The following is a 57,671-nucleotide window of genomic DNA, read 5'->3' as shown; positions in this document are numbered from 1 at the left end:
GCTAAAATATGTTCTTCCTCCGTAGTTAATGACTCCTGGTGAAGCTGTTGTTGCAGTTGAGCAATTGTATCTAATTCTGCATGTAGTTGCTCTAACGAACGCAAATGAAATTTCAGCTCTTCTTCTGCTTCTTCCAATAGGCTTAACTGTTGTTGAAATTGTTCCTCTTGCTGTAATGATACGGTTTCTTCAAGCAAAATATCTTGCGCTGTTTTTTCCTGAACACCTAATAAACGGAACTGAGCTTCTATTTCTTGCTCAATTAAATACAGCTCATCCATTAAGTTCTGTTCCTTTACAACTAACTGATTCCATGTTGCTTCCTTGTTCACAAGACGAGACATCTCAGTAATAACTTGCTCGTCCACTGTTAATTGTAGCTTACGTTGCAGTCCCTGATACTGATCCTTCAGCTGCTCCATTTGCAGTGTTTCATGCATAAGTCGATCCTTTAATTGCTCATAGCGTCGGATCCCTTCTGGAGGAAACTGCACATGTTCATAGCTTTTTTGCGTCTGTTCGAAAGACTTTTGCTGCTTTAGAAGTGGCATAGCCTGCCTCAAAATTGTGAGTTGCTCCCAATTTTGCTGCTCTGTTTTTTGTTGACTATATAAGCCCTCTAGCCTTAAATCGAGCTGCTGTAATTGTAATAATTTATCCTCAAAGGTCTGAATATTACCTTGCTCTTGTTTAATCGTACGTTCTAGCTTTTTTAAATGCTCCAATTTTTGATTAATGAGTGGCACTTTGCCTGCTTTTTTAAAAAGCTCACTAGCATCTTTGTCCAATTTCTTTTCTAGAGTTGATAGTTGTTGTATCCCAGTTGTTCCAGAGGCAAGTAACAAATGTGTTAGCTCCTCCTCTGACATTTTTTCAATGCCCTGTAGCTCGTGTAATGAAAAGGAGAAAATAGACTCAAAGGAGGCTTTTGAATAACCATATAATAGCTTTGCTAAAAGCTCCTCATGCCCCATTGTTCCGTCTTCTAAATAGACCGTAACATCTCCAGCTGCCTTTCCTTTCATACGTTCGATCGTGCATTGCCCATACGTTGGATGCCAAATCGTCAGCTGACCACCGAATTTAGTCGATGCTTTCGGCTCATATTTACGTTGTGCCTGTTGCCTCGTAGGAAATCCAAAAAGCATTTGTAAAATAAACTGTTGAATGGTCGTTTTCCCCGCTTCATTCATACCATAAAAAATGGTAACCCCTTCGCGTAAAGTAATGGTGATATTTTCATGCTTTCCAAAGCCATAAATTTGGATTTTTTGTATCGTTAGCATGTTATTCACGCCCTTTGAATTTCTTCTGCTAATAATTCTTGTGCGTCGTGCATTAAATTTTTAATGTCTTGCTCTGTTAAAGGTTCAATCAGCCTTGCACCGCCAGCATGTTGGTATAGTTCCTTTAAAATATCCTTCCATTCAGAAATATCCCATTCCTCCATTAAATTCATCACGGATTCAGTCGCAGCAGTATGTTCATACAATATGGACGCTTGATGTAACACGAGCTTTTGCACCCAGCACATCGGTTCAATTCCATCCTCGGCTTCTCGAATAGTTTCTAGCCATGCGTCAACTGTAGCATGTTCAAATAAAGATTGTGATTGTTCATCTATATTTTTCAAATGAAGTTCAACAACAGACGCCCCAAACTCTTGACGATTAAGCATCAAAACTTCTTCACATTTTTTAAGTAGTTCATTTGCATGAAACACATTCGCACAATCAACCTCTACCGTGTTATAAACAACAGCAGATGTCGGTACAAATTCCAAATCTGTAGAGGATTGTGACAAAGTTACGTCATAGAAACCCTTTATCCCTTGCTCTTTCCGATGTCGGCTTTGAATATTGCCTGGATAAACAATCGGTGGATTTTGATGTAAAAATTGTCGTTTATGAATATGTCCTAAAGCCCAGTAATGATAGTTTTTTTCAAGCAGTTGATCTTTTGTGAAAGGAGCGTAAACAGCATGTGAAGTATCGCTAGCCTCACTACCGTGAAGCATACCAATATGAATAACATGCTGGTCCTGTGCAACAGGATAACTATCAATCATTGATTTCGTTATATGACGGTCACTATAGCTGAAGCCATAAATATTGACTTGTTGACCACGTATGTTTAATTGCACAACACTAGTTTCAGCTGGTAACTCATAGACATTGCTCGGTAAAGCAAAACGCGTCCAAGCACCATTTAAGTGATCATGATTCCCATAACTTAAAATGACAGGGATATTATGCTGAAAGAGTTTTTCCATAGCCTCTTGAAATCGTCTTTGTGCTTGTAAACTTCGATTTTCACCATCATATATATCACCGACAATCAGTAAGAAATCAGGTTTCTCCTGAATAGCTTTCTGAATAATTTTATCAAAAGCTTCGAAAGTACTTGTTCGAATCTTTTTGAAATTTTGCTCGGGTAAACCAAATAAGCCCTTAAATGGACTATCTAAATGTAAATCCGCCATATGGAAAAAACGAATTGCTGACATCCAACCACCTCAAGTATTAAATAATCTATACCTTAACTTCATTCTTTTTCACTCGCAACGCAGTAAATTATTGAGTACATCGGAATCGCCGATTTTATAATTTATCAATTTTTACGTATCTCATTTTTATAATGAGACATTCGTGAATCACGCCGGAACCGAATATTTGTTCTATTTTATCATAATTCCCACTAGATGAGAAATGTATTCAACAAATATTCATTAATAGTATTGCCTTAAACTTTCCACAACTTTCATAATTTATCGAAATATTCGCTAGTTTTACCGTGAAGTTTATAAATCTTCTATGTATAATAGATATATATTTAAGTAAAGGGTGGGGTTTGTATGGAGAATTATCGCTTTACGGCTTTTGAAAAAACTGGGGAAACATTATTTGATGAAACTTGGACATTCGAAAACGATGAGGCTGCAAAAATCAGCGGTTTACAGCAGATCGAAGAAAAAGGTGTTGCCAACAAAACTCATCGTCTTGTTAACTCTTCGGGTAAATTAATCTTATTTCATGTCTAAAAATGGCTAGTAAAAGGCACGTAGTACAATTTACTACGCGCCTTTTAGGCCAACAGATGTTTTTTGCGCAAAATCGTAGCGGTAGCAACATGATGTTGGTCACTCAGTCATTGCCACAGGACGTGGCGGGTGTTTGGACACCCAATGAAAGAAGTTAAATCTATTTTCCTACAAAAGCAGGTGCTCTTTTCTCTACAAATGCATGAATTCCCTCTAAATGATCCGTCGTTTTACGCATCGCTTCTTGCCCCGCTGCTTCCATAGATAAAATACTCTCTAGTTGCGGTAAATTTTGAGCATGTAGAATTTTTTTAGTCGTAATCATCGATGCAATTGGAGAAGCAAGCATTTTTCCTACTAGTTGGTCAGTAATCGCAAAAACAGTCCCATCTGGTGCAACGTAGTCAATTAACCCTTCATCATGTGCTTCCGATGCAGTTAGCACCTTTCCTTCCCAAATCATTTGTTTAGCTTTGACTGTACCCACACGTTCCTTCATAAAGAAATGGCCACCACCATCAGGGATCAGCCCTATGCCGATGAAGTTCATAGCAAGCTTACTATTTTCACATGCCACCACTATGTCTGCCCCTAGCGCTAGACTAAAGCCTAATCCAGCTGATGCTCCATGAACCGCTGCAATGACAATCATCGGTAGCTGGTAATATGCTTTGACAATACGTGTTAAGTAAACCATTGCCTCATTAATATTAAGTGGCTTATCTGGATCTAGCATCGCTTTAATATCGCCACCTGCTGAAAAGACTTTTCCTTCTCCGCGAATAACGAGAATTTGTATTTCTTGTTCTTGCTGTAGTGCCTCAAAGCATTCTGCTAGTTCGCGCATCATCACGTCGTCCATAGCATTCATGGCATGTGGACGATTTAATGTTAATGTTGCACGGCGTTCTAATTTCTCTAATGTAATCGTTGAAAATTCCATCCCAACACCCCCAAATATGAATAGTCATTCACTATGTACTATTCGTGTTTTTTTAGAAAACTCCTTCTATCCTACGCAAAATTGCACTTGTTATGCTATATTTAATGACGAATATTGATTTAAAGGTGGTTAATAATTGTGACACAGAAAGACTATCGTGTATTACTTTATTATAAATATATAGCTATTGAAGACCCTGTGGCATTCGCAGAGGAACATTTAGCACTTTGTAAAGATATCGGGCTTCTTGGTCGTATTTTAGTTGGCTATGAAGGCATTAACGGAACCGTTTCAGGTACAGTCGAGCAAACTGATGCTTACATGAATCATATGAAGGCAGATCCTCGTTTTAGCGACATTATGTGGAAAATTGATGAAGCTGAAGAGGATACCTTTAAAAAAATGCATGTTCGCCCACGTCGAGAAATTGTGCACCTTGGTTTAGAAGACGATATTAATCCTTTAGAAATAACAGGCGATTATTTATCACCAAAGGAATTTATGGAACGTATGCAGGAAGATAATACGGTAGTTATTGATGCACGCAATGATTATGAATATGACCTTGGACATTTCCGTGGCGCTATTCGTCCAGATATAGAAAACTTCCGTGACTTACCAGCTTGGATGGAGGCCCACAAAGAAGATTTTGCTGACAAGAAAGTTTTAACTTACTGCACAGGTGGTATCCGCTGCGAAAAATTCTCTGGCTGGTTAAAACGTGAAGGCTATGGAGAAAGTGTTGGCCAATTACATGGTGGTATTGCCACGTATGCTAAAGATCCTGAAGTAAAAGGCCAACTATGGGATGGGCAAATGTTCGTCTTTGATCGTCGTCGCAGTGTACCCATTAATCAGGTTGAGCATGTGATTGTCGGTAAGGATTTCTTTACTGGTGAACCGACAGAACGTTATACAAACTGTGCAAATCCTGAATGCCATAAATTAATGCTTTGCGAGGAAAAGCATGAGGCCTTTTATATGCGTAGCTGTTCAGACGAATGCCGCCGCGCAAAACGTAACTTCTTCGTTGAAGAGAATGGTTGGACAAAAGAGCAAATTGAGGAACAAATCGCTAAAATCGCTCAAGTTCAAAATTCTTCTTTATAAGAAAAAAGAGCATCATCCATTTTGTGGTGATGCTCTTTCATATTTTTGAGGATTTATTCATTGTCTGTAAAGGAATAAACTTAATCGACATACCCGAGCGATTTTCCACACTTAAATTTCCTTCATTCTCCTTTGGCTAAGTAACGCCCTACCTGACGACCACTAAATAAACAACCTCCAACAAACGTCCCCTCTAATGCACGGTACCCATGTACACCGCCGCCACCAAAACCACTAACTTCTCCAGCTGCAAATAAACCTGGTACAGGCTGACCATCCGCACCTAACACAGCACCATTCAAATTCGTCTGTAAGCCCCCTAATGTTTTACGCGTTAAAATATTTAAGCGAACCGCAATAAGTGGCCAATTGTTAGGATCTAATATTTTATGGGGCTTCGCAACGCGCACAAATTTATCACCTACATAGTTTCTTGCGCCATGAATAGCATTAACCTGTAAGTCCTTTGAAAATTTATTGTCCATTTCACGATCCCTTGCTAAAATTTGCTCTTTTATTTTGATAAAATCGAGAAGGTCATTGCCAGCCAATTTGTTCATTCCATCAACTAATTCCTTTAAATCATTAGCAATAACAAAATCTTCACCATAATTTTTAAATGCTTGAATGGGAGCAGGTGGCCCTGGCAAAACACGTTTCAGAACATCCATAATACTTTTATTTGTTAAATCAGGATTTTGCTCAGAGCCCGATAAGGCAAATTCTTTTTCAATAATTTTTTCCGTTAAAATAAACCATGAGTAATCATAGCCAGTTTTTTGAATGGCTTCTAATGTACTTAACGTATCAAAACCAGGAAAATTAGGTGCTTTAAATCGATTGCCCTCTGCATCAAACCATAATGATGAAGGGCCCGGCAAAATTCGAATACCGTGATTGGGCCAAATAGGGTCCCAATTTTTCAAGCCTTCTGTATAATGCCACATGCGGTCTCGATTAACGATACGTCCACCGGCATGCTCCGTAATTTCTAACATTCTACCGTCTACATAAGCAGGTACACCACAGACCATATTTTTCGGTGGTGTTCCAAGTCGTGTTGGCCAACTTTTTCTAACTAAATCAAAATTTGCACCTATTCCACCGCTGGCCACAATAACCGCTCCAGCTTCATAAGAAAATTCACCTATGCCCAATCTAGAGCTTTTTTCACCACGGTTTGCATAGCTTTGCGCCAAAACTGTTCCACTAATCCCCGTTATCCTTCCATCTTGTTGCATAAATTCATCTACACGATGTCTTGGTTTAAAATCTATAAAACCATTCTTTATGGCCTTTTTCACTTTTTCAACAAAAGGCTTTACAATACCTGGTCCGGTTCCCCAAACGATATGGAATCTAGGTACTGAATTACCGTGGCCGCCTGCTAAGGATCCCCCTCGTTCTGCCCAACCGACGACTGGAAAAAACTTAATTCCCATAGACTTTAACCAGCTATATTTTTCACCAGCTGCAAAATCTACATAAGCTCTAGCCCATTTGTATGCCCACGAATCTTCATCCTCCAAGCGATCGAAGCCAGCCGTTCCTTGCCAATCCTGCCACGCAAGCTCTTTACTATCTTTAATACCAAGCCTTCTTTGCTCGGGTGAATTCACTAAAAAAATACCCCCAAAGGACCAAAATGCCTGTCCCCCCATTGAATTTTCAGGTTCTTGATCTACTAATAGAATTTTTTTCTTTGCATCCGCTAACTCACAGGCAGCTACTAACCCTGCCAATCCTGCACCGACAATTGCTACATCATACATCATTCTACACCCCCTAAAAATCAATCTTCCTTACTTACATTCTTCTCTAATTGACGGTTTACCTTCTACACATCGTAATTTTGACAAAATTGTGACAAGAAAAAAATGTTCGCTTTCCTCCACTAAACAAAGAAAGTTTCCATCGTATAATTTTCGACCTCAAATATTTGTTAAACGTGCATGTAATCTGACTTAACATATATCGGTAGCGCTTTCATTGTCCTCTCTTGAAACACGAACAATTAATTATGTTCAATGAATAAACGTTCGTATTTGGTTGTATTTCAGACATCTAGAGTCATGAATTTTAATCTTTTTCAGAAATAATGTTGACAAAGGTGAACAATAAGGATTATGATGTTAACAATTAAATCACACGAAAATATAACGACGGAGACACGCTAGTCGCTAGAAAATCCAAAGAGAGCTGATGGTTGGTGTAAATCAGTGATTTCTACGATAATAGTTCCACTCCTGAATAGATAAGCCGAACATCTCCAAAGTAAGCTTATCCGTCACATGCACGTTACGCATATAGCTAAGACTGCTAGAAATTTTTTAAGCAGTGATTAAGGGTGGTACCGCGAACCAATGTTTATTATGCCTTTCGCCCCTTACAACACAATATTTGTGTTTGTAAGGCGCGGAGGGCTTTTTTATTGTTCATTTCTACAAAGGAGATTTGTATAGTATAAGATGTACTATCTCCGTAAAATTCAGACTGTTTTGTCTATAAAGAACACTAACATTTTTTAATTAAAAGGAGCTAATTACAAATGACTACATTACAAATGACTACTGCAACAAAGGCAATTAACGTATTTATCGCTGACCCACTAAGTGAAGATGGTATTTTCCCACTACGACAAGAACAAGACCTAGACTTAAATATCATTGTTGATACTGGTCTTGCACCAGAAGAATTAATCGCAAAAATTGCAGATGTAGATGTTTTACTAGTACGTTCTCAAACAACGGTAACACGTGAAGTAATTGAAGCGGCTAAAAACTTAAAACTTATCGGACGTGCTGGAGTAGGTGTAGACAACATCGATCTAACTGCTGCAACTGAACATGGGATTATCGTTGTAAATGCACCAGACGGTAACACTAACTCTGCTGCTGAGCACACTATTGCCATGATGACTTCACTTGCTCGTCACATCCCACAAGCATTCAATACACTTAAAAATGGTAAATGGGATCGTAAATCTTATGTTGGGGTTGAGCTTAAAAATAAAACTTTAGGTGTTGTAGGCTTCGGTCGTATCGGTGTTGAAGTTGCATATCGTGCAAAAGGTCAACGCATGAACGTTATGGCATACGATCCATTCCTAACAGATGAACGTGCTAAAGAATTAGGGGTAACAAAATCAACAGTTGAAGAAATTTGTGCAGCTGCAGATTTCATTACAGTACACACACCACTTCTTCCTGAGACACGCAACCTAATTAACAAAGAAAAATTCGCTATGATGAAAAATGGCGTGCGTATCATTAACTGTGCACGTGGCGGTATTATCAATGAGGATGATTTATATGATGCAATCGTTGAAGGTAAAGTAGCTGGTGCTGCTCTTGACGTATTCGTAACTGAGCCAGCAACAGATCACAAGCTACTTACTTTACCAGAAGTAATTGCAACACCTCACTTAGGTGCATCTACAATTGAAGCACAAGAATCAGTAGCGGTTGACGTTTCAAACGACATCATTAAATTCTATAAAACAGGTACTGTAACTAACCCAGTGAACATGCCATCTATTCCAAAAGAGTTGCTTGCACAAGTGGAGCCTTTCTTTGAATTAGCTGAAAAACTTGGTTCATTCTTATCTCAACTAACAACTGAGCCTGTGAAAGAAATCAACTTATCTTATGCTGGTGAAGTTGCAAATTATGATGTTCGTCCATTAACATCAAACGCGTTAAAAGGCTTATTATCTAAAAATCACGGTAATCATGTTAATGACGTAAATGCCCGTTACCTATCTGAACGTATCGGCATGAAAATAAATGAGCATAAAACAACAACTGCTAAAGGCTTCACTAGCTTAATTACGATTGAAATTAAAACAGTTAACGAAACACATACAGTTGCTGGTACATTATTAAATGGTTTAGGTGCACGTATTGTTAAAGTAGAAGACTATGTTGTTGACGTTATTCCACAAGGTCACCTTCTTTACATTAAAAACACAGACAAACCAGGTGCAATCGGCCGCGTAGCAACGAAGCTAGCAGAAAAAGATGTGAACATCGCAACAATGCAAGTTGGTCGTGCACAAGTTGGTGGAACAGCTGTCATGATGTTAACAGTCGATAATGCTGTATCAGAAGAAGATCTAACATTCGTTGCACAGCTTGAAAATATTGATGAAGTAAGAGCGATTAACCTATAATAGATTAATTGATAGAGGCCGGGACATAACTGGTCAAAACCTTAAAAAGCGTGAGAAATCAATTTTAGAAACGTTGATTTCTCACGCTTTTCCGATGTGGAATTTTTTAAATTTGTCGTAAAAACATACTTATGTCCCAGCCTCTTCTTATTTTTTTGGTACATCACAATAACGTTAGGTTGATGTCCGTTCCGACTGAGTGCTTTCCTGGGGACATACGGCGGGCAGCGAAAGCGAAGCGACAGCAACATGGTTTTGACTGTGCGAAAGCGAAGCGACAGCAACAACAACATGGGGTTTATCTGTGCGAATTGTTAGGGAAAATCGGATATGTTAAAATAAAAAAATATTTCGAAGCAATGATTTTGAAACCATTGGTTGCTTTTAAAAGTTTTATATCGTTTTAGGAGAGTAGCAATTATGAAAAAAAATATAATCTACTTTGCAATAGGAAGTAGTATTTTATTATTGTTTTATACAGTATTTAAGCTTATCGGGAATGAATCTTCTAAGTTAGCATTAATAACATATGGGTCATTTACAGTCATCTTTATTTATTCACTCATTTATTCATTCCAAAAAAAATGGGTTCCAATTATTATTCAATTAATAACACTACTCATAGTACTTGTAGTGCCACCATTGATTAGAACAGAAGTGAATTTTTATTTTTATAAAGATGATAGAGATGAAATCATTAGTATGTTAGTCAATGGGGAAATAAAAAAAGAAGCAAATAGATACGGAGCTAAAGGTTTTTACTCGTATTACACTCCCCCGCAATATATTGATGCGGTTAAATCTGAGACGATCAGAGTAGGTATGCATTCGAAAGATCATTTTTTTGTCTATTTCCAATCAGCTGAACCCCCCTTTATGGATATGCAGGGTTTACAGGAAGGATTTATTTTTTCATCCACAGGTAAATTTCCGACTGCTAAAGAGTTTGATTATTATAGTGATTACAAAAAAATAGATGATCACTGGTATTTCGTATCAAGTGATGTTAACAGATTTGAGAAATCATGTTTGTTTTTATGTGAATAATTAAGTAAGAGATAAGAAGTTGACATTCAGTAGGAATTTTGAGATATTACTCACTTATTCAAGTGTATATAGAAAAAGCGTATTTTGATCAATCTTTTTTCAAAATACGCTTTTTCTATTTGCTTGGAGAGTTCTGCGGGATGAGCTTGCGCTAAAAGCACTGCAGAAAGCGTCAACTCGGAGTGAAAATCAACCCTTGTTTATGAATACACCCAAATCAGTACATTTTAGCTTATAGCTTATTTACAAGTTCTAATAATGCAGTTAAAGAATCAACTTCATATGTTGGTGTAACAACGCCATTTGGCGCATTGTTTTCACGATTAATCCAAACGTTGCGCATACCAACACGGGATGAGCCTAAAATATCAGTATTTAAATTATCTCCAACCATGATCGCATCGTCTGCTGTAATACTTACCTTCTCCATTACATGTTCGAAAATAGAGGCATCTGGTTTCCCTTTGCCAAAGTCCCCAGAGATAATGATATGGTCAAAATATGGGGCGATTTCTGGTGTTATTTCAAGCTTTAAATTTTGTAAACTTGGTGCTCCATTTGTCAGTAATACGAGTTGATACTTTCCTTTCAGCTTATCTAGCACATCAAAAGTATCTTCATATAAGAATGGAGACACTTTACGCTCTGCCACAAAGCGCTCCCCTAGCTCCGCCCCTAGTTGTGTATCATCCATGCCAAGAGCCAATAAGCCTTTTGTCCATGCTTCTGTACGATAGCCTGGTACGATGTTTTTCATTTTCTGGAAAGAATCTGTTGGATCATCGAATGTTCCCCAAAGTCCTTCAAATGGGTTAATGCCGATTAACACCGTGTAATCATATGTTTCATAGCCTTCGTAAAGTGCACGTGCTTCTTTAAGCACAGCGTCCTCAAGCTCAGCCGGATTCACATTATGTAGTGTTGCTGCGTATTCACATGTTTTTTCAAATGCTGTTTTAACGGATTTTTTATCCCATAATAGCGTATCATCTAAATCAAAAATAATTGTGTTAATTGACATTGTGTCAGCTCCTAGCTTCCTATTAGTATAATTATTTTAGCATATATTCAAAATATTTAGCATAGCGTTTTTAGTTTTTCATGCTTCGATTTGAACAGCAAAAATTTAGGCTCACCACCATAACGTAGGGGTGATGTCCATTCCACCTGGGGTCGTCCCAATTGCAATGAAAATCATGACATACGCTTTTACAAATGCCATCCCTAACTTTAAGTGATGAGCCTAATCCTAGCCTCTTCTACTATTGATTTTTTCTACGCAATCTATCCATTAAGCTTTGTATATCAGCCTTTTTCTGCTCCGTTTCTTCTTTTAAAATTCCAATCTGGTAGATGCCGTCTATTTCTTCAATTAGCACACGAGCGCCTACTTGCACTGGTTTATTCATAGTAGACTGTAAAATGATTAGCTGCTCCTCTTCCTCTGGGTACTTCAAAAAAACTGCATATCCATCTTCAATACGGTCTAAGGTGTATTTAGTCGAGCTCACTAACAATATCCCCTTTCGCATTACGTAATTGTGCAGCATCCCCATCATTCAGCCAAATCTGTTTCTTTGTCCATTTTAAATAGTTTTGACCTTCTCGTGCATTTGAGCCACTAGTGACATACATCGTTTTCCCTGGTTGCAATGTCACATTGGGAAAGTTAAAAACTTGATGCCCTTCAATTGATATAAGCTGCCAATCTTTTAAGGACACTGCTTCATTACCGTTATTTTTAATGCCTACAATTTCTTCTATTAAATCTTTATTAACAATTTCAACAGTTGCACTCGTAGTTGGTGGTGCTGTTGGTGATGAGGCGATGGTTCCAGACCATTCTTTCGAATTCACCTCATAGTTTACCCCATCTGTTGATACGATAACAGTTCCCGCTTCTGCAGTTGCGTAAATTTCACTGCCAATTGCTTGTAATCGCTCAACTACTTCAGCATGAGGATGACCATACTTATTGCCCTCTCCATAGCTTAAAATTGCCACTTCAGGATGTACTTTCTGAATGAACTCCGCAGAGCTACTCGTGTTAGATCCATGATGACCTGCCTTTAAGATCGTTGCGTTCACATCGTCCTGCATCATCTCTTTTTCTAACGCTACCCCCGCGTCAGCTGTTAATAAAAATGATACATTGCCATATGCAAGTTTTAAAACAATAGAAGCATCATTATTATCTGTTGCATTTTCATTGGCGTTTAACACCTTCACATTTATATCATCATCAAACGTAATACGATCGCCGGTTTTCGGAACATTATAAGGAATATTCTTCGTATCAATAAGTGTCAGCATCTCTTCAAAAGTTTGAGATGTATGTACCTTCCCTGAATCATAAAATTGTCCAATATCTATCGAATTCAACACAGGAATTAAACCACCAATATGGTCTGCATCAGGATGGGTTGCGACCACTATATCAAGCTTGTTCACACCGAGTTCCTTCAAATACGAAACAACCTTTTGACCGGCTCCTTTAACGCCTCCATCAACAAGCATTGTTTTGCCGTTTGGCGATTCAATAAAAATCGAATCTCCTTGCCCTACATCAATAAAATGTACGCGCATTTCATGTCCCGCAGTGACGGATACTTTCTTCGTATTTGACGCCTCCGTACAGCCTGCTAATAAAAAAATACAAAGGAGCATTACTATTAATTTTTTCATTTCTAACTTCCTTTCTACTTTTCTATTATACAAAAAAGAGAGCTACCGATGGGCTGGGGGCGTTCGCTGAGTCGCAAGATCAACTTACAACGGATCAAAGTTATACCCATTTTGTATATAATGCTCAACCATTTTCTTAGTTTTCATGCGAATAAAATAATAAGGCTCTTGCATTGCCTGCGAAACACTAATAGCCTCATCTACTAATGATTCAACTACAGTGAAATGTTCAAGTAATGCAGGTTTATCATTTTCATCTATTGCCCCCGACAATAACACAGCGTGTACACTCGCTAATGTTGCAGCCTTTGCCACACCTAATGGCGCTTTCCCATGTAATGTTTGGCGATCTGATTTTCCTTCACCTGTCATTACAAACTCGGCACCTTCTAAATGCTTTTTTAACTGTACTGCATTCATCACAATCTCAATACCTGCATGAAAACTGCCGTTTAAAAAGGCGATTAACGCGCCTCCCATTCCACCTGCAGCGCCTGCCCCTTTGTAATCGTGTAATCGAATACCAACATGCTTTTCAACAATGTCCGCAAACTGCTTTAAGCAGCTATCAAAATAAGCAATTTGATGCTCTTTAACACCTTTTTGAGGCCCAAAAATAGCTGTTGCCCCTCGCTCTCCAATCAGTGGATTATCAACATCACAGGCAATAATAAATTTTGCTTCAGCTAATCGAGAATCTAGCTGACTGTCATCAATTGAGGATAAATCTAATAGTGCCGATACTCCATCAGCAATTAAGGTGCCATCTTCTTTTTTTAGTTGCAATCCAAGTGCCTTTAACATGCCTATACCAGCATCATTTGTCGCACTACCGCCGATTCCGACAATAAATTTTCTAAACCCTTTATCAAGAGCCGCCTCGATTAGCTGCCCCGTCCCATACGTCGATGCAAGCTCAGGATTTCTTTCGTCATCCTGCAACAGCATAATGCCAGATGCCTGAGCCATTTCAATAACACATGTTTCATTATCACCAAGCACACCGTATCTCGCTTCAATTTCTCTTCCCAATGGATTAAGCACACGGTGCGAAAAATATTGACCTTCTGTTGAAGTAACAAGTGCTTCTAGTGTACCTTCTCCACCGTCTGCAACTGGTAAAATGACTGTTTCAATCGATGGATCAACGTCCAATACTCCTGCCTGCATGGCACTAGCTACCTCGATGGCCGACAAAGTTCCCTTATAGGAATCTGGACTAATAACGACTTTCATGTTATACCTCCACTCATTTTAGTTAGACGCTTATCATCATTATAATTCAGACTAAAAACATTCCTGAGCTTTTATCGGAATACTTTTTAGCTTTATCGGGATGTTTCATGGATTTATCGGAATAAAAAAAGGCAACCTGAAAAACATCAGACTGCCATCTTGTTTATGCCTTATATAATTCATCTAAAAACTCAATTTTTTTACCGATCGCCTCTTCAAACGTCATGATGTAGGCAGCAGGATCTTTTGGATTATGGAACTGTGTAATCTTTCCTGTCTCAGGATGAACAAATTTAGAGGAGGCTCCACAGCCAATCCCTAGAATAGTCTGTACTTCTTCCATGATGACAATATTATAGATACTTTCTTCTCCAGCTTTACTGTAGCCGACATTTTCTAAATTACCTAAAATATTTTTTTGACGATATAAATAGTACGGTACATATTCATTTTCCTTCGTCCATACTTGCGCCATATGCATCATTTCTGCAACAGTATCACGGTCTGCTACCTTGTACTTATTCTTATTACGTGTCATTTCTGATGCACGTTTAAATGATAATGTGTGTACTGTTAGCGATTCTGGCTGCATTTTTGCAGATTCATCTAATGAATTTTGGAACTCTTCAATCCCTTCATTCGGTAAACCAATAATTAAATCCATATTAATATTATTCATGCCTGATTCACGCGCTAACCAGAACTTATCAATTGTTTCTTGTACCGTATGATGGCGACCAATTGCTTTAAGGGTCTCATCTGTGTAAGATTGTGGATTAACACTTATTCGGTCAATGCCCCATTTTTTTAACACTTCTAGTTTTTCAGGCGTAATCGTATCAGGTCTGCCCGCTTCAACAGTTACTTCACGGATTGTATCAGGATTTGGGAAGGAGTCATACATCGTCTGATACAATGCATCCATTTCATCTGCCTCGATTGATGTCGGTGTACCACCACCCCAATAAATGGACGTTATTTTCATATTATTGTCCTTCAGCCATTTACCCATTTCACGTAATTCGATATGCAATCCATCTAAAAATGTTGCAACTCGCCCTTGCTTGCGATTGCTGCCAATCGCATACGCTGGGAAAGTACAATAAGCACATTTAGTCGGGCAAAAAGGAATGCCTATATAAATACTTATTTCTTTACCGATTTCATCTATATCAGGAATCGTTACTAACTGACGTTCAACTATTTCTTTTAGTAGCGCTACCTTTTCCTCTGACAAACGGAAATCACGAATTAGGATATCAGCAATTTCTTCATCTCTTTTTCCGGCCATTCGAAATTTATGGTACAACTTAGTCGGACGTACGCCCGTTAAAATTCCCCACTGTTGTTGCATGCCCGTATGTTGCTCTAGCACATCTAAAAATACGTGTGACAAAGCACGCTTCATACGAATATTTAGCTCACGTCCTTCAGCCCCAGATTCGTATTGAATACGGTAATCATTCGTATAACGCTTACCATCTACCTCAAGCACAGCTTTTGTAGAAATGGAAAAATCATCACCAATGTTATATTCAAATGACACTGTCATATCTGTTCCTTCAGCTTCTACTTTTAACTTGGAATCCTCAAAAAATAAATTCGCAATATGATTTAATACGCGAATCCAATCCTCAGGATATTTTTGATCTATGTGAATAATTTTCATTGTCTTCGCTCTTTTCTCTCAAAAATTACAGCACCAATAGTTTAACAAATTTTTATCACGTTAAGCAAAGCTACACTTAATAACAGAACATTCCGTTTATTGATACAAAAAATCCATTTTGAAAAATTTATCAAAATGGATTCTTATCTTTTATCTTTCAATAGCCGCGTTTGTTTTGAAACTTTCTTCTTTTAGTTTAAGAATTTTTCTTAATTCCATGCTTACTTTCTCCAAGCTTTCCATATCAGGAATAAAATAAGATACTTTGTCGATATACTGATCTTCGCCTTTTATTTCTATCGTTTTCGTAGATATGTTTTTAGCATTCAAATATTGCTTTTGAAGTGCGTAAATCTCTTCAAGGTCTAAATCTGTTTCTACGTTTTTTCCTAAAATATCTGCAATTTGACCAATTTTAAATATTGTATTCGTCGATTTTGCTTGATCAATTGTTGCAGTCAAAAATTGTCTTTGTCTTTCTTCACGAGAGTATGAAGCATTTATAGGTCTGTATCTCATTCTTACAAATGCAAGTGCCTCTTCCCCGTTTAAATGCGACTCTCCTTTATGAAAATCTATCCGTTTTTTATCGTAAATATTATCTTCCCAAAAATCCTCTTTTACATCTACTGTTACTCCACCTAAAGCATCGACAATATCTCTAAAGCCATCAAAGTTTACCGCAATAAAGTTATCTATCGGTATATTAAGGAATTTTTCAACTGTCTCTAATTGAAGTTTAATTGCCCCATAGTCTGTAATCGATCCATAATTATAAGCGGCATTGATTTTATGTACACCTGTATATTCCCCTGCATTTTCTATGTTAACTCTTGCATCCCTAGGCACTGTAATTAAGCTAATTTCAGATGTATCCGGCTCCAAGGTAATGACCATTTGAGTGTCTGCTCGACCATTTTCCGCTTCACTAGAGTAATCTTCAACACCTAATAAAAAAATGGAGATAGGATCTTTTTTAAATGAAACATCCTCTTCCCTTAGCTCTGATTTATTTCCATCTCTTTTTAAATCGACCTTTGAACTATCATAGGCATTTTTAAATTTAACAAACGCATAAGCTCCATAACTAGTTACGGTTAATAGTAAAATTACGATTACTATTAAAGTTATTTTTACTATTTTATTTTTAGGTTTCGCTTTTTTAGACCTTAATTTTCTTTCCACACAAAATCCTCTCTTCCATTAAAGTAACCATCTTCATTGATTAAGACGATAAATGCTCTCACAAGTTTCCTGCAATGATTATCTTTGGGAATATAATCAAATATTTATTTAAAATAACAGTTAAGAAAGTGAATGAATTCAGCATTTTTAAGGCGCAAAAAACCCATACAAAGGTAGGCACCTTAATATGGGTCTCTAAATTATTTTAAATATTCCTCTACAAATTCAACTGGTACATATGTTTTATATGCTTCTAGAAAAGCAGGTGCTGTATTAAGTGGGCGTAATGCTTTGTTATAACCAAACATTTTCTCTCCAAGTGTAATTGTGTAAGATAGATTACCTTTTGATACAATCGCGCCTTTACTTGTTGACTCTACTTTATAGCCAAGCTTTTCGGCAATCAAACGCAACGGAACCATTTTTGTTCCATCTACTTCATAGTAATCTGTCGCGATAATTTGTGCTATTTCCGCTTCTACAGTATTTTCTGTTGGATTTTCAGACTCGTCATCAAGAACAATTATTTTCGAAGGAGTTGTCTGAGCTGGGATACTTTTTGTTGAAGCTGTATAGAAAACTACTAAATTTTTCTCTATTAAGTCTTTCGCTGCAACTTTCTCTCCCTTTGAATTGATAAGCTCTGTATTTTCGCCAATGGTTAACTTCAACATTTCATAAGTATTCGTTAAGTTTTCAAAGAAGTAATCAACTTCAACAAATCCAGCTTCCTCAGTTTCAACAATGACAACATCAGGATTGAATTGTGGTGGATAAATTAATTTTTGTGGCTTGTTTGCGAATGTATAAGCTACTATTTTATCTCCTTTTTTAAGTTCCACTTTTTTACCTGTATTATCGAAAACAAGTGTATCCTTTGTGATTTCTAAAATGTTTGTTTGATCACCATCTTGTACTGTGAAGTATGTAATATTTTCACTTGAATTCACTTTTTCAACCGTTCCATAGGTATTGTTGAAGATGTGTACAGGATCAATTTGGATTTGTGGTACTTGTTGTTGTGCGTCTGTTGAATTTTCATTTGCTGAAGCGACTGGTATTACTACACTTCCAAATAATAATGCTGTCATTGCTACGGGTGCAATTTTTTTCATGTTCATAAAATCTCTCCTTATTATTAGGTTCATAGTAGTAGTAGTTTCAGTATGGTAAAAGTTTCATTAAAAATGGAGAATTTATGATAATAACCGTTTTTTTAGTCAATATCTATTATAATTAGCAATAAAGAATGGAATATTTGGCCTATTACCAATAGCATAGGGTTGATTTCTGTTCCTTTTTAACAAGTTTCGTCCCCAACTTTTGGTGATGAATTTACTAATTTTATAGAAGTAAGGAGATACTATGTTGAAAAAATGGATAATTCCACTATTGTTTCTAAGTTTTTCGTTATTTGCTTGCGAGGATCAGTCATCAGAAAAACCTGATGTTTCTAACGAGTCAACAAAGAATGACAAATTACCCTACACGACAGAAGAGTGGAAGCAACAAGCTTTAGATAGTACATGGTACAAAAACTTAACAATCCCAAGTGAAGAAGTTTTTGTAGAAATGATTGACTTTGAAGGAGATGAAGTCCCAGAACTCTTCATTAGTTATAGCGGTACTAATTACGGTTATATTATCGGTCATTATAATAAGAAACGCGAAGCTTGGGAACAATGGAATTCTCAACAATATGAAACGACAATTCATGGAGATTTCCGTTTTAAGGGTATCTTCAAGGACGAAGACAAAAAAGATATTGCATTAATAATCGATTTTGAAGCTGGTGCTTCAGGCAATTTAGAAGTTCTCCATTTACTTAAAGTAGCAGACGATGGTAGTAACATTATTAGCGGTCAATCCTATAGGCTCTATGAGAATAGTGAGTTAACAGTAGATACCTCTAAAAATACCTTTACTATTCAAGCAGGAGACTTTTTAGAGCATTTTACACTTCATGACCATGCTATAACTAGTGAAAATAGTACAACAAACTTATATTCTGGGTTACCAATCATTCAAAATTCTAAACTGCTAAAATTGTTAAATCATGATTTCTTTAAAACTGACATTATTTTTGGTGATACATATCCGATCGCTAAGGGGAAAGCCGGCTTGCCAAAAGGCGAGGATTATTATGAGGGGGGTCTTTGTTCTTTTTATGATAATTACTTTTTCTGTTTAGCTGAGGAAGAGGTACCTGTTAGTCATTATTATCTGTCAAATTTCAAAAATGTTACAAAAGAATCATTAGAGGAAGTCATAGGTCAAGCTATTCAAATTTCTTCTTATGAGAGATATGGAGATCCTGATGATATCGTATATTATGCAAATTTTGAATTTGATAATATTTATTTCCAAGGTGAATTTAATCATGATCAAAGTAACGCTGAGCTAACTAGTCTCTCATTAGGGATTAATGCTATAGAATAGTAAAAAACCACCTTGTCACTGAACTGCGCCCAATTGTTAGACACACCATCTAACAATTGAGTGTGCATTTCAAAATACTGGTAGTTCTCTTTTGGAGTTTCCAGTATCTACTCCTTTACAATTTCCTTTAATCCTGTAATATCGATACCGTTTAATGCCTGAGTTGCAAGGCGGTCGGCTTCAGAATTTTCTTTACGTGCTATCAGCTTGTACTCTGGCTGAATACTAAGCTCCTCTAGCTTTGCATCGATTTTATCTGCCCAGCTAGATAAATTCTTTTCTAGCGCTGGCCATTCCCCACTCAATTGATTGATCACTACTTGGGAATCACCAGTGAAACAAACGGGCAAATGATGAACGTTCAATAGCTCAAGCTCAACTAATCCTAAAAAAAGTGCTGCATATTCTGCTTCATTGTTAGATTTAAGCTCTGACGAAAAAGAATTTTGTCTTAATCGATATGGCTTGCCATTTTGTTCATAATAAATCACACAGCCCAGCCCCGATTGATATGTCGCACGATCAAAACCACCATCAAAATAAACTGTAATATTGTGTGGCTCAGTGTCAATTTCCTTTAAATATGCCTTGAGTTCCTTTAAAGACCAACTTGTATCCTGTCGATCGATACAATGCAGTGATTTTACTCTCCCTGTTCGCTCCATGTCCTCTGCAAGTAATAATGCTTGAGCTGCTGGCATTTCTTCTGAACGCAAAACAGTTTCCGCACCCTTTTTCGCTTTATAAGTCCATTCGATGATGACATGCATAGTATAACCTCCGATGATAGTGAGCCATAAATTGAAAACGTGCTCCGACTTGCGGAAACACGTTTTCTTCTTACTTGTTATATGTGCAACTAATAGTACTTTTATGCCTACGCTTTTTCAGGACTCTGAACTTGGCTATTAAAATTCTTCATACAATGTTTGAATAGGTTTTATTAAAATTCGGTTTACCTCTTCGATGATCTTACTTAAATTCATTTCTGCCTCAAGCATTGCAGTAATTTTTGTATTTTGCTGTGCAAGCTGTGCAGCTTTCTGCGCATATACAAGTTCATCTTCCAGAATATCTTCACCAGCTAATTGCTTTTTCTGTAGGTCAATTTGAACCTTACGGAAATTTTTGAATAGATTTAATGCCTCTTCATCTTCTTTAACAACTTTCACTGCTGCTTCCAAAGCTTCAAATTCAGGTGTTTTACGAAAAGCTGCCTCTAACGTATTAATTTCATTGTAAATATTATTCATCAACATAATTCTCCTTTTTAAATAAAGTAAACAATTAATCCTTGCACAATCCCAATCAATCCACCAAGAACTGCACCAAGTACTGTAATCATCTTAAACTCACGCTTTGAAATACCTAGTACAAGCTCCTCTAATTTCTCCACAGGGAAAGAATCAACCTGCTCACGTACTACTTCTTGTAAATTTAGACGTTTTAATACATCTTCTAATTTGTCTTCAGCTTTTACAAAAGCTTTTTCGATAGCTTGGGGAATTACTGTTTCCTTCATCCACGAATTCCCTTCTGGCCAATAATGCGAAATAGGATAATTCAAGCGTCCTTCAATTGCTAATTGTTCTTTTACGTAAGTTTGTAATTTGGATAATATGGCTTCAAAGCGAATATCTTGTAAGAAATCCATTGCTGGGCGATCTTTTAATTTCTCCAATTCCTGCGTAAAAATTTTCGTTAGTAATGTTGAAGTTCCTGGTGCCTGTAAAAATTTCACAAGCTCACGCTGAACCTTTGCCACGAGTGACGAAGAATCACCTAAAAACATATTTATCATTCCACCAAGTGATCCTTTTGACGATAAGAAGTCATCAATCATCGCCTTAATTGTCAGTTCGCCCTCGGGTGATAAAAAATAATCCTCACCCTTTTCTAAAATATGATCAACCGCTACTGGTATCTTTGCATCAATCGTTTCTTGAATGTCTGCTGATAAAAGTGTACGAATTGATTTCGTAGATAGTGTATTCTTAACTGATTCAAATTGTCCCTCAACAATTGCTTCTACCTTCTGTTCAATTGTTGCTGGCATATTAGAAAATCCAGCTAATGATAGCCAATCCTGAATTGTTTTATCATTTGTAAAAATCGTTTCTTCTACCTTTGTTTGTACAAACTGTTCTACCTTTTCCTGAATATCCTTTGAGAAAAATTTCTTTCTAAAAGTTTCAGGTGTTAACAAATAATTTACAACCGTTAGCCCAAGTTGCTTCGCTAATTCGTCACGTCGTTTTGGAATAAGGCCTGGAGTAAAAGGTACTCGCCAATTTTTAATATATATAGCGTTATGTGGTCGAAAAAGCATTTTGATGGCTAAGTGATTCGTTACACCACCAATTGCAGCTCCAATGACTGCCATAAATATTAATGTCACTAGAAAATTATCCATTAGTATCCTCTCATTTCAATTGTATTCACTATTGGCGTTTTTTGTCGCCTGCTGCACTCATTATAGCAGAGCAATGATTTTCTACGAAAGAAATACCCCCTGTTAAAGTATGATAATTCACTATTTTTATCCTTCTTCATTAATTTGCAGATACTGATTTCCGATACGAGCTACTCGCTTTCCTGCGCTTCATAAGAATGGCATTTATTTAAACTTATTCAATATATAAGTTGATCTTCGTTATGATTAGGCGACTCCTTGGGGATCAGCAATAGAGGAACGCGAGTGAAGCGGCTCATCGGACGCCCTAGGAAGCTTTGCTCTGTGCGAAAGCGTAGTGCTAACGTAGCGGCAGCATCAACAAATGTTTTCTGTAGTGAAAGCGAAGCGACAGCTACAAAGCGCCCAATCGGAACGGAAATCAACACATGTTATGATTATGCCTATGCATATAAATAGCAACTTACAAGCGTCTGTAAAGTGAATAGTTGCAAAATTACCACTATCCTTGAATAATATTAACTACATATATAAGAAATGGGGTTTGGTTATGATTCAGCATTTTAGCTTTAAGCCTTTATTTGAAAATTCTCAGCTTCCAGGTTGGTCCATCTCGTTCTTTTATCAACGCGAACGTTATTCAGCGGAGTACTTAAAAGATGGCGTTATACAATGGAAAGGCTCTATCCCTCCTAACGAAGAGGAAGTAAGAAAAATGGTTCATGAGCTTATGTTGTACCATGTTTACGACTAATAAAAGTAATACTTTTCAACACTCACACTATATAAATATACCTATTTTTTACTATTTCTAGCACTGCTATTATCTTATAATTGTTTAAATATGTTGAAATTCCCTTATCCTTCTTATACATTTATGTTATCATGTATTAAAGGGATTTTATGCAGGAGGCTATTTCTATGAGTAAAGTCACTCTTTCTGATGACATAAACAGTTATAATTCAAAACCATTAATTCGTGCAAAAGTAAAAGAATTTTTCCCCGAATTTTCAGCTAAAATTTTCGAGCTAGCGAATGAGGCTGAAGTTATTGATAGTAAAAAATTCGAAGCTCTTTCTGGCTTTAAAAGTGATTTCTACACGGAATACTGCAGTCAATTAAAAGGATTTTTCGATTCTTCTGCTAGTACTTTCGGAAAAAGACCTGTAAAAAATATGTTTTTAACATATAAGGGCACTAATTATATTTTCACAAAACAAGGTATAGCAGAAAAAGCACCTATTACAATTTCTCTTTATTCAGGTGAAATCCCGGTAAAAGAAACGCTACACGATGTGGAAAAAGCGTGCTTGAAATACGCTTTCAACAATAATTAAATAATGCAGAAGGAGCCATCTCATACGAAAATGGCTCCTTTTTTGTTGAAAACTATTTTTAAAATTAGTCGTCTCTTCATTTTTGCTACAAAAACATATGTTGTTGCTGCCGCTACGCTTTCGCACAAAGAACATATGCTGAAGTTTCGTTTTATCACTTTCAATGAAAGTGACTTGCCAGCACATATATATTATGCAGAATGGTTGATCTTCGTTAAGACTGGCGACTTCTTGGGGATCAGCGATATTCTACAATACAAAGAAGCCACCTCATTTGCATGAGATGGCTCCGTTTTTGTTGCTATTAAAAATAATTCATTTAAAAAAATCAGCAAGTATGCACTCGTGAGATTTTTGACGTGTCGTTTTATATGAGATGTAAATGCTTCTTTCTCTAAACAAACTATCTTCTTTGCTACATTTAAAGTTAGCATAACAAATTTTTATTTTCAATCTTTTGGTGTTTGAAATTATATATTTTTTATATATCGTGAGAAAATTAACTAAAAAAAGTTGTTGTCAATATTTGTGTTTTGCATGTAAATATTTTATGATTAAATTATTCAACAATTTTTTAAATCATAGGAGGTGTACACTTTGCTTCCTTCCCTCATTCGGGCGGGAACAAAGGAATTATTTGGACGGAGACATAATGGAAATAACCATAAGGTTGGTGGCATTTGCCCTACTAATAATAATGACAGGATTTTTCGTTGCAACAGAATTTGCAATCGTTAAAGTAAGGACTACGCGAATTGATCAATTGCTTGCAGAAGGCAATAAAAAAGCAAAAAATGCAAAACGTGTAGTTTCAGATTTAGATGAATACTTATCTGCTTGTCAATTAGGTATTACAATCACTGCTTTAGGTCTAGGTTGGCTTGGTGAACCTACATTTAAGATTATTTTGAATCCAGTGTTTGAATTTCTAAATTTGAGTGAAAGTTTTACTACTGTCCTTTCATTTATACTTGCATTCTCAATTGTAACGTTTATGCATGTAGTTATAGGGGAATTGGCACCAAAAACACTTGCCATCCAAAAAGCAGAATTTGTAACATTAAACCTTGCTGGCCCATTAGTATTATTCCACAATATTACTTATCCAATCATTAAGCTTTTAAACGGATCTGCACGTGCCTTAACTGGCCTTTTCGGCTTGAAAATGATGTCCGAATCAGAAGTAGCCCATACTGAAGAAGAGTTACGTATGATTTTGTCGGATAGTTTAAAGGGTGGAGAAATTAATACTTCAGAATATGAATATGTAAACAGTATTTTTGAGTTCTCTGATCGTCTTGCGAAAGAAATCATGGTCCCACGTACCGAAATCGTCGGCATTGAAAAAGAACTAACAATTAGAGAAGTTTTCGATTTAATGGGCGTTGAGCAATATACCCGTTACCCAATTATCGATGGTGACAAAGACCATATTATCGGCTTAGTCAATATGAAGCACTTATTAACCGCCTACATTAAAGATCCAGCAAATGGCGATAAACCAGTGATTGAATATATGCAGCCAATTATTCGCGTAATGGAAACAACGCAAATTAACGATTTGTTACTAAAAATACAGCGTGAACGCATTCATATGGCCATTTTAATGGATGAATATGGCGGAACATCTGGCCTAGTTACGATTGAGGATATTATTGAGGAAATTGTCGGCGACATTCAAGATGAATTCGATGAAGATGAAATTCCAGAGGTTCAGGAAATTGCAGAAAATCATTTTATTTTAGATGCGAAGATGCTAGTTGAAAGTGTTAATGATATGCTAGGTACTGACATAGAAGACGATGATATTGATACAATCGGTGGTTGGTTCATGACGAAACGCTTTGATGCGGTCGAAGGAGATAGTATTGAAGAACAAGGTTATGAATTTATCGCAAAAGAATTAGATGGTCACCATATTTTATACTTAGAAGTTCTGAAATTACCTGAACGTGATTTATCAAATGACAACGGTGAAGTAAATGACTAAAAATCAATTACGCCTTGGCATAATTGCATTGGATTCGGCTTTGTACTTACACAAAGCCTGAGTTCCACTCTTCCAGCGGATGTTTGGACAAGCGCTGAAGGAGGTTACTTGCAGTGGTATGATTGATGTCGCAATTGTATGATCAAGTATAAAACTAATATTTTGCTCACAGCCTATAATGGCAAGAGCTTCTACTGAAGTAAAATAAATATTTACGCAAAAAAACGACTCCCTTACACGAGAAGGGAGTCGTTTTATAATGCCATAAAGTTTTGCTAGGAGGAAACAAAATGGAGCTCTATACAAATTTACGTCAAGGGGAAAAAGGTGCCTGGTTATCTATTGGTACTTATATAATACTAAGCTCAATAAAACTGACGATTGGCTATATTGGAACATCAGAAGCACTAAAAGCAGATGGACTTAACAATACCACTGATATTATCGCATCCATTGCGGTCTTAATTGGATTACGGATTGCTCAAATGCCACCTGACTCTAATCACCAATACGGACATTTACGTGCTGAAACCGTTGCTTCACTTGTTGCTTCGTTTATTATGCTAATTGTTGGCTTACAGGTACTCATCAATTCGCTAAAAAGTCTATGGGAGCCAACTGGCACAGCACCATCATTATTAACAGCCTTTGTGGCAATCGGCAGTGCAGTTGTGATGTATATCGTGTATCGCTATAATTTGGCCCTATCCAAAAAAATAAAAAGCGCTGCTGTTAAGGCTGCAGCCTATGATAATCGCTCAGATGCCCTTGTTAGTATCGGTACAGCAATTGGGATTTTTGGCGCTATTTTTGGCTTCCCCATTATCGATACAATAACAGCTCTACTCGTCGCACTTCTTATTATTAAAACAGCTGTAGAAATCTTTTGGGAGGCAGTTCAAAGCCTCACAGATGCCTTTGATGTTGAAGAAGTTGAAACATTATCCGTTTTAATTCGTAATGTTGACGGAGTAATCGAGCTCTTGGACTTTAAGGGCCGAGCTCACGGCAATATGTATTTTATAGACGTAACAGTGACTGTTGATCCTTACTTAAATGTCTTTGAAAGTCATCGAATCACAGAAGAGATTGAAAAAACCGTTACTCATGAAAATCCCTTCTGTCAGGTACTCGTGCATATTGAGCCTGAAATAGAAGTAAATCCTCTAGCAAATGACGACAAGTCTCCTACCAATTGATTGGTTGGAGACTTGTTTTGTTAAACGAACTAAATCGTCTTGTGGCCTCTTTGGAAATGAAAGTTGCATATATTGTGTTAAAACAAATGGAAACGTTTATGGTTCACCAATTCCCATTGCTAATTGTAAGAAATAAGCAAAAATCAAAATTAATACATTTACCATTAGACCGATCCAACCCAAAATACGTCTTTTAGAAATAAACAAAGAAATAACAGCAAATATAATACCGATAATTGATAAAATACTAATAACGGTGATACCAAAATAAATATCAAAATCGGGTCCTCTTGTTATAAAGAAAAAATAGCACTTATTATCGCGGGTAATAAAGATGTAACGCTTAAAATGTCTCCAGCTTTTCTCTTAGTCAAATAACCACTCCCTCATTCGTCTTTATCCCTTTTCTACAGCTAAACGACTCATCGTCAGAACATGGGTTAAATTCCGTAGTGACTACTTACATAGACAATTCTTTCTTTTCATGATACAATATAATGATGGAAGCGTATGTTTTTACACCGTTTTAAGTGTGAAAAATTTCAATATAAACAAAGAAACCTCCTATTTATCATAGATAGGAGGTTTAATTTGTTTAAATTATTTAATGGCAATATAAATACCGACCTGAGCTTCTTTAGGGTTGGCACATCGTTCATCGTACATTTCAAAGTCACCTGTGTATGTTCGCTCTATATCTGAGCTTGCAAACCAAGCCCAGACATCCTGCCATGCTTTTACGACAACTTCTTCAAATGGACCTTTATCAGAAGTGAAAACTACGTATTTAGCAGCTGGCACTGTTTTTACAACCATACCTTCAGGAATTTCGTCGGCTGCAACTACTTCCACTCCAAGTGTAATGGAATACTCTCCGTTAACATCAGTTTCATAATCAGAATACAGTCCATACGTTACTTGATTTACTGCATTAGCTACCTGCCCTACAACATTTTGCTGATAAAAATCCGACCATAATTGTGGGATTTTTGCTTGAGCGGTAATTTCATTTGCATTACTTGTTCGCGTTGAAATTCCTACAATTTGAAATGATTCTTTATTCATCACAACTGGTTCTTGTATATCATGCTTTCTCCATCTCTTTAGGCTTGGTAAAAATGACGTCAACATTTGGCGTGCATCCTCTTCTGCCATACCATCTTCCTTTAAATGTGGGACACAAATTTCGATCATTTCTTCAACTGCTAAATTTGGCTGTTTGAACTCTCCTACTTCATAACAATAAGTGCAATAGTCCTCACTTTTGTGTCCTTCTTTTTCTGTACCAAATAATGCCTCATCCACTAATGGCATTCCACAGCTTTGACAATAACTTTGCATCATTACATCCACCCTTCGTCCTGTTTGTAATGACTATAACAAAGGAAACCTGACAACTGTATGTCATCAATTCATTTTATTTATACAACGCTACAATTTCCCTTGCTCGCATTAATACAATTTCACGTATATGAGGTGGTTCTAAAACTTTTATTCGATGGCCAAAGCTAAGAAGAAAGCCGTATAGCCATTCATCCTCAGGCAATGCAATGTTGATAGTAGAACTTTCACTATTTACATGCTCAGCGCCAAATGACTCTTCTACTAATGTCGTTATAGCACAATCGAAAGATAACGTAAGGTTTACTACATTTTGAGGATGGTACCACTCTTTATCCCATGGGAGTTCAGATAAGTTGACTTCCCTGCGCTGGAAAGTCGTCATCTCTTCTTGTATATCCTTCATTCTTGAAATTTTAAATAAGCGAAAATCTTCTCTCAATGTGCAAAAGCCATAAACATACCAAACTTTTCCCTTTTGTACTATAGTATGCGGCTCTAATAATCGTCTTGTTATATGGCCATGTGTAGTAGAATACGTAAAACTTACACAATGTTCGCGTTCAATTGCTTTCTTTAATAAAGTAATTTGTTCCTTGAAAATAACATTTGGCCCCCAAGGGCTCAGGTCAATAAATAGTTGATCAATCGATTGTTTTACTTCCTCATCCGCAACACCTGTTAATTTTTCAAGTACTGCTTCGGCATGTGAATCCTCGTATGTTGTTAATGCACTTTTAATGGCAATTGAAAGTGATGTAAGCTCCTCCTTCGTCAACACCTGCTTATCAACACGATAGCCATCGATCAAACTAATTCCACCATTAACACCCTGCTGGCTAATAACAGGAACCCCTGCACAGCTCAATGTTTCAATATCTCGATAAATAGTACGCACTGACACATTAAATAAATCGGCAAGCTCCTGGGCTGTCACCTTTTTACGATTTATTAAAATCATCGTCATTGTTAAAAGCCGCTCTAATTTCATATTTGTGCTCCTTTACTCTAAACCCTATTTCCCCCATTGCTAATTACATCGTTTAACTTCCAAATCCTTACTCAATTATATTTACAATATAAGAAAAAACAACCTAGGTACTTATCATGGGCGCTTCCCGAGTCACATTCCACACCTTCTTATACAAAAACGGCGGGTTGCTACAATTTGTAGAAACACGCCGTTTACATTCATTATCTTTTAAACACCGCTACCCTCTGTCAGTCCGTGCTTCACAGCATAAAGAGCCGCCTGAGTACGATCCTGCACCTGTAGCTTCGTAAAAATATTAGAAATATGAGTTTTCACTGTTTTTTCTGTAACGAATAAAGAGGACGCAATCTCTCGATTACTTTTCCCTTTTGTAAGCTCTGCAAGCACATCCTGTTCACGAGGCGTTAGCGGGTTTAAAACATGAGGTGCATTTTTCGATTCTTGACGGTCCATTTCTAGAGTCGTTGTTGCTTCTGGATGTATTGTATTTTCTCCACGCATAATACGACAAATGGACAATACCAACTCATCAGGCTCAATATCTTTCAACTGATAGCCTGCAGCTCCTGCCTCCATAGCTGGTACCACATGATCACGATCTGAAAAGCTTGTCAGCATTAGAATTTCTATATGCGGAAACTTAGCTTTAATGCGCTTTGTTGCCTGAATACCATCCATTTCAGGCATTACCAAGTCCATGAGTATAATATCTGGCTGTATACTTTCCGCTAATGCTACTGCCTCTAATCCATTTTTTGCTTCTCCTACAACTTCAATATCTTTTTGTGTTTTTAAGAAAAACAATAATCCACGACGTACTACATGATGATCATCCGCGATTAAAACACGTATCATACTCTTCCCCCCTAATATGGCAAGCGGATTAACAGCTCTGTTCCTTTGCCAATTTCACTAACCCAGTCAGCTTTGCCACCAACTGATTTTGCACGATCCTTTATGGATTGCAAGCCCATTGAAAGTAGCTTCGTGTTATGATCGATGACGAAGCCTCGTCCCTCATCACGAATAACAAGTAAAATATCAGTAGAAGTGACCGTTATATATAGCGCAGCCTCCAGCACACCAGCGTGACGACGAACATTGTTCAGTGCTTCTTGGGCTACCCGAAATAATGTTTCTTCGATACGCGATGGGAATTGCAATACACCAGAGACCGTTACTTGAAGCTTCAAGCCAAGCATTTCAGCATATACTTTGATTGCTTCTAGTAAACCATTTTCTAATCCTTTTGGACGGAGTTGCCAAATGAGAGCACGCATTTCTGTTAAGGCATCCTGTGTTAAGTGCTGAATCTCCTTAAATGTTTCCTTCACATCACAATCGTTTGTCATTTCAATACCAGCTCTCGCCGTTAATGTAACAGAAAAAAGTAGCTGATTGACAGAATCATGTAAATCTCGTGCTAGACGATTGCGCTCCTTCACAAGTGCCATTTCTTGTTCCTGCTTTGTCAGCAAAATACGCTTAATGGCCGACCCCATCTGAAATGCAACCGATTCAAGTAATGCTAGCTCTTCCTCTGAAAAACGCACGGTATCCTTTGATGCAACATTTAGGACACCAAAACGCTCTTGCCCTGATTGAAGCGGAACCGTTGCATGATGTGTGATGCCTTCATGATCACCAACATTTGCATCAATTGCACTTTCGATACGTTGACATTCAATAATATTAGAGGCTTTCTTTAATTCCTCATTACGATAGCGGGAAACACACCAGCAGCCTCCCTTTTTTAAATAATGACAATTTTTATACTCCAAAGCCTCTGGTAAATTGACATGGACAACAAGCTCTGATCGCCCTTTTTCATCGATAAAAAAAATCCAGCCTGTTTCAAAATTTGTGCCATTTAAAAATTTCACAAGCGCTCCTTTTAGCATCGACACAATTTCAGTTTCTTCGTTTAATAACTCTGCAATCTCTTTTAAAATACCAATATTAGAATGATCATTCTCCCTCACAAAAACACCTCTTCTTTGGCATTGCTAATTTAATGATAACATTTCAAAGTCTGGAACGTCTGCCTAAGCCATTCATACTTTAGACTGAAATTTTTCATAAGAATACACCTTATTTTGGGTAAGTTAATTTACATATAAAACTAGAACAACTATAATCGAACAAGTACATGGTTATACTAAGGAGAGAACTTATATGTCTAAAAAAGTAGAGAATGGCTTATTATTTATTTGGATTGTCTCTGTCGTTGCAACATTGGGTTCCTTATACTTTTCTGAAATCCGTCATTATGAACCTTGTAAAATGTGTTGGTACCAACGAATTTTCATGTATCCAATTGTCATTATGACAACGATTGCCTTTATCCAAAAAAATGCACGTATTGCTGTAACAACTGCTGTTTTTGCCATTATGGGAGGCAGTATATCACTTTATCATTATGGTATTCAAAAGCTTAGTTTTTTAGCTGAAACTGCACCTTCTTGTGGTGCTGTTTCATGTACTGGTCAATATATCAACTGGTTAGGTTTTATCACAATCCCATTTTTAGCGTTAACTGCATTTATTTTAATTGCAGGGGCAAGCTTCTATGTAATGAAGGCTGCTAAAGCAGCAAATTAATTTCTAGACCGTGTTCTACAATTGGAATACGGTCTTTTCTACGGAGGAAGATATATGTTTCACTATGAAATAAATACGAATGATTTGACAGTCGAGGACCTATTGCGCAATCATTGGCGACTCGGCAAAAAGCTAGTCCATGAACTAAGAATGGCAAAGGCTATCACAACTGTTGATGGAGAGCCTATTCAGTGGAAAGATCCACTACAAGTAGGAACAATCATAAAATTTACATTCCCGATTCCGACATCCAATTATCAACCGACACCGGTTTGTGCAATTGATGTCGTCTATGAGGATGACCATTGTTTGATCGTTTCTAAACCAAAAGGCATGTCGACACATCCAAATGATGAGCGTGATACTCATACTTGTATGAATCATGTTATGGCTCATATTAAACAGCAAGGCGGCACTTATGCGGAACATGTCCATCGTTTAGATAGAGGGACACAAGGTTTGTTACTTGTAGCAAAACATCCTTTAGCAAAATCAATCTTTGACCGTATGATTGAGGAAAAATCAATTATTCGAACATACGCTGCAGAAGTGCAAGGAAATTTACGTTCTTCATCTGGCACAATTTCTGAAGCAATCGGGAAAGACCGACATCATGCAACAAGACGTGTCGTTTCTAAAACTGGACAGCATGCAGTGACACACTATGAAGTTGTAGCTCGCTATAAAAGCTCTTGTGTTGTCCATCTAATTCTTGAAACAGGGAGAACACATCAAATTCGCGTACATTTAGCACATCTCGGTCATCCGATTATTGGCGATACAATGTACGGAGCAAGAGAAACGGCAAGTGATGATTACGAGCTTCATGCTATTCAATTGGAATTCGAGCATCCATTTTTAAATAAGCAGATCGTTGTAAAGGACGAGAAATAATTGTTGCACTGCGCTTCCAACTAACAATTGGAGGTGCAGTTTTTTTATTCCTTTTTTATATAAGTTGATTTCCGTTATGGAAATAAGTTTTTACTTATTATTCTTTAAAAGTATAAATATATCATTTTACATTTCTTTCATCTATTTTTTACAGCAAATTTAATATACATTTCCATTATTGGTAATGACGATGGATTTCTTTCATGATAGAATTAGAGTGAAATATCAGTCATCTGACTAATATAAGGGGGAAATTATTGATGAAATGGGTTAAAAGTATTGCAGCAACAACTCTAGTTGCGAGTTTACTAGCTACACCCGGTTTTGCCGCACATGCAACAGAAACAGCACCAACAGCTACGAAAGATGGTTTCAAATTAACAGTTTTACACTCAAATGACACGCATGCACACGTTGAGGATGCTCCAAAGCGTGCAACAAAAGTAAAAGAACTTCGTGCTGCAAATAAAAATTCACTTCTTTTAGATGCTGGTGACGTTTTCTCTGGTACTTTATACTTTAACGAATTTGCTGGAGAAGCTGATATGAAGTTAATGAACTTAATGGGTTATGATGCCATGACTTTTGGTAACCATGAGTTCGATTTAGGATCAAGCCCAGAAGGACATGCTGCACTTGCTAAATTCGTTAAGGGTACAGATTTTCCATTATTAGGAAGTAACCTTGACTTTTCAAAGGATTCTTTATTCGACGGCTTACAATTCAAAACAGTCACTAAAGACTTTGAAAACGGTAAAATTTATGACGGTATTATTAAAGAAATCGCCGGAGAAAAAGTAGGTATTTTCAGTTTAACAACAGAAGAAACACCTTCGATTTCAAGCGTTGCTAACGTTCAGTTTGCTAACTATATCGACTCTGCGAAAAAAGCAGTAGCAGAATTTGAAAAACAAGGCGTTAACAAAATTATCGCATTAACACACATAGGCTTCGATGACTCCGCAGATTGGGATAATGATCAATTACTAGCGAAATCTGTAGAAGGCATTGATGTAATCGTAGGTGGTCATACACATACTAAATTAGACAAGCCTGTGAAAGCTGAAACACCATTTAAGAACCCTACAATTATCGTTCAAACAGGTCAATATAGCGAAAATTTAGGTGAATTAGATTTAACATTCAACGATAATGGCGCCGTTGTTGACTACTTCGGTCAATTACATGCTTTAAATGATAAAGAAAAGCCCGTAGAAGCCGATCCTGAAGCTACAGCACTTTTAGCTCCATATAAAGAGAAAATTTCAAAAATATTAAATCAATCAACAGGTAATACAGCTGTTTCACCACTAAATGGCGGTCGTAATCTTTGGGGTGTTCGTGCTGGAGAAACAAACCTTGGTAACTTAATTACTGATGGTATGCTTGCTGGTGCTAAAAAAATTGACCCTGAAGTACAATTTGCATTCCAAAATGGTGGTGGTATCCGCGCAAGCATTGATGCAGGAGATATCACTGTTGGCGAAGTTATGACAGTCATGCCATTCGGTAATGCACTTGGCATCGTAAAATTAAAAGGTTCTGAAATCTATGAAATTGTTGAACATAGTGTGAAAGAGTTCCCTAAAGAATTTGGTGGCTTCTTACACTTCTCTGGTTTACAAGTAGAATTTGATGGAAAAGCACCTGCTGGTAAACGTGTTAAATCTATTAAATTAAATGGTAAAGAATTAGATAAAGCAGCCTATTATAAAGCTGCAACAAATACGTTCACTGCTAAAGGTGGAGACGGCTATGATACACTGAAAAAAGTTTATGAAGACGGCCGTGTAAGTGAACCTGGTACAATTGACTATGAAATGTTTATCGAACACTTAAATACACTGAAAAAAGTTGATGCAAAAGTAGAAGGTCGTATTATTGCATCAATTCCATTTACAGATATCGTAAAAGGATCAGAAACAGAAGGCTATGTTCGCGACCTTTATTACCGTGATTTAACAAACGGTACTTCTGCAACAATTTATTCACCAAACGCAAACTTAACACGTGCTCAAGCTGCATCATTTATCGCACGTGCCTTAAAGCTTGAAGCTAAAGGTCAAGCACCATTCTCGGATATTGCTAATGTAAATGCTGAAACACAAAAAGAAATTATAGCACTTGCTGAAGCTGGAATTGTAAAAGGTGTGAATGGTAGTAAATTCAATCCTAATGCAAAAGTAACTCGTGCTCAACTTGCTTTAATGTTCGCTCGTGCGTATAACCTACAACATGACGCAAAAACAGGTTTAAAAGCTGATTTCAGTGATATTTCTAAATACGACGCTGAAACACAAGATGCTATCGCACTTCTGAAAGACTTAAAGATTGTTAGCGGCGCAAACGGCAAATTTATGCCTGGTAACAACGCTACACGTGCACATATGGCAAAAATGCTTTCTAACTACGTTCCTTTTGTAAAAGAATCTAAAGAATAATTTTTAAAATCCCGCTTCTCTATGTAGAGAGCGGGATTTCATGTTTAAAAACTATTGTAAGTATGGCTCTTCGGCAAAACGAAAGGTTGATTTCCGTTCCGTCTGGCGCTTTGTAGCTGTCGCTTCGCTTTCGCACAGAGCAGAGCTTCCTGGGGGCGTCCGATGAGCCCCAAGGAGTCGCCCAACCTCCACTCCAATCAACCACTTCACAAAACGTATATTTTCTGAGATGTCACTTTAATCTATTAATATGAAACTTCAGCAGATGTTTTTTGTGAAAAAGTGAAGTCGTTGCCACAGGACTTATCAACAACTAAGTTCCTCTATTTCAGCGGTTGTTTGGACACCCGCTGAAAAGTAGTTAAAAATTAAATTTAAAGTTATCTGGGTCTTGCCCAAATCGTTCATTGCGATTTACTGTAGCTATTTTATCCATTTGTGCTAGTGGTAATTCAAAATCAAAAATCTGTGCGTTTTCCTCAATACGGCTTGGTGTCACAGACTTTGGAATAATAAGTGTATCATTTTGTAAATGCCAGCGCAGCACTACTTGAGCAGCTGTCTTCCCTATTTCGTGACCAATTTCAATAATCATTGGATTATCAAGCACACCACCGCGACCTAATGGAGACCATGCTGTAACAGCAATTCCATGCTCGCTACAATATGCTCTTAATGGATCTTGCTGTAAATATGGATGCACCTCTACTTGATTGACCATTGGTGCAATATTTGCTTTAGCTAATAGCTTTTGTAAATGGTGCTCATGGTGATTTGAGACCCCTGTTGCACGAATTAGTTTTTCATCATATAAACGCTCAATTGCTCTATACGTCTCTTCAAATGTTTCAGGAACTGCCCAATGCGTTAAATATAAATCTAAATAGTCCATATTTAACTTTTTCAAAGATCCTTCAAAAGCTCGTAATGTTTCATCATAACCTTGGTCATTATTCCAAACCTTTGTCGTCACAAAAATATCCTCACGTTTAACGCCTGAATGACGAATAGCTTCACCCACCTCAGCCTCATTACCATAAAGCGAAGCAGTATCTATAGCTCGGTAACCATATTTAAGAGCTTTATCAATAGCCTGCAAAGTCTCATCACGCTCTGTCATTTTATAAACACCTAAGCCAAAGCGAGGCATTTCCACACCGTTTGTTAATGTTTTTGTTGATTGTAAATTCAAGAATAACAACCCCTTTCTTTTCCTAGTTCCATTATACAAAAAATTGGTTTTAAGAAACATCAGGAAAGTTTACGGGGGAATTACTTATTGTTCTTCTGCCTTCTCTTCATAATCATCCACTTGGATAGGGTCTGGAATTCGATCGTCTTCTATAAGCTCTTGACCATCACGTAAATGCTCCATCTGCTTCCCCAAATCCTGTAAATCTTTAAAATTTCTAGCCATTGTACCGTTTTCGATATTTGGAACCTTTTTTTCCACTATCATCACCTCTCTTATAGTTTTCCCTAAATAGTTATTTCTGAACCATTTCTGACATATTTTATTCCGCTACGTCGTTTCATTTTTATAATAGATAGGCTATACTAAAAAGAGATGTCTTTATAAACATGAGGAGGGTTCTTCCATGAGTTTAATATTAATTATTGGTGTAACAGTAGCGTTTTTAACTGCTATTTTCACTGCTGGTTACGAAGGCGACTACAGATCAGACAAATAATACCTCGAGAAAATCACTAAGCGTAAGTATGTGCTTAGTGATTTTTTTGTTTTTTTTAAACTATTACGGCAAAAGGTATAAGGTATAAGGTATAAGGTGCCCTATTGTAAAAAGGTTTGACTCTTCGGCAAAGCGAGGAGTTGATTTCCGTTCCGACTGGGCGCTTTGTTGCTGTCGCTTCGCTTTCGCACAGAGCAGAGCTTCCTGGGGGCGTCCGATGAGCCGCTTGGGGCAACAGGATGTTGGTCACGAAGGCGTTATCACAGGACGTGATGCTCTTAGCCTTCGTTCCCCTTCTTGCTCGCTCCAGGGTCTCGGGCCAACACGATGTTGGTCACGGAGGCGTTATCACAGGATGTGATGCTTTTAGCCTCCGTTCCTCTATTTCTGATCCCCGAGGAGTCGCCCAGTCGTAACGAAGATCAACTTATTCATATGACATTCATTAAAAAATGACATCTCAAAATTCTAATAGTGTAAAAATTTACCATGAAAATCTGCTTGCATGACCCACCACCATAACGTTGGGTTGATTTCCACCTCCGACTGGATGCTTTCATTAGGACGCTATAGCTGCTTCGGTTACCTTTCTTATTTACTGGAACAATATAATTACTTGACTTTAATCACTTTATAAAATAAACTTACTTACATAAAGTAAGTTGATGATTAATAATAACTTTTATTTGGAGGTAATTGGCTATGCATTTTCATGAAAAACCTAACACATATGTCACAAATGTTGAAATTAAAGTGAGTGATTTACAACGTTCATTAACTTATTATCAGGAGGTAATTGGTTTTAAAGTTTTACATCAAGAATCAAATAGAACAACTCTAACAGCTGATGGTAAAACAACTTTACTGACAATCGTCCAACCTGAAACAATAGAAGAAAAAACGAGCTTAACAACTGGACTTTATCATTTTGCAATTTTATTGCCTACTCGTCGTGATTTAGCAAATATCATTACTCATTTCCATAACAATGGTGTGTACTTCGGAGCATCTGACCATGATGTCAGTGAAGCACTTTATTTAAATGATCCTGATAATAATGGGATTGAGGTTTATGCGGATCGTCCTGAAAATGAATGGACTTGGCATTTTGACCAAGTGCATATGGTGACTGAACCTCTTAAAATCCATTCTATATTAGAGGAAGGCGATGGTAGATGGGGTGGCCTTCCAGCTGATACGGTTATGGGGCATATTCATCTATCAGTATCTAATTTAGCTGCCGCAGAGGAATTTTACACAAAAGGATTAGGATTTGAGATTGTCACTCGCTATGGCGCACAAGCTTTATTCATCTCAACTGGCCGCTATCACCATCATATCGGTTTAAACACTTGGCACTCTGAAAATGCACCAAAGCTTGGTGAAAATCAAGTTGGCTTACAAACATTTTCACTGCGTCTAGATAATGAAGAGCAAGCAGCAACAATGAAAGAAAATCTTCGTGCAATTGGTGCACCTGTTACCGATATAGATGGTGGATTCCAAACAGAGGACCCATCAGGTATCGTTGTTTTATTAAAATTTTAAAAGTGATGTTTCCGGCACTTTTGGATTCATTTTTACGAAAAAAGCAGTTCTCCTCTATGAGAGAACTGCTTTTTTTAATGTAATCCTGGATAACCTTGTTGACGTAACGCTTCATAAATAACAATGGCTGCTGTATTCGATAGATTGAGCGAACGAACATGCTCACTCTGAGGAATACGTAAGCACATATCGCGACGCTCATAGGCAAATTCCTTTGGCAGGCCAGTCGTTTCTTTTCCAAACATAAAGTAAATATCACGATCTTTATCACTAAAATCATGTGTCGTGAAGGGTTCTTCACTATATGTCTCAATTAAATAAACGTCGCCATTTTTGGATGCCTCTAAAAAGTCCTCTAGCGAATCGTGGTAAACGACATTTACACTATGCCAGTAATCTAAGCCAGCACGTTTTAGCATTTTATCGTCCGTGGAAAATCCAAGAGGACGAATTAAATGTAATGAGGTATTTGTTCCAGCACATGTGCGTGCAATATTCCCTGTATTCGCTGGAATTTCTGGTTGATATAAAACGATATGCAATGGCATAACGATACACTTCCTTAACTAAAAAATTGTAAACCTTTATAAATTTCAACGAGTACTTCCTCGTCTCGTTCTTTTGCTTTTGCCTCAAGTAATGCAGATTGGGCCTGCACCCCGCCTATCTTACCTAAAGCCCATGCTGCTGTTCCTCGAATAACAGGTCGTTCATCTTTTTCAAGAAGTGCTACTAAATCTGGTACTGCAGCTTCTTCTTTAAAGTGCGCAAGTGCCAAAATAGCATTGCGTTGAATCGGCTTTTTCCCCCGCCACGAACCAGAAACATGTCCAAACTTTTCTTTAAAGTCACGATTTGAAATCGTTAAAAGTGGAACAAGTAATGGCTTTGCAAGCTCTGGATCAGGCTTAAATTCCTCATGTATCCAATTAATCTTGCCTTTATTCTTTGGGCATACAGTCTGGCATGTATCGCAGCCATACAAACGATTACCAATATGGGTACGAAACTCATCAGGTAGCATTCCCTTAGTTTGCGTTAAAAAGGCTATACAACGTTGTGAGTCTAGTTGTCCCCCCTCGATTAAAGCGCCAGTTGGACAAACATCTAAACATAAACGGCAATCCCCACATTCATCCTCCATAGGCTTATCAGGCGCAAAAGGGATATTCGTAATAAGCTCTCCTAAATATACATAAGAACCAAACTCAGGTGTAATAATCGAGCAGTTTTTTCCGCTCCAGCCTATCCCAGCACGTTCTGCAACTGCCCTATCCACAAGTGCCCCCGTATCAACCATCGATTCAATACGTACACCTTCTATACGCTCCTCAAGCCAGGCTGATAATAATTTCAATCGCTCACGTAATGCTGTATGATAATCGACACCCCAGGAAGCACGGCAAAAAATCCCGCGTCTTGCTCTCTTCTTGCCAACAGGTGCATTTTGCATGCGCGACGGATAGGCTACAGCGATCGCCACAATGCTCTCTGCTCCCTCTAACAATTGTAGGGGTTCGGTACGTTTTTCAACATCGCTTTCTTCAAAGCCAGACTGATAGCCAAGTTCTTGCTGACGGCGCAGTCTATTTTTTAATTCTGTAAATGGAGCTGCTGTTGTAAAGCCAATTTTGTCTACACCAATGGACATTGCATACGCCACAAATTCACGTTGTAGGTCATGTATGTTCATTTCATTTCCAACTCCTTACATGATACAATAATAGAAATAGATAAAGTAGGTGATGTTTTATGGAAATTACAATTAATCAATCTCTATTGACACAACATCCCGAGCTAAAAATCGGCATTATTCATTATACCAAAATTGTCGTTTCTGAATCTCCTCAAATGATTAAAGGTCGCATGCAATTGTATCAAGAAAATCTCTTTTTAGAAATGCAAGATCGTCCTGTAACGCAACGTGAGGGTATCGCAGAATGGCGACAACTATGGAAAAAGCTTGGCGCAGATCCGAACCGCTATCGTCACTCAGCAGAAAGCTTAATGCGCCGAATTAGTAAACAAAATTATTTAACACCACTTCACTCAGGTGTTGATTTAAATAATTTCTTCTCCCTCCAATATGAGATTCCAGTAGGTTTATATGATATGGCTAAACTAAAAGGGAATATAGAAATCGCACTTGGCAACGAGGATACTGGCTATGAAGGTTTAAATGGTCGTTTTAATGCATTAAAAAATATCCTTTTTAGCTGTGATGTTGAAGGAGCATTTGGATCACCATTTGTCGATTCTAAACGTACGTCTGTTTCAGAGGAAACGACCGAGTCTCTACATATTTTCTATCTTCGCCCATCATTATCAGTGGAAAATGCGAAAGAGCTTCTTGCATCTGCTGGTAAGATGTTTAACCAAGTTCATGGTGGCGATTATAAAATGGCCCTATTAACAAACGCAGCACCATCTACAACACTATAAAAGGACGTGTTTTCATGATTAATCTTGCAGAAGCCGTTAAGCTCAAGAGTATTTTAGCAAAAAAAGTACAGGAGCTTATTGGCGAATTAGAACGTAGCGCTTTTGTAACTGTTGAAAAAGGACAAGCACCTAAAACAAGTAATCGCGCAATGACAGTAATTGAAGCTGAATTGGCTCAAGTACGTCTCGATGTTCGTACATTGGATCGTTTAGTATATGAAGCAAATATAAAAAACTCAGTAGACTTTAAAGGTGAAAAACTAGCATTAGTTGAAGCCATTGAACTCGCTACACAACTCCGTGCAGATGTCGAGCTTTGCAAGGAGTTTAGTATGCATGAAAAAGAAAGTGTACGCACGGGCTATGGTGAAACTACAATGCTTTATGAAATTGCTATGTATGAGCCAGATGATTATCGTGAACGTGCTATTACACTAGAAAAAGATGCCCATAAATTATCGAATCTTATTAATGCAAAGAATTATAGTGTTGAAATCAACTTTGATGATTCTCGTTATTTCTAATCAAATCGTAAAATACTGCAATAAAAAAAGCATCCTTCTTGAACTGCACCTCCAATTGGGTTTAACAATTGGAGTACAGCTTTTGGATGCTTTTTTTCTACTTTGTTAAATCAAAATTAATTCCAATTTTTCCTAAATCCATATCAGCAATAAGGAAAGTTACATTATGATTAGTATTAGGATCAGTATAAGTATGAGTACCTTTATTCTCATTTCCAGCTTTATCTAATTCATCAATAAGTTTATCTACATTCACTCCTAATATAGCAGCCATTGATATAGCGGAGGAAATTCCTTCTCCCCATTCATCTCCCTCTTCATTTACTTCGTTTTCTGGCACTCCTTCCATAGAAACCCCATATCCAATTATTTTTTTATCATTGTTATATTTAGCTTCTACTTTATAATGACCCTTATATTGTTTAAAATCAGTTTCCAATAAGATTTGTGAGAATGTATTATTCTCTTCTTTATTCAGTTCACTAGTAATTGGTTCTGAAATCTCATCTATTACGATTGGATCTTCTGGATCCTGTTTAAATACATCAACTTTGACATTGTATTTTTTAACAAGCTTTTCTACCGCAGCCTTTGATTCAGGATCGACCTCTTCAAATTTTACTGGAACGACTTTCTTTTCCTCAGCTGGTTCTTTCTCTACAACATCTTCTTTTTTTACATCTACCTCTTTTTTCTTCTCTGTTCCCTCTCCGGAACATCCAACTAGCATAACTGCTAGAAGTAATAATAAAGCTTTCTTCATTACCTTTTTCCCTCCGAATGCATATCAATAAAAATATACTTTACTAGATTCAATGAAATAGAATTATAGTGAAAAAAATACTTAAATTTCTATTTAATATCCTCTTATTATAATTCTTACAAAACTGGATGTATATTACCATGATTATCATTCGACATTTTTCGACATTTTGGAGAAATTAAGGTTTTGCGGGATATTAAAACTATGTTTAAAAGCTTAATTGCACCGAAGCAATTACAATTGACAAACCGAATTTTTATGGCTTCTCAACCCCAGTAAAAAGCAATAAACACTTGTATATCAAGATTTAAACTAGTAAAGATTAGGACGAGTATGTGTACAGGAATAAACAATTCAAATATAAAATAATATTGACATTTATCCTCAGCATGTCACTGTGAGCCTTTCGAAAATTTGTAACAAATATGAATCTTTGCTCGTTATTAGAGTATGTAATTTATTAGTAATGACTTACAGTACGTCCGATGAATTAGAGCTTTTCATATCATAAGGAAATGTATACAATAGGTTATGGAGTCGATAAGACTTCATATCAAATTGGATGTGCTGTTTTCAAAACTAGCTTTTTGGAGCTAACATAAACGAAACCAATGACAAGTTACCTGTTACTGTATGACCAATGACTAATAACCAACTATATGCAATGGCCATACCTGTGAACTTAATAAATCATTCGAAAACGCCATCCAATAGCTCTCTTACACCTTGTGTGTGGGAGGGCTTTTTAAATTCGCAATGAATATCAACAAAGTCAAAATCAACATTTTTAAATTTTTAATTATATTTTGATAATTCACTTTCGTTGACTCTCACTCATCTCGTGTGCAGGAGAGTTTTTTCATGTCTATTTGTTCACTAATATGGACACAATGGCTATATCAAATGAAAGGGGTTATACAATGACAAAACAACATGATTCAACAGACGAGCATGACATGACCTTGACAAATCGACAGGGGCATCCTATTACTAACAATCAAAATATACGAACTGTCAGTAATCGAGGACCTGCAACCCTTGAAAACTATGATTTTATAGAGAAAATAAGTCACTTTGACCGCGAAAGAGTTCCTGAGCGTGTTGTTCATGCTCGAGGTGCTGGGGCGCATGGCTATTTTGAAACATACGGAGTAGTCGGGGATAAGCCTATTTCTAACTATACAAGAGCTAAAGTATTTCAGGAAAAGGGCAAGCAGACGCCTGTTTTTGTGCGTTTCTCAACCGTTATTCATGGTGGCCATTCACCAGAAACATTACGAGATCCACGAGGCTTTGCTGTAAAATTTTATACTGAGGATGGTAACTGGGATTTAGTCGGCAATAATTTAAAAATCTTCTTTATCCGCGATGCTATGAAATTCCCGGATATGATTCACGCCTTTAAGCCTGATCCTATTACAAATATCCAAGACGTTGAACGCTTTTTTGATTTCTGTGCAAGCTCACCAGAATCTTTTCATATGGTGACATTCATTTATTCACCATGGGGTATTCCAGCTAATTATCGAATGATGCAAGGCTCTGGTGTCAATACGTATAAATGGGTCAATTGCGAAGGTAAAGCAGTCCTTGTAAAATATCATTGGGAACCTTTACAGGGCATTAAAAACTTAACACAAAAAGAAGCGGAAGAAATCCAAAAGAAAAACTTTAATCATGCCACGCAGGATTTATACGATGCAATTGAAAAAGATGATTACCCTGAATGGGAGCTTAACGTCCAAATTATGGAGGATGGTTCGCATCCAGAGCTTGATTTTGATCCATTAGATGATACGAAGCTTTGGCCTTATGATCAGTTCCCATGGTATCCAGTTGGTAAAATGGTGTTAAATAAAAATCCAGAAGATTATTTTGCTGAGGTTGAACAGGCTACATTCGGTACAGGTGTGCTTGTGGACGGATTGGATTTCTCAGATGATAAAATGTTACAAGGTCGTACCTTCTCTTATTCTGATACACAGCGTCATCGCGTAGGTGCAAACTATTTACAACTTCCTATCAATGCTCCTAAAAAACGAGTAGCAACCAATCAAAATGGTGGTCAAATGATGTATAAGCGTGATTTAGCTCCAGGGCAAAATCCTCATATTAACTATGAGCCTTCAATGTTAAATGGTTTAAAGGAAGCTACCCAAACTGCTAAGGAACATACACCACATGTGGAAGGTAATCTCGTTAGGGAATCTATTGATCGTCAAAGTAATACAAAGCAAGCTGGAGAAACGTATCGCAATTTTGAGCAATGGGAGCGAGACGAATTGCTTGAAAACTTAATTCGTGATTTAGCAGTCTGCAATAGTGCCATTCAAGAGGCGATGATCGCATTAGCGGAGGAAGCCGACGAGGAGTATGGTCGCTTGTTAAAAGAAGGGTTGCAAAAAGCTCAGAATGATTCTTCTTCATCAAAGCCACTTGGCAATATTGATGGTGATAAAGCGCCTAAAAAGGCTGTAGATAAAGGTCATGACGCAGAGCCTTATTAATAAAATAACCTCACAATAAAAACGCTCAGCACACTATAAAGTGCTGAGCGTTCTTTTAATGCACACCAGGCAAAATTTTCAGTACCTTTTCCTGTGCATCTAAAATAGCATCTACCCCTAATGGAATAGCAATATTCGTTGAATCATGACCAATTTTAAAGCCTGCTACAACCGGAACGTCTAAATCCGCAAAATAGTCCTTCATTAAAGTCATTAGTGCCGCTTCATCCGCTTCCGTTTGCGTGAAGGAACCTATCATAACACCTGCTAACTGTTCAAGCTTTCTCGCCTGTTTTAATTGCTGCAACATCTCATCGATTCTTGGAATAGTTTCTCCAAGCTCCTCGATCAATAAAATGCGACCTTCCGTGCGCACTTCAAATTTAGTACCTAATGTGTTAACAAGACGACGTAAATTGCCACCAATAATCTGGCCACGAGCAACACCAGGTGCAATCGTTGTTAACGGCGCAATATCCTCCGTATACTGTAACTCCATCGGTGAAAATAACTGTAAAAACATTTTCTTTGATAAATCATCTATTCTATCTACTGACATAAGGAGCGGTCCATGAAACGTCACTAAATTAGCATATTCATTAATCGCACAATGTAAATATGTAAGATCAGAGAAGCCCCAGAAGATTTTCGGATTTTCCTCTAGTAGTCCGTAGTCAATCTTTTCCGCAATTCGTGCAGAGCCATAGCCCCCCTTAACACAAAAAATTGCCTTCACCTCTGGATTTCTCACCATCTCATGAAAGTCAGCCAGACGCTCCTCATCATTACCTGCAAGATAATCATGCTTTGCCTGAATCGTATCCCCAATTACATAGTTAAGACCTAACTCTTCAAGAAAGGCTATTGCATCTCCTAGCTTTTCGGGCTTTACTTGACTTGATAAAGCCACAAGACCAACTGTATCGCCCTTTTCTAAATGTGGTACGGTGCTTTTCACCCTAACCCCTCCTATTGTTTTTCTCATTCTAGCATATAGATAATATTGTAGCATTGATTAATGGCGAAGCTAATGCCTATAACATCTAAATGTCCGGGTGAATACCACGACTTTGGCGGGGCTATCCACGATTTTGGCTGTTCTATCCACGATTTTGATTGTTCTATCCACGACTCTGGCTGTTCTATCCACGACTTTGATTGTTCTATCCGTCGCTCTCGCATTTCTTTCCGTCGCTTTGCCAATTCTATCCGTCGCTCTAATTTCTTTCCGTCACTTCGGCCCTTCTTTCCGTCACTCTCGCCTTTCTTTCCGTCGCTTCGCCAATTCTATCCGTCGCTCTGACTTCTATCCGTCACTTCGGCTCTTCTTTCCGTCGCTCCCGCCTTTCTATCCGTCGCTTTGCCCATTCTATCCGCCACTCTGATTTCTATCCGTCACTTCGGCTCTTCTTTCCGTCACTCTCGCCTTTCTTTCCGTCACTTCGGCTCTTTTTTCCGTCGCTCTCGCCTTTCTTTCGTCACTTTGTCAATTCTATCCGTCGCTCTGATTCCTATCCCCGTCCCTTCGAATTCAAAAAAATAAGCGCAGACTTCAAATAAAATAAAGTCTACGCTTAACGCTTAATTTCTATTTTGTTCCGCCGTAAATAACCGTTACATTCGGATGGTTTAATAATTGACTTGCTGGGAAATCTTCAGTGATGATTCCACTTTTTAATTTTTCCATAGCCTCTAGTTTTTTCTCACCAAATGCAATTAGGACGATTTCCTTGGCATTCATAATAGATTGAATACCCATTGTAATAGCATGCGTCGGTACATCCTTAGAGTCTTCAAAATAGATGGCATTTTCTGTGCGTGTAGATTCTGTTAACTCTACGATATTAGTCAGTGATTCGAAAGATGTGCCCGGTTCGTTAAAGCCAATATGTCCGTTAACGCCGATGCCTAATAGCTGAAGGTCAATGCCTCCCGCTTCCTTGATTCGAGCATCATAAGCGACACACTCCGCATCTAAATTTTCTGCCTTGCCATTTGGTAAATGTATATTTTCTTCCTTAATATCTACATGATTGAATAAGTTCTCATGCATAAATGTCCAATAACTTGCGGGACTTGATTGGTCGAGACCTACATATTCGTCTAGGTTAAAAGTGATCACGTCGTTAAAAGAAATATTTCCAGCTTGTTGGCGTCTCACTAATTCCTTATACATCCCTACTGGAGAACCACCAGTTGCTAATCCTAAAATACTTGCTGGCTTTGTTTGTAATTGTTTAGTGAAAATATCCGCTGCTACTTCGCTCATTTCATCGTATGAATTTACTTCTATCCATTTCATTTCGCATTTAATTTCGCTTGTCATTCGTATACCTACCTTACAATCATTATTATTAACTAGACTAATAGTGAATATTATTCTTATAGTAGCTAATATTTTAATTTTACAAGTTATTTACCTATTTTTCTATTATTTTCTTACTAATAATCACGTGTATTCTTTAGCTATTTCGGTTATGTTATTTAATAAGGAGTGAGGCGATATTATGAATTCACAAATACAGCAATATTTGAAGCTTATTCAATTTCAAGGATCTTTAGAGCCTTCCATTAAGCTACTTGGTCAGCTCCAAACAAGACATCTACATATAATTCCTTATGAGAACCTAGATGTTGCCTTGAAATATGGCATCTCCTTCGCTATCCCTGACCTTTTTCAAAAAATTATTATTCAACATCGTGGAGGAAATTGCTTTGAACTAAATATTTTATTTAGTTGGCTTCTTCGCGAGCTTGGCTTTTCTGTAACCAATCGCTATGCTCAGTTTTGGCGCAACGTTGAAGATGATACTCCTGTTGAGGATGTACCTATGCACCAGCTATTGCTTGTCCACTTTGCTGGGCATTCATATATTTCAGATGTTGGGGTAGGTGCAGTAGCCCCTTGTAAGCCAGTGCCACTAATAGCTGGGCATCAACACCGTGAAGGTAATGAACTTTATAAAATTGAACGAGATGAAGTGAACGGCTGGATGCTATACGAACAAACAAAACAGGGTTGGCGTTTACTATATAGTTTTTTCGATGACGCTAACGATGCAAAGTTTGCGCCAAGACTTTCTAAACAAAAAAATAAAATTGCTATGATTCGTACCCCTCGCGGACGTCATACAATGCTTAACAATGAATTCCGAATCTACGAGGGACAATCCCTAACGACCTATTCAACTCATAACGAAAAGGATTGGCGACAAGCACTTCATCGTTTTTTTCATATTACATTAGATTAGATGCTTCATGACAAAAAGCAGCCTCCTCATTCATAGGAGACTTGCTTTCCATGTAGCTAACATTTAATTGGCTGTACGATCGAGTAACTCATAAACAACAACATCATTGTAAAGCTCTTTAACTAAACCGATACCTTCGACAAAGTAATATGTTGAAACTCCATCACTGTATATGGACTTTTCTTCTAGAACAATTACATTATTATAATTGACACCACCTGCTTGGACAGTGCCATCTGTTGCTTTAACAGTAATTCGGATTCCTGAAATTACCCCGTCATCATTTTCATGTGCGATCACACCAATTCTAAGTGGTAAACTGAAAGCAAAATCGTAATGCATATGTGAACTTCTGCCATTTGCTTGACCATAAAACTCGCCACTAAATAAAAGCTCATCATTAAATATCTTATTAGAATTCAAATCTGTTACGGCCCAAACATCATTACCCTCATGATGACTATACTGATATTTTAATGTATACTGTTTTTTGTCTTCCAACGAATAATGCGCATACGTATAGTCATACGCCGTATCTTTTAATAGATTCGGATTCGATAACGTTAATGCACGAGCTAAAAATGCTGAAAAATGAGCTCGCGTTAAAGGTACATTTGGCTTAAATGAACCATCATCATATCCTCTTGTTATATTATTACTATAAATTATCGAGATTTCCTTATAGCCCCTTGCCTTCTCTGAAACATCTGTAAAATAGCTTGTCTCAGATCCCTTTATTTTAAATGCTCTTTGCAGCACAATCGCCATATCCCCTCTTGAAAGAGTTGCATTCGGATTAAATTTCTGTGCCGCATCGAAAATCCCAGCATTTTGCATTGCCGCAATTTCTTTATAATAGGGATGTGTAGAAGGTACATCCTGATACTTTGGATCTTTGACATTCGTCGTTTGCAATCCTAAAGCACGTGTTAACATGACAGCTACTTGCGCTCTCGTTACATATGTATCTGGTTTAAATAGGTTATTAGGATAGCCATTAATAATTCCTTTTTCCACTAAGTAATCAATTTCCGTTATCAATATATTATCCTTGGACACATCTTTGAAGCTCGCTGCATGTACACTTTCAATCGGTATTAACCAAACAGCTAATAATAGTGCACATACTATTTTTAACATCTTTTTCATGTCTTTCCCTCTCTTTCTCTACTATTCATACTATACTTTTTTAGATATTATTTCCAATCTTATTTATTAACAAACAAGCCCCAAAAATCCACTGCAAGGACTTGTTAATCAGTCAGATTATTTGTTTTGAATCATGCCAAAGCCTAGTCCAGTTGGGTCTAACAGATAGGCAAGGTAAAATTCATCAAATTCCATTTTATCTCGTACAATAGCGGCACCATTTTGCGTGCCTTTGAAATAGCCTCATCGATAGAATCAACTTCAATTTGAATACGTGTTCCAAAAGGATAGTCATGTGGTCCCTTTGCAATACCGCCGTTAATCCCTGATTTATTATCATCTCCAGTTGTTACGCCCCTATATTCCCAATTAGGTGCAGCTACTTCCCAACCAAAAACCTTGGCATAAAACGCGGCAGCTTTTTCTGGCTCCTGACTATTTAATTCAAACCCAACTACTCTCCCCATATTATTCCCCTCCTGATTTTTAAAGCATAATTCATAGTTCAACAGTTTGGTTAATATTTCTTCCAACCAAATTATGTATTAGCATAAAAGGTAAGAAACTTTTATAGCGGGCTCTGTTCGTAGCAATTATTAAAACTTGATGCTTTAGGTAATTACCCATTCTTCTAATAGTAAAATATTGTATAATACAATTAGAACGACCGTTCAAATCTTATGAAGGGGTTAAATCATTGAATAAAAGACGTTATGATAGCGAGAAAGCAAAAGTTGAAATTATGGAACATGCGGTTAGTTTGTTTTCTCAAAAGGGCTATAATCAAACATCAGTCGGAGATATTTCAACCGCTTCAGGCTACAGCAAGGGACATATTTATTACCATTTTGAAAACAAAGAAAAGCTTTTTGTACTTCTAGCACAACAAACAATGCAAGATTGGCACAACAAATGGCTTCAAAAAGAGTGTATCTACTTTACGGCAGCAGAGAAACTATATGGCATGGCCATGCATGTTCTCTATCATTACCAAACACCTTTATTAAGATCCGGGCAAGAACTAGCTTCCAATCCAAAATCGAGCCCTGAATCAGTGGAACAGTTATACAATTTAGCGGTTATACCGATGGGTGCTTATCGTGCGATCCTTCAAGAAGGCATGGATCGAGGAGAATTTGTTAATGGCAATATTGATGAGTGGACGGTTCTACTAGGCACATGGCTAGGAGGCTTATGTCAACTGACAAATACGCAGGAGCTTAAAGCACTAGAATCACTCTTTAATCAGGCAGTTACCATTTTTTTAAGAGAATTAAAAAAGGTGGGATATAAATGAAAATTGCATGTATCGGAGACAGCTTAACAGAAGGTCGACCAGGGGTTTCATTTTTTAAAAGATTAAGAGCTAAATATCAACATATAGAATTTGATAATCTCGGTAAACCAGGTGAGACAGTGAAAAGCTTACACACTCGCTTAGAGAAATCGAAGCTAGCTACTTTTTATGACCTTAGCTTTCTTTGGATTGGTGTCAATGATGTCTACACTAAACTTTTGAAAGTGCAGGCACAACCGGTTTCAAAAGATCATCAAGATTTTAAAGTTTACTATGCAAGTGTTTTAGAAATGATTTTAGCCTCATCTAAACATGTAGTTTTAGTAACACCAGCTTTAATAGGAGAGGAAATAAAAAATACTCCCAATATGGAATTAAAAGAGCTCTCCTCCATTATTCATTCCATTTCTTCTAAATATGAAAATGTTAGCTTTTTAAATATACAAGAGGTTTTTGAACATCAATTAAAACATGTTACAAGTTCGGAATATGTGAACACCAATGTTATGCGAGTGATAAAAGATGTACTGTTGTATAAAGACCCTTTGCGGATTGATCGATTATCCAAAAAGAGAGGACTACATCTAACTTTGGATGGCATTCATTTAAATAGTAAAGGAGCAGAGCTTGTCGTCGAAGAATACTCAGCTGTCATTAAACGACTTCAATTGCAGGAAGACCCTGTCCATTAAGGAAATCATACGAGAGGTGATGATTATGAGAAAGGTTGCGATTGTTACAGGCGGTGTATCAGGTATAGGGAAGGCTATCTGCAAAGAGTTAGTAGGTCGACATGTATTTGTCATTATTGCAGATATTAACGAACATGATGGACGTCTGCTAGAGGCAGAACTAAATAAAGATACTTCAAATGCTCGATTTGTTGAATTAAACGTAATCGATTTCGAAAATGTTGAACATGTCATTTCAAATGTATATGAGGAATTTCAACGATTAGATTATTTGTTCAATAATGCTGGTATAGCTATGTATGGTGAAATTTATGATATGACAATTGACAATTGACGATTGGAAAGACATTGTGGGTATTAATTTATGGGGCATTGTTTATGGTACACAAGTTGGGTATCAAATCATGAAGGAACAAGGTTTTGGACATATCATCAATACATCATCAGCTGCAGGGTTGGGACCATCCCCTATATCAGCTGCATACTCAACTACGAAGCACGCAGTTGTGGGCTTAACAACATCACTACACTATGAAGCTGAGGAATTTGGCATCAAGGTAAGCACCCTCTGTCCGACTTTTGTTGATACGCCTATTTTTGATAAAGCAACAGCTATTAATATCGATAAATCGACGATGTCCAAACAAATGAAAAAACAAAAAATGATATCTCCACAGCAACTAGCAAAAATTGCTATTGCAGGCGTGCACAAAAATAAGCCTATTATTTGTCCTATGCCAATGCGGAAAACAATGGATGTTGTCTTTACGATCTTCCCTTCGTTACACAGGGCATTAATGAGAATGGTCTGTAAAGTAAGCCGAAAAGCTCGATTGACATAAGTATTTAACGTAAAAGCTTTTTTCCAGATGGTAAAAAACCGCTATGCTTTTCTGCCGGCAAGGTACGAGCCACATCAGTACAATAAATAGAATTTTGAACACGAAGGCATATGTCTCCTTCGCTATATTTTCATTTACACTACATCGTAAAAACAATTCTAGGAGTCTCGCGGCTTTTTACCTTTATAATTTAGATAACAAAAACACTGAACGAATTAACCCCTTTTAAGAGACAAGTAGCTATTTATTATGCTCTTCTTCATTTTTCTTATAAATACCTAAGAGTAAATTAATAAGACCTATGATAAAAATTATAGGAAATAAAACCATCATAATCGATGCTGCCCAACCATTTCTAACCAATACCCCATACAATACGCCAATTAAATATGATAAAAATGGTGCAAACGCAATCATTATAATGATACCCCAAATGATATATCTCCCTTTTTCTGACCGTCCTTCGCTTAATTGGAATCCCGCTATTAACCCTACTAATACAATTATTAAGGCAATAACAAACATCATTTCAAATCACCTCCTCCTTTCCTTCTACAATATGCTGCCTTCGTTTATCGATTTGGTAACTTAACACTAGGCTTTTAAAAATATTTCGTAATTTGCGCCTAGACTGAAATCATCCATTGATTCAAAAAAATACCACAACCATCAAAAAGCTGTGGTTGTGGCTTTCTACTACTCGATCTAAATAACATCTTGCAAAATGACACCATCGCTCATTTTTATAATACGATCCGTATAAGCAAGCATCTCTTCATCATGGGTCACCATTAAAGTTGTAATGTTTAACGTTTTAGTTAAATCCTTAATTAATAACATAACCTCTTTTGATCGTTGTGAATCTAAACTAGCAGTTGGTTCATCCGCGAATAGAACTTTCGGTTTATGAATGATCGCACGGGCAATCGCTACACGTTGCTTCTCCCCTCCCGACAATGAAGAAGGATAAGAATTTTTCCGATGATCCATCCCTACTAATTTTAGTAATCGATCGATTTCATTTTTTTGTTCCTGCTTCTTTAATTTCGATTCAGAAACATCTAGCATTAATAGCAGCTGTTCTTCAACAGTAAGAAAAGGTACGAGGTGTGCAAATTGAAAGACAAACCCAAATTCACTTGCTCGTACTTTTCGAACCTCCTCAGCGTTCATAATAGACAGGTTTTTTCCTTCAAATATAACATATCCATCTGTTGCAGGCTGAAGTCCTGCGGCAATTGTCAAAAGCGTACTTTTACCGGAGCCAGATGCACCTACCAATGCAGTTATTTCTCCTTCTTTTAATGAAAGATCTATCCCTTTCAGTATTTCCTCCTCTACCTCGCCATTCGTAAACGTTTTTCTAACTTCATCGATTTTAAATAAAGTCATATTAAGCCTCTCCTTGCTGTATCGCTTGTAATGGTTCAATTTTTTTAATTTGGATTGCTGAAATTGTAGCGCCTACAAATCCAATAATTAGGAATACAATCGATAATTGCGTTGTTGTCGCGATCGTTAAAGTGAATGGCATTCCTTTTGGCGCTATCAGATTAAAGGCCTGGCTAAAGGTTACAGATAAAACAAGTGAAATAACTGTAATGATGGCCATCTGTGTCCATATCATTTTAAATAACTTACTTGTTTTCAAACCAATCGCCTTTAAAATTCCGTATAAGCCGATTTTTTGGACATTCATCATATAGAAGAAGATGGCGAATAGCATCCCACTAATGACTACTAGAAACCAAACAATCATATTTAAAGACATTTGTTCTGCGTTATAGCTTGGGATTGTGTTAAGAAATTCTTTATTTGAAAATGATTCTAATCCAGCAAATTCTTTTGAAGAATCTCCGTCTGGTACGAAAATCATCTGCATTTCATCCACACGGTAAATTTCTTTATAATCCTCTTTATTAATGTAGGCAACAGGTGCATGACTATATTTCTTTTGGTCGACAAATCCCTTTACTACAAACTTGCCATCAAATTGATTATTCGTTAATGTATCTCCTACTTTAATTCCTTTATCTTTCATTGAGCTGTCTAATATGACTTCCTCATGTTCCACATTTTCAAATAACGCTGAATCGGTCGATGTAACAAAGGCAACGCTTTGCTGCTTATCGTCCTGATCATTTAAAAAGCCCATTTGTAATGAAAAAGCTACTGCATTTTTTTCTTTGCTCAATATTTCGTTTTGTGTACCGCTATCTATTTTTGACAGATTATAAGTTTGATCTGCATCCTCATTCATATAAAATTGACCTTGTGGTAAATCCTTAATTAGAGCGGCATTATCTTGAGACAATCCGTTCGCCAAACCAGAAATAATAAATGTTAATAAACTAACTAAAAAAACAATTGAACCTAATATTAAAAATCTTACTTTATTCTTCTTAATTTCTTTCCACGCAAGATTCATTGTTAACTCCTCCATTCCTTTTTACATCCTTAGCATAAAATCCTTAAATGAACGGAAGATGAACTAATTATTAAAAATGAAGTAGTTTCAGCAAAAAAGCTCATAAACCCTTTTTAAGGTTTACGAGCTTATTGTAATGTAGTAGGCTTTTGACAGACCTATTGGCCATCTAAACGAATGACAGCTTTTTTATAATATTTCGGGGTTTCCTCTATTTTTGATTCGTACAAAACCACTTCTTCTACTAGAAATTTAGGAAGCTGAAAATTATCTTCCATCAATGCCTCTGACGGAATTTTCCCGCATGCTTCATCCCACTTTCTTGCAACAGTTATATGGGGGACAAAGGGCTTCTTATCTAATTCAAATCCAGCCTTAATACAATCTCGGTATACTATTTCTTGCACAACATTTAATTGCTGCGATTCAAGCAAATCGACCCATAAAATTCTTGGATACTCTTTTCTCCCAAAAGTATTGAACCCCTGAATTTTTAATTCGAATGGAAAAACATTCAGAAGATTTCCCCTCACTTCATTCATTATAGCTTGTAATTGCTCTTCATCCGCATGACCTAAAAAAGCCAAAGTGATGTGATAATCTTCCTGATGAACCCAGCGTTTAAAATGAAAGTCAGTTTTCATTTTTTCACATCTCACATGAAGAGCTGCTTTAATGTCTGAAGGAAGTGGAACTGCAATAAAAAAGTGTCTGTTCATAATTATACCCTCTCTATTCATCATAAATGCTACTTATCAGGCATTATGTCTTTTCCTACAATAATTTAACCATACTACTACGCTAAAATGATAAGGTTCTAATGTATATATGAAAGACTCTCTAGATAAAAATAAAACATGTCTTCCATTTATATAACCCACTTTGCTGCAGAGTAGGCCTTATTATTTTTGAATACAAAAAAGACTCCAACATAATCGTTGAAGTCTTTCATTCTATGATAACGGTGGTCGGGACAGGGAATGGTTCCGAAAGCCTTATATATCAAGGTTATCTGGTTGTAATGTGTAAAAATTGTGTAAAATGATTTGCTGGGTTTTTCAGATGAAAAATATAAATGTTTTCTCTTGTGTCTACACTCAACATGCGTAGAGTGTATGTAGCAACACATAGGTGCTGTGGGTTTAAGTAATTGGCTAGGTGCTACCATAATAGAACCTAGCCTTTTTATTTATATTCAAACAATCTTTTCTTATTTTTTAGCAAGGAGGTCTATACAATATTTTACAATTGCTTTATCGACAATTTCGCTTTGTCCAGATTTCTCCACATGTATACTCTGCATTGGGACTAATCATAATCCAAGTACATGTTGCTCTCTGCTAATTCTTGCTGAGACATTCTGCCAAACTTTCTCCTCTTTGTGTTTTGCTTTTTATTTCTATACTATCTTTGAATACTCCTTCTTTCGGTAACAACCCACTATGAATCCATCCTGCTAAAGTATGCTTATTTTGTATACAAGCGTTTTTAAGAATTTTATAATCATTATCTTCGATATAAAATGTTTCTCTATGGCTTTTATTGTCTATATGTTTATTGTGAGTAGACTGGGGAGAGATTTCATTTGGCTCAACGCCATCAAGATAATTAGCCCAGTATTTTTTTCTCCATCTATGTCTCGATTTCTAACTAATTTAATATACTCTCGCCAAGGTGTTACTTTTATTTTTGAAGGTAACTCTTTATCAACTTCGATTTCATTACATAATCTAGTAAAGCTATCTATAAGGATTCCACTACTACATCCATCCCATAAAATATGGTGATAGGTTAATATCATGATTTTTTCATGGTTGGCGCCATTTACCAGACGGATTCTTAATGGTTCCGTTTTTAAATCAATCCCTTTTTTAAGCTCATTATATGGGTTCTTTATCCTAAAATCGGGTGGGGAAGTTTTTTAGATAGCAAGTTTTCGTATAAAATACAATCGAAGAAGGTGGAATTTTATGGATTTTATCAGGAAATAAACCGCTTGGAAATAATTTATTCCTTTCTGCTATTGCGGATTGTCTCTGATCCTATCTGTACCTTATAGTAAGGGAAGAAGGGTTATCGTTTCCTATCGTATCCCCAAAAATGAAAAAAGCTCACAAACCCTGTACTATCAAGGTTTGTGAGCTTTTCAAACTTACTAAACGTAACATATATGTACGTGATGATACCGGTGGTCGGGGTCGAACCGACACTCCAAAGGAACACGATTTTGAGTCGTGCGCGTCTGCCAATTCCGCCACACCGGCACAATGGAGATAAAAAAAATCGGATAAACCGATTGAGTAATAAATTATGGAGGCGGCAACCGGATTTGAACCGGTGATAAAGGTGTTGCAGACCTGTGCCTTACCACTTGGCTATGCCGCCTTAATAATTGGAGCGGAAGACGAGGTTCGAACTCGCGACCCCCACCTTGGCAAGGTGGTGTTCTACCACTGAACTACTTCCGCAATAAATGGCTGGGATACCTGGATTCGAACCAGGGCGTGACGGAATCAAAATCCGTTGCCTTACCGCTTGGCTATATCCCAAAAGTTAAATATATAAATGGGGCGACTGATGGGAATCGAACCCACGAATGCCTGAACCACAATCAGGTGCGTTAACCACTTCGCCACAACCGCCATATTATTATATTTTATTATTTTAAATTAAATGGGGCGACTGATGGGAATCGAACCCACGAATGCCTGAACCACAATCAGGTGCGTTAACCACTTCGCCACAACCGCCATGAAATTAATTAATTGGCAGGGGCAGTAGGAATCGAACCCACATCAAAGGTTTTGGAGACCTCTATTCTACCGTTAAACTATGCCCCTATAAAAAAACTGGTGGAGGGGGACGGATTCGAACCGCCGAACCCTAAGGAGCGGATTTACAGTCCGCCGCGTTTAGCCACTTCGCTACCCCTCCGGGAATACATGGTGCCGGCGATAGGAGTCGAACCCACGACCTACTGATTACAAGTCAGTTGCTCTACCAACTGAGCTACACCGGCAAAAAAATATGGTGGGTCAGGACGGAATCGAACCGCCGACACTTAGAGCTTCAATCTAATGCTCTACCAACTGAGCTACTGACCCATATTTTTAAAAAAATGGCGGTCCCGACCGGGATCGAACCGGCGATCTCCTGCGTGACAGGCAGGCATGTTAACCGCTACACCACGGGACCATTTTGGTTGCGGGGGCCGGATTTGAACCAACGACCTTCGGGTTATGAGCCCGACGAGCTACCACTGCTCCACCCCGCGATAATAAGGTGATTTATTTAAATAATGGTGGAGGATGACGGGCTCGAACCGCCGACCCTCTGCTTGTAAGGCAGATGCTCTCCCAGCTGAGCTAATCCTCCATCTGGGTATTAAATGGTGACCCCTACGGGATTCGAACCCGTGTTACCGCCGTGAAAGGGCGGTGTCTTAACCACTTGACCAAGGGGCCATCGTTTGGAATGAAAATTCCTTAAAGTGCTGGCGGAGAGTAAGGGATTTGAACCCTTGAGACAGTGTTAACCGCCTACACGATTTCCAATCGTGCTCCTTCGGCCACTCGGACAACTCTCCAAGAATGGCTCCGAAGGCAGGACTCGAACCTGCGACAACCTGATTAACAGTCAGGTGCTACTACCAACTGAGCTACTTCGGAATAATTTTATTATATAGCCTAGCGACGTCCTACTCTCACAGGGGGAAGCCCCCAACTACCATCGGCGCTAAAGAGCTTAACTTCCGTGTTCGGTATGGGAACGGGTGTGACCTCTTTGCCATCATCACTAGAC

The 57,671-nt window shown here is 37.5% G+C and carries 54 protein-coding genes, 16 tRNA genes, 1 rRNA gene, 1 pseudogene and 1 other annotated feature (1 of these 73 running past the window's edge); of the genes and pseudogenes, 22 read left to right on the top strand and 50 right to left on the bottom strand.

The window, feature by feature from the left end; genetic code table 11:
• Together B1B04_RS21135 and B1B04_RS21130 are read right to left on the bottom strand one after the other, a co-directional pair.
• Positions 1-1,286: the start of an ATP-binding protein gene (locus B1B04_RS21135; protein ID WP_079563327.1), read on the bottom strand. Its footprint begins 1,606 nt before the window's first position; the window shows 1,286 of its 2,892 coding nt (coding positions 1-1,286); its start codon is at positions 1,284-1,286; its stop codon lies off the left edge, out of view.
• A 5-nt stretch (positions 1,287-1,291) separates the two neighbouring features.
• Positions 1,292-2,506, bottom strand: coding sequence for a metallophosphoesterase family protein (locus B1B04_RS21130; protein WP_079563326.1), 1,215 nt, complete (start codon positions 2,504-2,506; stop codon positions 1,292-1,294).
• A gap of 348 nt (positions 2,507-2,854) precedes the next feature.
• On the opposite strand from B1B04_RS21130, the gene B1B04_RS21125 reads away from it, so the two are divergent.
• Positions 2,855-3,040, top strand: a complete 186-nt coding sequence (locus B1B04_RS21125; RefSeq protein ID WP_079563325.1) for a YhzD family protein — start codon at positions 2,855-2,857, stop codon at positions 3,038-3,040.
• A 160-nt stretch (positions 3,041-3,200) separates the two neighbouring features.
• Here the strand turns inward: B1B04_RS21125 and B1B04_RS21120 are convergent, their stop codons facing one another.
• Complete coding sequence (locus B1B04_RS21120; RefSeq protein ID WP_079563324.1) at positions 3,201-3,983, bottom strand: enoyl-CoA hydratase; 783 nt, start codon at positions 3,981-3,983, stop codon at positions 3,201-3,203.
• A gap of 138 nt (positions 3,984-4,121) precedes the next feature.
• Here B1B04_RS21120 and trhO point away from each other — a divergent pair, with 138 nt between their 5' ends.
• Positions 4,122-5,093 carry an oxygen-dependent tRNA uridine(34) hydroxylase TrhO gene (gene trhO / locus B1B04_RS21115; RefSeq protein WP_079563323.1) on the top strand — a complete coding sequence of 324 codons (972 nt, stop codon included), beginning with the start codon at positions 4,122-4,124 and terminating at the stop codon, positions 5,091-5,093.
• A gap of 122 nt (positions 5,094-5,215) precedes the next feature.
• Here trhO and B1B04_RS21110 read toward each other — a convergent pair whose 3' ends face one another.
• Positions 5,216-6,868 carry an FAD-binding dehydrogenase gene (locus tag B1B04_RS21110; RefSeq protein WP_079563322.1) on the bottom strand — a complete coding sequence of 551 codons (1,653 nt, stop codon included), beginning with the start codon at positions 6,866-6,868 and terminating at the stop codon, positions 5,216-5,218.
• A 375-nt stretch (positions 6,869-7,243) separates the two neighbouring features.
• Positions 7,244-7,483: a binding site (T-box leader), on the top strand.
• A 173-nt stretch (positions 7,484-7,656) separates the two neighbouring features.
• Between B1B04_RS21110 and serA the strand changes: the two genes are divergently transcribed.
• Complete coding sequence (serA, locus tag B1B04_RS21105; RefSeq protein WP_094075119.1) at positions 7,657-9,264, top strand: phosphoglycerate dehydrogenase; 1,608 nt, start codon at positions 7,657-7,659, stop codon at positions 9,262-9,264.
• A gap of 420 nt (positions 9,265-9,684) precedes the next feature.
• The gene (locus tag B1B04_RS21095) at positions 9,685-10,311 is read left to right on the top strand and encodes a hypothetical protein (protein ID WP_079563319.1); all 627 of its coding nucleotides are present in this window, start codon (positions 9,685-9,687) and stop codon (positions 10,309-10,311) included.
• Positions 10,312-10,543: 232 nt separating this feature from the next.
• Here the strand turns inward: B1B04_RS21095 and B1B04_RS21090 are convergent, their stop codons facing one another.
• From B1B04_RS21090 to B1B04_RS21060, 7 genes are all read right to left on the bottom strand, one after another.
• Positions 10,544-11,332, bottom strand: a complete 789-nt coding sequence (locus tag B1B04_RS21090; protein WP_079563318.1) for an HAD family hydrolase — start codon at positions 11,330-11,332, stop codon at positions 10,544-10,546.
• A gap of 241 nt (positions 11,333-11,573) precedes the next feature.
• Positions 11,574-11,822, bottom strand: a complete 249-nt coding sequence (locus B1B04_RS21085; protein ID WP_079563317.1) for a DUF3006 domain-containing protein — start codon at positions 11,820-11,822, stop codon at positions 11,574-11,576.
• Positions 11,809-12,996 carry an MBL fold metallo-hydrolase gene (locus B1B04_RS21080; RefSeq protein ID WP_079563316.1) on the bottom strand — a complete coding sequence of 396 codons (1,188 nt, stop codon included), beginning with the start codon at positions 12,994-12,996 and terminating at the stop codon, positions 11,809-11,811. Before B1B04_RS21080 ends, B1B04_RS21085 begins: the two co-directional genes overlap by 14 nt.
• A gap of 84 nt (positions 12,997-13,080) precedes the next feature.
• A complete protein-coding gene (locus B1B04_RS21075; RefSeq protein ID WP_079563315.1) occupies positions 13,081-14,232 on the bottom strand; it encodes a glycerate kinase in 1,152 nt (383 codons plus the stop codon).
• A 163-nt stretch (positions 14,233-14,395) separates the two neighbouring features.
• Positions 14,396-15,901, bottom strand: coding sequence for a coproporphyrinogen III oxidase (locus B1B04_RS21070; RefSeq protein ID WP_079563314.1), 1,506 nt, complete (start codon positions 15,899-15,901; stop codon positions 14,396-14,398).
• 150 nt (positions 15,902-16,051) lie between these two features.
• Positions 16,052-17,086 (bottom strand): LCP family protein, encoded by a 1,035-nt coding sequence (locus B1B04_RS21065; protein ID WP_079563313.1) that lies wholly within the window; start codon positions 17,084-17,086, stop codon positions 16,052-16,054.
• Positions 17,087-17,286: 200 nt separating this feature from the next.
• Positions 17,287-18,207 carry a copper amine oxidase N-terminal domain-containing protein gene (locus B1B04_RS21060; RefSeq protein ID WP_079563312.1) on the bottom strand — a complete coding sequence of 307 codons (921 nt, stop codon included), beginning with the start codon at positions 18,205-18,207 and terminating at the stop codon, positions 17,287-17,289.
• Positions 18,208-18,454: 247 nt separating this feature from the next.
• Between B1B04_RS21060 and B1B04_RS21055 the strand changes: the two genes are divergently transcribed.
• Complete coding sequence (locus B1B04_RS21055) at positions 18,455-19,525, top strand: hypothetical protein (RefSeq protein WP_079563311.1); 1,071 nt, start codon at positions 18,455-18,457, stop codon at positions 19,523-19,525.
• 107 nt (positions 19,526-19,632) lie between these two features.
• Here B1B04_RS21055 and B1B04_RS21050 read toward each other — a convergent pair whose 3' ends face one another.
• The 3 genes from B1B04_RS21050 to B1B04_RS21040 form a co-directional block, all read right to left on the bottom strand.
• On the bottom strand, positions 19,633-20,295 hold the full coding sequence (locus tag B1B04_RS21050; RefSeq protein WP_079563310.1) for a ribonuclease H family protein: 663 nt from the start codon (positions 20,293-20,295) through the stop codon (positions 19,633-19,635).
• Positions 20,296-20,433: 138 nt separating this feature from the next.
• Positions 20,434-20,778 (bottom strand): YlbF family regulator, encoded by a 345-nt coding sequence (locus B1B04_RS21045; protein ID WP_079563309.1) that lies wholly within the window; start codon positions 20,776-20,778, stop codon positions 20,434-20,436.
• Between the two features lie 17 nt (positions 20,779-20,795).
• Entirely contained in the window at positions 20,796-21,938 is a 1,143-nt protein-coding gene (locus B1B04_RS21040; RefSeq protein ID WP_079563308.1) for a DUF445 domain-containing protein, read from the bottom strand.
• A 324-nt stretch (positions 21,939-22,262) separates the two neighbouring features.
• Here B1B04_RS21040 and B1B04_RS26510 point away from each other — a divergent pair, with 324 nt between their 5' ends.
• The 5 genes from B1B04_RS26510 to B1B04_RS21015 all read left to right on the top strand — a co-directional run bounded on the left by B1B04_RS26510 (position 22,263) and on the right by B1B04_RS21015 (position 26,465).
• Entirely contained in the window at positions 22,263-22,397 is a 135-nt protein-coding gene (locus tag B1B04_RS26510; RefSeq protein ID WP_276207773.1) for a hypothetical protein, read from the top strand.
• A 91-nt stretch (positions 22,398-22,488) separates the two neighbouring features.
• Positions 22,489-22,692 carry a YheE family protein gene (locus B1B04_RS21035; RefSeq protein WP_079563307.1) on the top strand — a complete coding sequence of 68 codons (204 nt, stop codon included), beginning with the start codon at positions 22,489-22,491 and terminating at the stop codon, positions 22,690-22,692.
• Positions 22,693-22,859: 167 nt separating this feature from the next.
• Positions 22,860-23,276 (top strand): hypothetical protein, encoded by a 417-nt coding sequence (locus tag B1B04_RS21030; RefSeq protein ID WP_079563306.1) that lies wholly within the window; start codon positions 22,860-22,862, stop codon positions 23,274-23,276.
• 652 nt (positions 23,277-23,928) lie between these two features.
• Positions 23,929-25,266: a hemolysin family protein gene (locus B1B04_RS21020; protein ID WP_079563304.1), complete on the top strand. Its 1,338-nt coding sequence runs from the start codon at positions 23,929-23,931 to the stop codon at positions 25,264-25,266.
• Between the two features lie 290 nt (positions 25,267-25,556).
• Positions 25,557-26,465: a cation diffusion facilitator family transporter gene (locus tag B1B04_RS21015; RefSeq protein WP_079563303.1), complete on the top strand. Its 909-nt coding sequence runs from the start codon at positions 25,557-25,559 to the stop codon at positions 26,463-26,465.
• 600 nt (positions 26,466-27,065) lie between these two features.
• On the opposite strand, the gene B1B04_RS21005 is transcribed toward B1B04_RS21015, so the two are convergent.
• The 4 genes from B1B04_RS21005 to B1B04_RS20990 form a co-directional block, all read right to left on the bottom strand.
• The gene (locus B1B04_RS21005; RefSeq protein ID WP_240518361.1) at positions 27,066-27,809 is read right to left on the bottom strand and encodes an effector binding domain-containing protein; all 744 of its coding nucleotides are present in this window, start codon (positions 27,807-27,809) and stop codon (positions 27,066-27,068) included.
• A gap of 73 nt (positions 27,810-27,882) precedes the next feature.
• Positions 27,883-28,797 (bottom strand): helix-turn-helix transcriptional regulator, encoded by a 915-nt coding sequence (locus tag B1B04_RS21000; RefSeq protein ID WP_079563301.1) that lies wholly within the window; start codon positions 28,795-28,797, stop codon positions 27,883-27,885.
• A gap of 210 nt (positions 28,798-29,007) precedes the next feature.
• Positions 29,008-29,655 carry a response regulator gene (locus B1B04_RS20995; RefSeq protein ID WP_079563300.1) on the bottom strand — a complete coding sequence of 216 codons (648 nt, stop codon included), beginning with the start codon at positions 29,653-29,655 and terminating at the stop codon, positions 29,008-29,010.
• Positions 29,656-29,666: 11 nt separating this feature from the next.
• On the bottom strand, positions 29,667-30,782 hold the full coding sequence (locus B1B04_RS20990) for a GAF domain-containing sensor histidine kinase (RefSeq protein ID WP_079563299.1): 1,116 nt from the start codon (positions 30,780-30,782) through the stop codon (positions 29,667-29,669).
• 193 nt (positions 30,783-30,975) lie between these two features.
• Between B1B04_RS20990 and B1B04_RS20985 the strand changes: the two genes are divergently transcribed.
• The 3 genes from B1B04_RS20985 to B1B04_RS20975 all read left to right on the top strand — a co-directional run bounded on the left by B1B04_RS20985 (position 30,976) and on the right by B1B04_RS20975 (position 34,736).
• A complete protein-coding gene (locus tag B1B04_RS20985) occupies positions 30,976-31,401 on the top strand; it encodes a disulfide formation protein C (protein WP_079563298.1) in 426 nt (141 codons plus the stop codon).
• Positions 31,402-31,455: 54 nt separating this feature from the next.
• Entirely contained in the window at positions 31,456-32,295 is an 840-nt protein-coding gene (locus B1B04_RS20980; protein ID WP_079563297.1) for an RluA family pseudouridine synthase, read from the top strand.
• Positions 32,296-32,555: 260 nt separating this feature from the next.
• Entirely contained in the window at positions 32,556-34,736 is a 2,181-nt protein-coding gene (locus B1B04_RS20975) for a 5'-nucleotidase C-terminal domain-containing protein (protein WP_094075118.1), read from the top strand.
• A 361-nt stretch (positions 34,737-35,097) separates the two neighbouring features.
• On the opposite strand, the gene B1B04_RS20970 is transcribed toward B1B04_RS20975, so the two are convergent.
• Both B1B04_RS20970 and B1B04_RS25815 read right to left on the bottom strand, forming a co-directional pair.
• Entirely contained in the window at positions 35,098-35,928 is an 831-nt protein-coding gene (locus B1B04_RS20970; protein ID WP_079563295.1) for an aldo/keto reductase, read from the bottom strand.
• A gap of 84 nt (positions 35,929-36,012) precedes the next feature.
• Positions 36,013-36,189, bottom strand: a complete 177-nt coding sequence (locus B1B04_RS25815; RefSeq protein WP_170939047.1) for a hypothetical protein — start codon at positions 36,187-36,189, stop codon at positions 36,013-36,015.
• A gap of 940 nt (positions 36,190-37,129) precedes the next feature.
• On the opposite strand from B1B04_RS25815, the gene B1B04_RS20965 reads away from it, so the two are divergent.
• The gene (locus B1B04_RS20965; protein WP_079563294.1) at positions 37,130-37,975 is read left to right on the top strand and encodes a VOC family protein; all 846 of its coding nucleotides are present in this window, start codon (positions 37,130-37,132) and stop codon (positions 37,973-37,975) included.
• Positions 37,976-38,049: 74 nt separating this feature from the next.
• Here the strand turns inward: B1B04_RS20965 and trmL are convergent, their stop codons facing one another.
• Both trmL and queG read right to left on the bottom strand, forming a co-directional pair.
• Positions 38,050-38,523, bottom strand: coding sequence for a tRNA (uridine(34)/cytosine(34)/5-carboxymethylaminomethyluridine(34)-2'-O)-methyltransferase TrmL (trmL, locus tag B1B04_RS20960; RefSeq protein ID WP_079563293.1), 474 nt, complete (start codon positions 38,521-38,523; stop codon positions 38,050-38,052).
• Positions 38,524-38,537: 14 nt separating this feature from the next.
• Positions 38,538-39,668 carry a tRNA epoxyqueuosine(34) reductase QueG gene (gene queG / locus B1B04_RS20955; protein ID WP_079563292.1) on the bottom strand — a complete coding sequence of 377 codons (1,131 nt, stop codon included), beginning with the start codon at positions 39,666-39,668 and terminating at the stop codon, positions 38,538-38,540.
• A 59-nt stretch (positions 39,669-39,727) separates the two neighbouring features.
• Between queG and B1B04_RS20950 the strand changes: the two genes are divergently transcribed.
• Together B1B04_RS20950 and B1B04_RS20945 are read left to right on the top strand one after the other, a co-directional pair.
• Positions 39,728-40,417 (top strand): B3/B4 domain-containing protein, encoded by a 690-nt coding sequence (locus B1B04_RS20950; protein ID WP_079563291.1) that lies wholly within the window; start codon positions 39,728-39,730, stop codon positions 40,415-40,417.
• 14 nt (positions 40,418-40,431) lie between these two features.
• Complete coding sequence (locus tag B1B04_RS20945; RefSeq protein ID WP_079563290.1) at positions 40,432-40,941, top strand: hypothetical protein; 510 nt, start codon at positions 40,432-40,434, stop codon at positions 40,939-40,941.
• Between the two features lie 97 nt (positions 40,942-41,038).
• Here the strand turns inward: B1B04_RS20945 and B1B04_RS20940 are convergent, their stop codons facing one another.
• Complete coding sequence (locus tag B1B04_RS20940) at positions 41,039-41,704, bottom strand: hypothetical protein (RefSeq protein WP_079563289.1); 666 nt, start codon at positions 41,702-41,704, stop codon at positions 41,039-41,041.
• A gap of 920 nt (positions 41,705-42,624) precedes the next feature.
• Between B1B04_RS20940 and B1B04_RS20935 the strand changes: the two genes are divergently transcribed.
• On the top strand, positions 42,625-44,211 hold the full coding sequence (locus B1B04_RS20935; protein WP_079563288.1) for a catalase: 1,587 nt from the start codon (positions 42,625-42,627) through the stop codon (positions 44,209-44,211).
• A gap of 55 nt (positions 44,212-44,266) precedes the next feature.
• Here B1B04_RS20935 and B1B04_RS20930 read toward each other — a convergent pair whose 3' ends face one another.
• The 3 genes from B1B04_RS20930 to nagB all read right to left on the bottom strand — a co-directional run bounded on the left by B1B04_RS20930 (position 44,267) and on the right by nagB (position 46,513).
• Complete coding sequence (locus tag B1B04_RS20930) at positions 44,267-45,169, bottom strand: S66 peptidase family protein (RefSeq protein ID WP_079563287.1); 903 nt, start codon at positions 45,167-45,169, stop codon at positions 44,267-44,269.
• A 23-nt stretch (positions 45,170-45,192) separates the two neighbouring features.
• Positions 45,193-45,414, bottom strand: a complete 222-nt coding sequence (locus tag B1B04_RS20925) for a hypothetical protein (RefSeq protein ID WP_139376997.1) — start codon at positions 45,412-45,414, stop codon at positions 45,193-45,195.
• Between the two features lie 385 nt (positions 45,415-45,799).
• Complete coding sequence (gene nagB / locus B1B04_RS20920) at positions 45,800-46,513, bottom strand: glucosamine-6-phosphate deaminase (protein WP_079563345.1); 714 nt, start codon at positions 46,511-46,513, stop codon at positions 45,800-45,802.
• A gap of 205 nt (positions 46,514-46,718) precedes the next feature.
• Between nagB and B1B04_RS20915 the strand changes: the two genes are divergently transcribed.
• Complete coding sequence (locus tag B1B04_RS20915) at positions 46,719-47,462, top strand: arylamine N-acetyltransferase family protein (protein WP_079563285.1); 744 nt, start codon at positions 46,719-46,721, stop codon at positions 47,460-47,462.
• A 63-nt stretch (positions 47,463-47,525) separates the two neighbouring features.
• Here B1B04_RS20915 and B1B04_RS20910 read toward each other — a convergent pair whose 3' ends face one another.
• Together B1B04_RS20910 and B1B04_RS20905 are read right to left on the bottom strand one after the other, a co-directional pair.
• Positions 47,526-48,611 carry an S-layer homology domain-containing protein gene (locus B1B04_RS20910; RefSeq protein WP_079563284.1) on the bottom strand — a complete coding sequence of 362 codons (1,086 nt, stop codon included), beginning with the start codon at positions 48,609-48,611 and terminating at the stop codon, positions 47,526-47,528.
• A 117-nt stretch (positions 48,612-48,728) separates the two neighbouring features.
• Positions 48,729-49,078, bottom strand: a pseudogene (locus B1B04_RS20905) (VOC family protein).
• 230 nt (positions 49,079-49,308) lie between these two features.
• On the opposite strand from B1B04_RS20905, the gene B1B04_RS20900 reads away from it, so the two are divergent.
• The 4 genes from B1B04_RS20900 to B1B04_RS26590 are packed head-to-tail and all read left to right on the top strand — an operon-like array spanning position 49,309 to position 51,442.
• Positions 49,309-49,908 carry a TetR/AcrR family transcriptional regulator gene (locus tag B1B04_RS20900; RefSeq protein ID WP_079563283.1) on the top strand — a complete coding sequence of 200 codons (600 nt, stop codon included), beginning with the start codon at positions 49,309-49,311 and terminating at the stop codon, positions 49,906-49,908.
• Positions 49,905-50,600, top strand: a complete 696-nt coding sequence (locus tag B1B04_RS20895; protein ID WP_079563282.1) for an SGNH/GDSL hydrolase family protein — start codon at positions 49,905-49,907, stop codon at positions 50,598-50,600. Before B1B04_RS20900 ends, B1B04_RS20895 begins: the two co-directional genes overlap by 4 nt.
• A 25-nt stretch (positions 50,601-50,625) precedes the next feature.
• Complete coding sequence (locus B1B04_RS26595; RefSeq protein ID WP_346427007.1) at positions 50,626-50,934, top strand: SDR family NAD(P)-dependent oxidoreductase; 309 nt, start codon at positions 50,626-50,628, stop codon at positions 50,932-50,934.
• Between the two features lie 16 nt (positions 50,935-50,950).
• Positions 50,951-51,442, top strand: coding sequence for an SDR family NAD(P)-dependent oxidoreductase (locus B1B04_RS26590; protein WP_346427006.1), 492 nt, complete (start codon positions 50,951-50,953; stop codon positions 51,440-51,442).
• Positions 51,443-51,682: 240 nt separating this feature from the next.
• On the opposite strand, the gene B1B04_RS20885 is transcribed toward B1B04_RS26590, so the two are convergent.
• The 22 genes from B1B04_RS20885 to rrf all read right to left on the bottom strand — a co-directional run bounded on the left by B1B04_RS20885 (position 51,683) and on the right by rrf (position 57,670).
• Entirely contained in the window at positions 51,683-51,970 is a 288-nt protein-coding gene (locus tag B1B04_RS20885; RefSeq protein WP_079563281.1) for a hypothetical protein, read from the bottom strand.
• A gap of 177 nt (positions 51,971-52,147) precedes the next feature.
• The gene (locus B1B04_RS20880; RefSeq protein ID WP_079563280.1) at positions 52,148-52,834 is read right to left on the bottom strand and encodes an ABC transporter ATP-binding protein; all 687 of its coding nucleotides are present in this window, start codon (positions 52,832-52,834) and stop codon (positions 52,148-52,150) included.
• A gap of 1 nt (position 52,835) precedes the next feature.
• Positions 52,836-53,870 carry an ABC transporter permease gene (locus B1B04_RS20875; protein WP_079563279.1) on the bottom strand — a complete coding sequence of 345 codons (1,035 nt, stop codon included), beginning with the start codon at positions 53,868-53,870 and terminating at the stop codon, positions 52,836-52,838.
• 158 nt (positions 53,871-54,028) lie between these two features.
• Complete coding sequence (gene thpR / locus B1B04_RS20870; protein WP_094075117.1) at positions 54,029-54,589, bottom strand: RNA 2',3'-cyclic phosphodiesterase; 561 nt, start codon at positions 54,587-54,589, stop codon at positions 54,029-54,031.
• 827 nt (positions 54,590-55,416) lie between these two features.
• A complete protein-coding gene (locus B1B04_RS26760; protein WP_079563277.1) occupies positions 55,417-55,767 on the bottom strand; it encodes a condensation domain-containing protein in 351 nt (116 codons plus the stop codon).
• 286 nt (positions 55,768-56,053) lie between these two features.
• Positions 56,054-56,134, bottom strand: a tRNA-Leu gene (locus tag B1B04_RS20860).
• A 47-nt stretch (positions 56,135-56,181) separates the two neighbouring features.
• Positions 56,182-56,255, bottom strand: a tRNA-Cys gene (locus B1B04_RS20855).
• Between the two features lie 8 nt (positions 56,256-56,263).
• Positions 56,264-56,338: transfer RNA gene (locus B1B04_RS20850), tRNA-Gly, on the bottom strand.
• A 6-nt stretch (positions 56,339-56,344) separates the two neighbouring features.
• Positions 56,345-56,419 (bottom strand) — tRNA-Gln (locus B1B04_RS20845).
• 17 nt (positions 56,420-56,436) lie between these two features.
• Positions 56,437-56,512: transfer RNA gene (locus B1B04_RS20840), tRNA-His, on the bottom strand.
• Positions 56,513-56,544: 32 nt separating this feature from the next.
• Positions 56,545-56,620, bottom strand: a tRNA-His gene (locus B1B04_RS20835).
• Positions 56,621-56,636: 16 nt separating this feature from the next.
• A tRNA-Trp gene (locus B1B04_RS20830) sits at positions 56,637-56,710 on the bottom strand.
• A 10-nt stretch (positions 56,711-56,720) separates the two neighbouring features.
• Positions 56,721-56,804 (bottom strand) — tRNA-Tyr (locus tag B1B04_RS20825).
• A gap of 9 nt (positions 56,805-56,813) precedes the next feature.
• A tRNA-Thr gene (locus B1B04_RS20820) sits at positions 56,814-56,889 on the bottom strand.
• A 9-nt stretch (positions 56,890-56,898) separates the two neighbouring features.
• Positions 56,899-56,974 (bottom strand) — tRNA-Phe (locus tag B1B04_RS20815).
• A gap of 15 nt (positions 56,975-56,989) precedes the next feature.
• Positions 56,990-57,065, bottom strand: a tRNA-Asp gene (locus B1B04_RS20810).
• A 4-nt stretch (positions 57,066-57,069) separates the two neighbouring features.
• A tRNA-Met gene (locus tag B1B04_RS20805) sits at positions 57,070-57,144 on the bottom strand.
• A gap of 25 nt (positions 57,145-57,169) precedes the next feature.
• Positions 57,170-57,245, bottom strand: a tRNA-Val gene (locus tag B1B04_RS20800).
• 14 nt (positions 57,246-57,259) lie between these two features.
• A tRNA-Glu gene (locus B1B04_RS20795) sits at positions 57,260-57,334 on the bottom strand.
• A gap of 30 nt (positions 57,335-57,364) precedes the next feature.
• A tRNA-Ser gene (locus B1B04_RS20790) sits at positions 57,365-57,456 on the bottom strand.
• Between the two features lie 5 nt (positions 57,457-57,461).
• Positions 57,462-57,538, bottom strand: a tRNA-Asn gene (locus B1B04_RS20785).
• Between the two features lie 16 nt (positions 57,539-57,554).
• Positions 57,555-57,670 (bottom strand): 5S ribosomal RNA (rrf, locus tag B1B04_RS20780).
• Position 57,671 lies beyond the last annotated feature (1 nt).

Source organism: Lysinibacillus sp. KCTC 33748 (genome assembly GCF_002237755.1).
Lineage (GTDB): Bacteria > Bacillota > Bacilli > Bacillales_A > Planococcaceae > Lysinibacillus.
Note: the sequence above shows the minus strand (reverse complement) of the source record. Positions and strands in the feature narration are given on the sequence as shown.

Bases quoted from the DNA above. Each gene is read 5' to 3' on its own strand.
- B1B04_RS21130 (WP_079563326.1), bottom strand. From the start codon at position 2,506: ATGTCAGCAATTCGTTTTTTCCATATGGCGGATTTACATTTAGATAGT.
- B1B04_RS21125 (WP_079563325.1), top strand. From the start codon at position 2,855: ATGGAGAATTATCGCTTTACGGCTTTTGAAAAAACTGGGGAAACATTA.
- B1B04_RS21120 (WP_079563324.1), bottom strand. From the start codon at position 3,983: ATGGAATTTTCAACGATTACATTAGAGAAATTAGAACGCCGTGCAACA.
- B1B04_RS21110 (WP_079563322.1), bottom strand. From the start codon at position 6,868: ATGATGTATGATGTAGCAATTGTCGGTGCAGGATTGGCAGGGTTAGTA.
- serA (WP_094075119.1), top strand. From the start codon at position 7,657: ATGACTACTGCAACAAAGGCAATTAACGTATTTATCGCTGACCCACTA.
- B1B04_RS21095 (WP_079563319.1), top strand. From the start codon at position 9,685: ATGAAAAAAAATATAATCTACTTTGCAATAGGAAGTAGTATTTTATTA.
- B1B04_RS21090 (WP_079563318.1), bottom strand. From the start codon at position 11,332: ATGTCAATTAACACAATTATTTTTGATTTAGATGATACGCTATTATGG.
- B1B04_RS21080 (WP_079563316.1), bottom strand. From the start codon at position 12,996: ATGAAAAAATTAATAGTAATGCTCCTTTGTATTTTTTTATTAGCAGGC.
- B1B04_RS21075 (WP_079563315.1), bottom strand. From the start codon at position 14,232: ATGAAAGTCGTTATTAGTCCAGATTCCTATAAGGGAACTTTGTCGGCC.
- B1B04_RS21070 (WP_079563314.1), bottom strand. From the start codon at position 15,901: ATGAAAATTATTCACATAGATCAAAAATATCCTGAGGATTGGATTCGC.
- B1B04_RS21060 (WP_079563312.1), bottom strand. From the start codon at position 18,207: ATGAACATGAAAAAAATTGCACCCGTAGCAATGACAGCATTATTATTT.
- B1B04_RS21050 (WP_079563310.1), bottom strand. From the start codon at position 20,295: ATGCATGTCATCATCGAATGGACTTATAAAGCGAAAAAGGGTGCGGAA.
- B1B04_RS21045 (WP_079563309.1), bottom strand. From the start codon at position 20,778: ATGAATAATATTTACAATGAAATTAATACGTTAGAGGCAGCTTTTCGT.
- B1B04_RS21040 (WP_079563308.1), bottom strand. From the start codon at position 21,938: ATGGATAATTTTCTAGTGACATTAATATTTATGGCAGTCATTGGAGCT.
- B1B04_RS21035 (WP_079563307.1), top strand. From the start codon at position 22,489: ATGATTCAGCATTTTAGCTTTAAGCCTTTATTTGAAAATTCTCAGCTT.
- B1B04_RS21030 (WP_079563306.1), top strand. From the start codon at position 22,860: ATGAGTAAAGTCACTCTTTCTGATGACATAAACAGTTATAATTCAAAA.
- B1B04_RS21020 (WP_079563304.1), top strand. From the start codon at position 23,929: ATGGAAATAACCATAAGGTTGGTGGCATTTGCCCTACTAATAATAATG.
- B1B04_RS21015 (WP_079563303.1), top strand. From the start codon at position 25,557: ATGGAGCTCTATACAAATTTACGTCAAGGGGAAAAAGGTGCCTGGTTA.
- B1B04_RS21005 (WP_240518361.1), bottom strand. From the start codon at position 27,809: ATGATGCAAAGTTATTGTCAAAGCTGTGGAATGCCATTAGTGGATGAG.
- B1B04_RS21000 (WP_079563301.1), bottom strand. From the start codon at position 28,797: ATGAAATTAGAGCGGCTTTTAACAATGACGATGATTTTAATAAATCGT.
- B1B04_RS20995 (WP_079563300.1), bottom strand. From the start codon at position 29,655: ATGATACGTGTTTTAATCGCGGATGATCATCATGTAGTACGTCGTGGA.
- B1B04_RS20985 (WP_079563298.1), top strand. From the start codon at position 30,976: ATGTCTAAAAAAGTAGAGAATGGCTTATTATTTATTTGGATTGTCTCT.
- B1B04_RS20980 (WP_079563297.1), top strand. From the start codon at position 31,456: ATGTTTCACTATGAAATAAATACGAATGATTTGACAGTCGAGGACCTA.
- B1B04_RS20975 (WP_094075118.1), top strand. From the start codon at position 32,556: ATGAAATGGGTTAAAAGTATTGCAGCAACAACTCTAGTTGCGAGTTTA.
- B1B04_RS20965 (WP_079563294.1), top strand. From the start codon at position 37,130: ATGCATTTTCATGAAAAACCTAACACATATGTCACAAATGTTGAAATT.
- trmL (WP_079563293.1), bottom strand. From the start codon at position 38,523: ATGCCATTGCATATCGTTTTATATCAACCAGAAATTCCAGCGAATACA.
- queG (WP_079563292.1), bottom strand. From the start codon at position 39,668: ATGAACATACATGACCTACAACGTGAATTTGTGGCGTATGCAATGTCC.
- B1B04_RS20950 (WP_079563291.1), top strand. From the start codon at position 39,728: ATGGAAATTACAATTAATCAATCTCTATTGACACAACATCCCGAGCTA.
- B1B04_RS20945 (WP_079563290.1), top strand. From the start codon at position 40,432: ATGATTAATCTTGCAGAAGCCGTTAAGCTCAAGAGTATTTTAGCAAAA.
- B1B04_RS20940 (WP_079563289.1), bottom strand. From the start codon at position 41,704: ATGAAGAAAGCTTTATTATTACTTCTAGCAGTTATGCTAGTTGGATGT.
- B1B04_RS20935 (WP_079563288.1), top strand. From the start codon at position 42,625: ATGACAAAACAACATGATTCAACAGACGAGCATGACATGACCTTGACA.
- nagB (WP_079563345.1), bottom strand. From the start codon at position 46,513: ATGAAATGGATAGAAGTAAATTCATACGATGAAATGAGCGAAGTAGCA.
- B1B04_RS20915 (WP_079563285.1), top strand. From the start codon at position 46,719: ATGAATTCACAAATACAGCAATATTTGAAGCTTATTCAATTTCAAGGA.
- B1B04_RS20910 (WP_079563284.1), bottom strand. From the start codon at position 48,611: ATGAAAAAGATGTTAAAAATAGTATGTGCACTATTATTAGCTGTTTGG.
- B1B04_RS20895 (WP_079563282.1), top strand. From the start codon at position 49,905: ATGAAAATTGCATGTATCGGAGACAGCTTAACAGAAGGTCGACCAGGG.
- B1B04_RS26595 (WP_346427007.1), top strand. From the start codon at position 50,626: ATGAGAAAGGTTGCGATTGTTACAGGCGGTGTATCAGGTATAGGGAAG.
- B1B04_RS20885 (WP_079563281.1), bottom strand. From the start codon at position 51,970: ATGATGTTTGTTATTGCCTTAATAATTGTATTAGTAGGGTTAATAGCG.
- B1B04_RS20880 (WP_079563280.1), bottom strand. From the start codon at position 52,834: ATGACTTTATTTAAAATCGATGAAGTTAGAAAAACGTTTACGAATGGC.
- B1B04_RS20875 (WP_079563279.1), bottom strand. From the start codon at position 53,870: ATGAATCTTGCGTGGAAAGAAATTAAGAAGAATAAAGTAAGATTTTTA.
- thpR (WP_094075117.1), bottom strand. From the start codon at position 54,589: ATGAACAGACACTTTTTTATTGCAGTTCCACTTCCTTCAGACATTAAA.